This window comes from Flavobacterium sp. KACC 22761 (assembly GCF_034058155.1).
GTDB lineage: Bacteria > Bacteroidota > Bacteroidia > Flavobacteriales > Flavobacteriaceae > Flavobacterium.
Genome location: NZ_CP139148.1, coordinates 2,249,188 through 2,306,858 on the forward strand (window position 1 = coordinate 2,249,188; position 57,671 = coordinate 2,306,858).

Annotated in this window: 53 protein-coding genes, 2 tRNA genes and 1 riboswitch (2 of these 56 only partly in view); of the genes, 26 read left to right on the forward strand and 29 right to left on the reverse strand. The window is 34.6% G+C overall.

Annotated features, from left to right (window positions below; translation table 11 throughout):
* Nucleotides 1-1,410, forward strand: the 3' portion of a protein-coding gene (locus SCB73_RS09775) for a TonB-dependent receptor (RefSeq protein ID WP_320569845.1). It extends 741 nt beyond the left edge of the window; 1,410 of the gene's 2,151 nt are visible here — the last part of the coding sequence; its start codon lies beyond the left edge, outside the window; the stop codon is at nt 1,408-1,410.
* 44 nt (nt 1,411-1,454) lie between these two features.
* On the opposite strand, the gene SCB73_RS09780 is transcribed toward SCB73_RS09775, so the two are convergent.
* Complete coding sequence (locus tag SCB73_RS09780) at nt 1,455-1,868, reverse strand: Rieske (2Fe-2S) protein (protein ID WP_320569846.1); 414 nt, start codon at nt 1,866-1,868, stop codon at nt 1,455-1,457.
* A gap of 156 nt (nt 1,869-2,024) precedes the next feature.
* On the opposite strand from SCB73_RS09780, the gene greA reads away from it, so the two are divergent.
* The gene (gene greA / locus SCB73_RS09785; RefSeq protein WP_111288069.1) at nt 2,025-2,501 is read left to right on the forward strand and encodes a transcription elongation factor GreA; all 477 of its coding nucleotides are present in this window, start codon (nt 2,025-2,027) and stop codon (nt 2,499-2,501) included.
* Between the two features lie 61 nt (nt 2,502-2,562).
* On the forward strand, nt 2,563-2,952 hold the full coding sequence (locus SCB73_RS09790; protein WP_320569847.1) for an HIT family protein: 390 nt from the start codon (nt 2,563-2,565) through the stop codon (nt 2,950-2,952).
* Nucleotides 2,953-3,033: 81 nt separating this feature from the next.
* Here SCB73_RS09790 and SCB73_RS09795 read toward each other — a convergent pair whose 3' ends face one another.
* Complete coding sequence (locus tag SCB73_RS09795; protein ID WP_320569848.1) at nt 3,034-4,185, reverse strand: sensor histidine kinase; 1,152 nt, start codon at nt 4,183-4,185, stop codon at nt 3,034-3,036.
* 159 nt (nt 4,186-4,344) lie between these two features.
* On the opposite strand from SCB73_RS09795, the gene SCB73_RS09800 reads away from it, so the two are divergent.
* The 4 genes from SCB73_RS09800 (at nt 4,345) to SCB73_RS09815 (ending at nt 7,253) form a co-directional block, all read left to right on the forward strand.
* Nucleotides 4,345-5,220 carry a flavin reductase family protein gene (locus SCB73_RS09800; RefSeq protein WP_320569849.1) on the forward strand — a complete coding sequence of 292 codons (876 nt, stop codon included), beginning with the start codon at nt 4,345-4,347 and terminating at the stop codon, nt 5,218-5,220.
* Nucleotides 5,221-5,253: 33 nt separating this feature from the next.
* Entirely contained in the window at nt 5,254-5,625 is a 372-nt protein-coding gene (locus SCB73_RS09805) for a DUF3127 domain-containing protein (RefSeq protein WP_132990812.1), read from the forward strand.
* A gap of 183 nt (nt 5,626-5,808) precedes the next feature.
* On the forward strand, nt 5,809-6,453 hold the full coding sequence (gene aat, locus SCB73_RS09810; RefSeq protein ID WP_320569850.1) for a leucyl/phenylalanyl-tRNA--protein transferase: 645 nt from the start codon (nt 5,809-5,811) through the stop codon (nt 6,451-6,453).
* 2 nt (nt 6,454-6,455) lie between these two features.
* On the forward strand, nt 6,456-7,253 hold the full coding sequence (locus SCB73_RS09815; protein ID WP_320569851.1) for an MOSC domain-containing protein: 798 nt from the start codon (nt 6,456-6,458) through the stop codon (nt 7,251-7,253).
* Here SCB73_RS09815 and SCB73_RS09820 read toward each other — a convergent pair.
* From SCB73_RS09820 to SCB73_RS09885, 14 genes are all read right to left on the reverse strand, one after another.
* Nucleotides 7,250-9,142, reverse strand: coding sequence for a DUF3857 domain-containing protein (locus tag SCB73_RS09820; protein WP_320569852.1), 1,893 nt, complete (start codon nt 9,140-9,142; stop codon nt 7,250-7,252). The genes SCB73_RS09815 and SCB73_RS09820 overlap by 4 nt on opposite strands.
* Nucleotides 9,139-11,025, reverse strand: coding sequence for a transglutaminase domain-containing protein (locus SCB73_RS09825; RefSeq protein ID WP_320569853.1), 1,887 nt, complete (start codon nt 11,023-11,025; stop codon nt 9,139-9,141). Before SCB73_RS09825 ends, SCB73_RS09820 begins: the two co-directional genes overlap by 4 nt.
* A gap of 119 nt (nt 11,026-11,144) precedes the next feature.
* On the reverse strand, nt 11,145-11,855 hold the full coding sequence (locus SCB73_RS09830; protein WP_320569854.1) for a HesA/MoeB/ThiF family protein: 711 nt from the start codon (nt 11,853-11,855) through the stop codon (nt 11,145-11,147).
* A 138-nt stretch (nt 11,856-11,993) separates the two neighbouring features.
* Nucleotides 11,994-13,130 carry a 2-iminoacetate synthase ThiH gene (thiH, locus tag SCB73_RS09835; protein ID WP_320569855.1) on the reverse strand — a complete coding sequence of 379 codons (1,137 nt, stop codon included), beginning with the start codon at nt 13,128-13,130 and terminating at the stop codon, nt 11,994-11,996.
* A gap of 40 nt (nt 13,131-13,170) precedes the next feature.
* Nucleotides 13,171-13,548, reverse strand: coding sequence for a GxxExxY protein (locus SCB73_RS09840; protein ID WP_320569856.1), 378 nt, complete (start codon nt 13,546-13,548; stop codon nt 13,171-13,173).
* Nucleotides 13,549-13,679: 131 nt separating this feature from the next.
* On the reverse strand, nt 13,680-14,456 hold the full coding sequence (locus SCB73_RS09845; protein ID WP_320569857.1) for a thiazole synthase: 777 nt from the start codon (nt 14,454-14,456) through the stop codon (nt 13,680-13,682).
* Nucleotides 14,437-15,075, reverse strand: a complete 639-nt coding sequence (locus tag SCB73_RS09850; RefSeq protein ID WP_320569858.1) for a thiamine phosphate synthase — start codon at nt 15,073-15,075, stop codon at nt 14,437-14,439. The genes SCB73_RS09845 and SCB73_RS09850 overlap by 20 nt, the downstream gene beginning before the upstream one ends.
* The gene (locus SCB73_RS09855) at nt 15,068-15,808 is read right to left on the reverse strand and encodes a hydroxymethylpyrimidine/phosphomethylpyrimidine kinase (protein ID WP_320569859.1); all 741 of its coding nucleotides are present in this window, start codon (nt 15,806-15,808) and stop codon (nt 15,068-15,070) included. The genes SCB73_RS09850 and SCB73_RS09855 overlap by 8 nt, the downstream gene beginning before the upstream one ends.
* Nucleotides 15,775-16,374, reverse strand: coding sequence for a thiamine phosphate synthase (locus SCB73_RS09860; protein ID WP_320569860.1), 600 nt, complete (start codon nt 16,372-16,374; stop codon nt 15,775-15,777). Before SCB73_RS09860 ends, SCB73_RS09855 begins: the two co-directional genes overlap by 34 nt.
* 117 nt (nt 16,375-16,491) lie before the next feature.
* Entirely contained in the window at nt 16,492-18,315 is a 1,824-nt protein-coding gene (gene thiC / locus SCB73_RS09865; protein WP_320569861.1) for a phosphomethylpyrimidine synthase ThiC, read from the reverse strand.
* Between the two features lie 108 nt (nt 18,316-18,423).
* Nucleotides 18,424-18,630, reverse strand: a complete 207-nt coding sequence (gene thiS / locus SCB73_RS09870) for a sulfur carrier protein ThiS (protein ID WP_111426250.1) — start codon at nt 18,628-18,630, stop codon at nt 18,424-18,426.
* Between the two features lie 65 nt (nt 18,631-18,695).
* A riboswitch (TPP riboswitch) is annotated at nt 18,696-18,792 on the reverse strand.
* Between the two features lie 116 nt (nt 18,793-18,908).
* Nucleotides 18,909-19,478 (reverse strand): DNA-3-methyladenine glycosylase I, encoded by a 570-nt coding sequence (locus tag SCB73_RS09875; RefSeq protein WP_320569862.1) that lies wholly within the window; start codon nt 19,476-19,478, stop codon nt 18,909-18,911.
* A complete protein-coding gene (locus SCB73_RS09880; protein ID WP_320569863.1) occupies nt 19,478-20,155 on the reverse strand; it encodes a hypothetical protein in 678 nt (225 codons plus the stop codon). The genes SCB73_RS09875 and SCB73_RS09880 overlap by 1 nt, the downstream gene beginning before the upstream one ends.
* 13 nt (nt 20,156-20,168) lie before the next feature.
* The gene (locus tag SCB73_RS09885; RefSeq protein WP_320569864.1) at nt 20,169-20,831 is read right to left on the reverse strand and encodes a queuosine precursor transporter; all 663 of its coding nucleotides are present in this window, start codon (nt 20,829-20,831) and stop codon (nt 20,169-20,171) included.
* Nucleotides 20,832-21,120: 289 nt separating this feature from the next.
* Between SCB73_RS09885 and SCB73_RS09890 the strand changes: the two genes are divergently transcribed.
* A complete protein-coding gene (locus tag SCB73_RS09890; RefSeq protein ID WP_320569865.1) occupies nt 21,121-23,238 on the forward strand; it encodes a M3 family metallopeptidase in 2,118 nt (705 codons plus the stop codon).
* Nucleotides 23,239-23,438: 200 nt separating this feature from the next.
* Here the strand turns inward: SCB73_RS09890 and tsf are convergent, their stop codons facing one another.
* From tsf to SCB73_RS09920, 6 genes are all read right to left on the reverse strand, one after another.
* Complete coding sequence (gene tsf / locus SCB73_RS09895; protein WP_320569866.1) at nt 23,439-24,401, reverse strand: translation elongation factor Ts; 963 nt, start codon at nt 24,399-24,401, stop codon at nt 23,439-23,441.
* Nucleotides 24,402-24,541: 140 nt separating this feature from the next.
* Nucleotides 24,542-25,306, reverse strand: coding sequence for a 30S ribosomal protein S2 (gene rpsB / locus SCB73_RS09900; RefSeq protein WP_012023686.1), 765 nt, complete (start codon nt 25,304-25,306; stop codon nt 24,542-24,544).
* Between the two features lie 176 nt (nt 25,307-25,482).
* Nucleotides 25,483-25,869, reverse strand: coding sequence for a 30S ribosomal protein S9 (rpsI, locus tag SCB73_RS09905; RefSeq protein WP_111288027.1), 387 nt, complete (start codon nt 25,867-25,869; stop codon nt 25,483-25,485).
* The gene (gene rplM / locus SCB73_RS09910) at nt 25,869-26,324 is read right to left on the reverse strand and encodes a 50S ribosomal protein L13 (protein WP_320569867.1); all 456 of its coding nucleotides are present in this window, start codon (nt 26,322-26,324) and stop codon (nt 25,869-25,871) included. Before rplM ends, rpsI begins: the two co-directional genes overlap by 1 nt.
* Nucleotides 26,325-26,516: 192 nt before the next feature.
* The gene (locus tag SCB73_RS09915; RefSeq protein WP_320569868.1) at nt 26,517-27,329 is read right to left on the reverse strand and encodes a ferritin-like domain-containing protein; all 813 of its coding nucleotides are present in this window, start codon (nt 27,327-27,329) and stop codon (nt 26,517-26,519) included.
* A 26-nt stretch (nt 27,330-27,355) separates the two neighbouring features.
* Nucleotides 27,356-28,102, reverse strand: a complete 747-nt coding sequence (locus SCB73_RS09920; RefSeq protein WP_320569869.1) for a ferritin-like domain-containing protein — start codon at nt 28,100-28,102, stop codon at nt 27,356-27,358.
* 196 nt (nt 28,103-28,298) lie between these two features.
* Here SCB73_RS09920 and SCB73_RS09925 point away from each other — a divergent pair, with 196 nt between their 5' ends.
* A complete protein-coding gene (locus SCB73_RS09925) occupies nt 28,299-29,327 on the forward strand; it encodes a LacI family DNA-binding transcriptional regulator (protein WP_320569870.1) in 1,029 nt (342 codons plus the stop codon).
* Between the two features lie 207 nt (nt 29,328-29,534).
* On the opposite strand, the gene polA is transcribed toward SCB73_RS09925, so the two are convergent.
* On the reverse strand, nt 29,535-32,375 hold the full coding sequence (polA, locus tag SCB73_RS09930; RefSeq protein ID WP_320569871.1) for a DNA polymerase I: 2,841 nt from the start codon (nt 32,373-32,375) through the stop codon (nt 29,535-29,537).
* A 285-nt stretch (nt 32,376-32,660) separates the two neighbouring features.
* On the opposite strand from polA, the gene SCB73_RS09935 reads away from it, so the two are divergent.
* From SCB73_RS09935 to SCB73_RS09965, 7 genes are all read left to right on the forward strand, one after another.
* Nucleotides 32,661-32,858 carry a hypothetical protein gene (locus SCB73_RS09935; protein ID WP_320569872.1) on the forward strand — a complete coding sequence of 66 codons (198 nt, stop codon included), beginning with the start codon at nt 32,661-32,663 and terminating at the stop codon, nt 32,856-32,858.
* 50 nt (nt 32,859-32,908) lie between these two features.
* Complete coding sequence (locus tag SCB73_RS09940; protein ID WP_320569873.1) at nt 32,909-33,145, forward strand: hypothetical protein; 237 nt, start codon at nt 32,909-32,911, stop codon at nt 33,143-33,145.
* A 192-nt stretch (nt 33,146-33,337) separates the two neighbouring features.
* On the forward strand, nt 33,338-34,012 hold the full coding sequence (locus tag SCB73_RS09945; protein ID WP_320569874.1) for a response regulator transcription factor: 675 nt from the start codon (nt 33,338-33,340) through the stop codon (nt 34,010-34,012).
* Nucleotides 34,013-34,023: 11 nt separating this feature from the next.
* Complete coding sequence (locus SCB73_RS09950) at nt 34,024-35,361, forward strand: sensor histidine kinase (protein ID WP_320569875.1); 1,338 nt, start codon at nt 34,024-34,026, stop codon at nt 35,359-35,361.
* 108 nt (nt 35,362-35,469) lie between these two features.
* Nucleotides 35,470-35,661 carry a hypothetical protein gene (locus SCB73_RS09955; protein WP_320569876.1) on the forward strand — a complete coding sequence of 64 codons (192 nt, stop codon included), beginning with the start codon at nt 35,470-35,472 and terminating at the stop codon, nt 35,659-35,661.
* Nucleotides 35,662-35,844: 183 nt separating this feature from the next.
* Nucleotides 35,845-37,080, forward strand: a complete 1,236-nt coding sequence (locus SCB73_RS09960) for a metallophosphoesterase (protein WP_320569877.1) — start codon at nt 35,845-35,847, stop codon at nt 37,078-37,080.
* 73 nt (nt 37,081-37,153) lie between these two features.
* A complete protein-coding gene (locus tag SCB73_RS09965; RefSeq protein WP_026728605.1) occupies nt 37,154-37,456 on the forward strand; it encodes a thioredoxin family protein in 303 nt (100 codons plus the stop codon).
* 23 nt (nt 37,457-37,479) lie between these two features.
* Here SCB73_RS09965 and SCB73_RS09970 read toward each other — a convergent pair whose 3' ends face one another.
* Complete coding sequence (locus SCB73_RS09970; RefSeq protein ID WP_320569878.1) at nt 37,480-38,118, reverse strand: polysaccharide deacetylase family protein; 639 nt, start codon at nt 38,116-38,118, stop codon at nt 37,480-37,482.
* A 97-nt stretch (nt 38,119-38,215) separates the two neighbouring features.
* Nucleotides 38,216-41,497, reverse strand: a complete 3,282-nt coding sequence (locus SCB73_RS09975; RefSeq protein WP_320569879.1) for a glycosyltransferase family 117 protein — start codon at nt 41,495-41,497, stop codon at nt 38,216-38,218.
* Between the two features lie 245 nt (nt 41,498-41,742).
* Here SCB73_RS09975 and SCB73_RS09980 point away from each other — a divergent pair.
* Nucleotides 41,743-41,813 (forward strand) — tRNA-Gln (locus tag SCB73_RS09980).
* A gap of 109 nt (nt 41,814-41,922) precedes the next feature.
* Nucleotides 41,923-41,993: transfer RNA gene (locus tag SCB73_RS09985), tRNA-Gln, on the forward strand.
* Between the two features lie 235 nt (nt 41,994-42,228).
* Here the strand turns inward: SCB73_RS09985 and SCB73_RS09990 are convergent.
* The 3 genes from SCB73_RS09990 to SCB73_RS10000 all read right to left on the reverse strand — a co-directional run bounded on the left by SCB73_RS09990 (nt 42,229) and on the right by SCB73_RS10000 (nt 45,513).
* On the reverse strand, nt 42,229-43,035 hold the full coding sequence (locus SCB73_RS09990; protein WP_320569880.1) for a helix-turn-helix domain-containing protein: 807 nt from the start codon (nt 43,033-43,035) through the stop codon (nt 42,229-42,231).
* A gap of 62 nt (nt 43,036-43,097) precedes the next feature.
* On the reverse strand, nt 43,098-44,519 hold the full coding sequence (locus SCB73_RS09995) for an aldehyde dehydrogenase family protein (RefSeq protein WP_320569881.1): 1,422 nt from the start codon (nt 44,517-44,519) through the stop codon (nt 43,098-43,100).
* A gap of 169 nt (nt 44,520-44,688) precedes the next feature.
* Nucleotides 44,689-45,513 carry a universal stress protein gene (locus SCB73_RS10000; RefSeq protein WP_320569882.1) on the reverse strand — a complete coding sequence of 275 codons (825 nt, stop codon included), beginning with the start codon at nt 45,511-45,513 and terminating at the stop codon, nt 44,689-44,691.
* Nucleotides 45,514-45,688: 175 nt separating this feature from the next.
* Between SCB73_RS10000 and rimP the strand changes: the two genes are divergently transcribed.
* From rimP to SCB73_RS10020, 4 genes are all read left to right on the forward strand, one after another.
* A complete protein-coding gene (gene rimP / locus SCB73_RS10005; protein WP_162847905.1) occupies nt 45,689-46,153 on the forward strand; it encodes a ribosome assembly cofactor RimP in 465 nt (154 codons plus the stop codon).
* 13 nt (nt 46,154-46,166) lie between these two features.
* Complete coding sequence (nusA, locus tag SCB73_RS10010; protein WP_125722262.1) at nt 46,167-47,420, forward strand: transcription termination factor NusA; 1,254 nt, start codon at nt 46,167-46,169, stop codon at nt 47,418-47,420.
* A gap of 59 nt (nt 47,421-47,479) precedes the next feature.
* Nucleotides 47,480-50,365: a translation initiation factor IF-2 gene (gene infB, locus SCB73_RS10015; RefSeq protein ID WP_320569883.1), complete on the forward strand. Its 2,886-nt coding sequence runs from the start codon at nt 47,480-47,482 to the stop codon at nt 50,363-50,365.
* A 132-nt stretch (nt 50,366-50,497) separates the two neighbouring features.
* Nucleotides 50,498-51,007: a DUF4920 domain-containing protein gene (locus tag SCB73_RS10020; protein WP_320569884.1), complete on the forward strand. Its 510-nt coding sequence runs from the start codon at nt 50,498-50,500 to the stop codon at nt 51,005-51,007.
* Between the two features lie 67 nt (nt 51,008-51,074).
* Here the strand turns inward: SCB73_RS10020 and SCB73_RS10025 are convergent, their stop codons facing one another.
* Nucleotides 51,075-51,464, reverse strand: a complete 390-nt coding sequence (locus SCB73_RS10025) for an SPOR domain-containing protein (protein ID WP_320569885.1) — start codon at nt 51,462-51,464, stop codon at nt 51,075-51,077.
* 218 nt (nt 51,465-51,682) lie between these two features.
* Between SCB73_RS10025 and SCB73_RS10030 the strand changes: the two genes are divergently transcribed.
* The 4 genes in view from SCB73_RS10030 to SCB73_RS10045 are tightly spaced (at most 33 nt apart) and all read left to right on the forward strand, a layout consistent with a single transcriptional unit that may run on beyond the window.
* Nucleotides 51,683-53,020: a c-type cytochrome gene (locus tag SCB73_RS10030; protein WP_320569886.1), complete on the forward strand. Its 1,338-nt coding sequence runs from the start codon at nt 51,683-51,685 to the stop codon at nt 53,018-53,020.
* Nucleotides 53,021-53,052: 32 nt separating this feature from the next.
* Nucleotides 53,053-56,118, forward strand: a complete 3,066-nt coding sequence (locus SCB73_RS10035) for a TAT-variant-translocated molybdopterin oxidoreductase (protein WP_320569887.1) — start codon at nt 53,053-53,055, stop codon at nt 56,116-56,118.
* Between the two features lie 33 nt (nt 56,119-56,151).
* Entirely contained in the window at nt 56,152-57,555 is a 1,404-nt protein-coding gene (nrfD, locus tag SCB73_RS10040; RefSeq protein WP_026728592.1) for an NrfD/PsrC family molybdoenzyme membrane anchor subunit, read from the forward strand.
* Nucleotides 57,548-57,671, forward strand: partial view of a DUF3341 domain-containing protein gene (locus SCB73_RS10045; RefSeq protein ID WP_026728591.1) — the 5' end (the start) only. It continues 401 nt past the right edge of the window; 124 of the gene's 525 nt are visible here — the first part of the coding sequence; the start codon lies at nt 57,548-57,550; its stop codon lies beyond the right edge, outside the window. Before nrfD ends, SCB73_RS10045 begins: the two co-directional genes overlap by 8 nt.

Here is a 57,671-nt window from a genome sequence, read left to right on the forward strand (position 1 = left end):
TTAATTAAAGCTTTAGTTTTTGGCGGAACGGAGAAAACATATCAATCTTGGAACGGAATTGATGCCGAAACTATGAATGAAAACCGTACGTTCAATTCGGCTGGAATGTACACAGATGAATCTGGAAATGTTCGTTTTTATGACAATGAAACCGATAATTACCAACAAGATCATTATCAATTGCATTGGAGCGAAGCGGTTTCTGATAAATGGAGTACGAACCTGGCTTTTCATTATACAAAAGGAAAAGGCTACTACGAAAATTATAAAGAAGATGCAGATATGGCCGATTATGGCTTAGATCCTGTTGGAGCAATTACAACAACAGATTTAGTGCGCCAAAAATGGTTAGATAATGATTTCTATGGAACAACTTTTTCTGTAAAATATAAAGATGAAAAACTCGATGTTATTTTTGGCGGAGGCTGGAATAAATATGAAGGAGATCATTATGGAAAAGTGATTTGGGCGAGATATGCTTCTCAGTCAGAATTGGGAGATCATTATTACGATGATTTTTCGACAAAAACAGATGGAAATATTTTCGCAAAGGCAAATTATCAATTCACAGAAAAATTGAGCTTTTATGGCGATTTGCAATATAGAAGAGTGCGATATAAAGCCAATAGTTATGAAACGGGAGTTGTAGATGATACTTTCAATTTCTTTAATCCAAAAGCGGGATTGAATTATGAAATCAATCAAAAAAACACTTTATACTTTTCATACGCTCGAGCGAATCGTGAACCAAACAGAACCGATTATGAAGGTGGAAATGTAAAACCAGAAAAACTAAACGATTTTGAATTGGGATGGAGATTTAATTCGGATAATTTCCAATTAAATTCGAATGTTTATTACATGGCATACAAAGATCAGTTGATTTTAACAGGAACACTTGATGATGTTGGTGCACCGATTCGTTCTAATACAGACAAAAGTTATCGATTAGGTTTTGAATTTGACGCAACTATCAAACTTTCGGAACAATTTATAATTCGTCCAAATTTCACTTTAAGCAGCAATAAAAATGTTGATTTGGCTGTTGAAGGACAAAATTACGGAACGACTAAAATCGCGTATTCTCCAGAAGTTATCGCAGGAAATATAATTGTTTACAGCCCGATTCAGAGTTTGCATATTTCGTTATTGCAAAAATATGTTGGCGAACAATACATGAATAATATCGAATTGCCTTCAGCAAAACTGGCAGATTATTTTGTAAACGATTTGAATGTTTCTTATGAAATCAAGCCAAAATCGGTTTTCAAATCGATTATGATTACCGGTATGGTCAACAATATTTTGGATAAAAAATATGTTTCAAACGGATACATGTGGGATATTTATCCTTACTATTATCCGCAGGCAGGAATCAATTTCTTAGCCGGATTAACTTTAAAATTCTAAAAAACAAAAAAGCCTGAAAATCTAAACTTTCAGGCTTTTTTGTTTTAGTTATATACGTGAATTACGGTTCCAGAAACTTCGACGCGATATTGTTTTAATGGATATTCTTTTGAGCCAAGTCCAGTAAATAAGCTATATTGGACTTTATCGCAAGAGCAAACGGCATATATTCCGTCAATTGTCATGGCAGCGCACGAATTGATTTCTTGATTTGGGCACGCAGCATCAAAAGCATTATAACCGCTTCCAGCATTAAAAATGATAATTCCTTTTGCTCCATAATTCGGAATGATAACGCCATTACTTGGATACTTTAGATTAGAATACAAAGGTAAATTCATATCTACAGTCAAATTAACTGAGTAGTTTGGAATGTAAGGATTTTTATTGCTGCGTTCACCTTCGCTACAAGCAGAAAGTGCACAAACAAAGACGATTAAGAGCCAGATTTTTTTCATTATTTTAGTACGAATTAGTGAAACAAAAATAAATTATTTAGATTTGAAATCTATATGATTAACATATAATTATGTACTATTAAAAATTATAGTATATTTGTGGTAAGAAAATCCCGTCGCGATGGGATTTTTTGTATTTATATAAACGATGAAGTTATGAGTAAAGTATCTTATTATACAGCAGAAGGATTAAAAAAATTAAAAGATGAATTGGAGCATTTAAAGAGTGTAATGCGCCCAAAAGCATCTCAAGATATAGCAGATGCAAGAGACAAAGGCGATTTATCTGAAAATGCCGAGTATGATGCTGCAAAAGAAGCACAGGGTTTATTAGAAATGAGAATTTCGAAACTGGAAGAAGTTTATGCAAATGCTAGATTGATTGATGAATCTCAATTGGATGTTTCTAAAGTTTTGGTGCTTTCGAATGTGAAAATCAAAAACCAAAGCAACGGAATGGAAATGAAATATACACTTGTTGCTGAAAGTGAAGCCGATTTGAAAACTGGAAAAATCTCAGTGACTTCTCCTATTGGAAAAGGTTTGCTTGGAAAATCTGTTGGAGAAGTAGCCGAAATTACGGTTCCAAACGGAGTTTTGAAATTCGAAATTCTTGAAATTTCGAGAGACTAATTAAGTTTAACCGTTTAATCGTTAAATCGGTTAAACGAATCAACGATTAAACAAATAAACAATGGCATCGATATTCACAAAAATAGTAAACGGAGAAATTCCTGCCTATAAAATCGCTGAAGATGAAAATTATTTAGCTTTTTTAGACGTAAATCCAAATGCAAAAGGGCACACGCTTTGTATTCCAAAACAAGAAATCGATAAGATTTTTGATATGGATGACGAACTGTATTTAGGATTAATGAAATTTTCTAAAAAAATTGCAATTGCTTTAGAAAAAACAGTTCCATGTAAAAGAGTAGGAGTTGCTGTTGTAGGTTTAGAAGTGCCTCATACGCATGTGCATTTGATTCCGTTGAATCATATGGATGAAATGCGTTTTATTGATAAAGTTTCACTTTCAAAAGAGGAATTTGAAGATTTGGCAAAAAGCATAACGGCGAATTTATAGAATTTAGCTTGTCAGGCTGAGCGGAGTCGAAGCCCCGCAAAGTTTGGCTTTAATAAGAATAAAAAAATGCAGTAAAATTATTTACTGCATTTTTTTATTTAAAGAAATCTGAAATGTAGTTCCTTTTCCAATTTCAGAATGTAAAACTTTGATTTTTCCATTATGATATTCTTCTACAATTCTTTTGGTTAAGGAAAGTCCCAATCCCCAACCACGTTTTTTGGTGGTAAAACCCGTTTCAAAAATGGTTTTGAATTGTTTTTTAGGAATTCCGGTTCCGGAATCTTTTATATTTATTTTTACTTGATGTGCATCTTGTTCGATTTGCAGTTCTAAAATTCCTTTTCCTTTCATCGCGTCAATGGCATTTTTTACCAAATTTTCGATTACCCAACTATAAAGTGTCGTATTAATTTCAACCAAAATGGGTTCATTTGGCGTATTGTAAGAAAAAGCAACTTGTTTTGAAAAACGAGATTGCAAATATTTAAACGCATTTAAGGTTTCTGAAACAATATCGTGAATTTCTAAAACCGGAATAGAGCCAATTTTCGAAAAACGGTCGGTAATCGTCTGTAAACGATCAACATCCTTTTCAATTTCCGAGGTTATAGAGGGATCAATATCTTCTGTTTTTAAAATTTCAATCCAGCCAATTAAGGATGATAAAGGCGTACCAATTTGATGTGCTGTTTCTTTTGCCATTCCGGCCCACAATTTGTTTTGCGTAGCCATTTTGGTGCTTTTGTAAAAGTTGTAAATCAATGCAACACATAGAAATACAATTAAAAGCAGCGCAATTGGGTAATATTTCAGTTTATTGAGTAATGCGGAGTTGCCATAATACAGCTTTTGATATTTTCCCGGAGCGTATTCAAAAGTTATGGGTTCGTTTTCGTTGCTTAAATTCTTTAAAAAAGTTTTTAGTTTTTTCTTATCATTCAGGATTTCATCAGGAACATTTTTAGAACTAACCACGTTGTCATACAACATTAATATAACAGGAATAGAAGTATTGTTGCTGAAAATTTGAAGTGGTAATTCTACATCCGTATTTTCATCGGCATTGACAATTGTAATCTGCGCATTGGCAAAAAGCTTCATTTTCAGACGCTCTTCATTTTTGAAAATTTGGAAGAAAGTATACGTATTCCAAAGAATCAAAGTAATGATTAAAAAGGAAATAAGAATTATAACCCAGCGAGTTGTATTTCTGCGTTCAGAAAAGTGCATAAATTAATTTTTGAGGTATAAATATAACGAAATATAGTCATTTTATATTTTGCAGTTCCCGAAAGATTTTTGTTTTTATGTCCCAAACTATTTCTTCGAATTAAACCATTTCTATACTTTTGCAGTTACCAAAATGAGGTTTGGTTAAAACGAAAATATATGATTAGCATCGATCCAAAAGAGATACCAACGGTTAAGTTACAAGGTTATCTACAAAGTGCTGTAGGCCCGAGGCCAATTGCTTTCGCAAGCACAATAAGCGAGAAAGGAATCCCGAATTTATCGCCTTTCAGCTTCTTTAATGTGTTTAGTGCTAATCCGCCAATTTTGGTTTTTTCGCCAGCGAGACGCGTTCGTGACAATACCGTAAAACACACTTTGATTAATGCAGAAGCTACAGGCGAAGTTGTAATTAATGTTGTAAATTATGATATAGTACAGCAAACATCATTAGCAAGTACAGAATATGGAGAAGGAGTAAACGAATTCATAAAAGCAGGTTTGACTCAAATTCCGTCTGATCTTGTAAAACCATATCGAGTAAAAGAATCTCCGGTTCAGTTTGAATGCAAGATTACGCAAATTATTCCGTTAGGAACTGAAGGAGGAGCTGGGAATCTGATTTTGTGCGAAGTGTTGAAAATTCATATTAACGAATCAGTTTTGGATGAAAACGGAGCAATCGATCAGCATAAAATTGATTTGGTTTCAAGACTTGGGGCAAACTGGTATTCAAGATCGAATCAAGGACTTTTTGAAGTGCCAAAACCGCTTACAACTTTAGGAGTTGGAGTAGATGCAATTCCGAATTTTGTTAAGGAAAGTCCTGTATTTAATGGTAATGACCTCGGAAAATTAGGAAATATAGAAGCCTTGCCTACTACGGAAGAAGTTAGTATATTTGTGAAAGAAAATTTTTCTGTGAAAGGAGTTTTAAGCTCAGATGATCAAGAAAAAATTCATTTAGAAGCCAAAAAATATCTCAATATTGATGATGTTGCCTCAGCTTGGAAAGTGCTTTTAGCCAAAAAATAAAAGAATAGAAACAATAATTAATTATAGAAGAAGATGGAAGTTATAGGAAAAGTAAAAGTGGTAAATCCTGAGCAACAAGTTAGTGCTTCATTCAAAAAAAGAGAATTAGTAGTAACGACAGATGAGCAGTATCCACAACACATTTTAATCGAATTTACTCAAGATAAATGCGATTTATTAAGCAACTATAAACTAGGTGAAGCAGTAAAAGTTTCTATCAATTTAAGAGGAAGAGAATGGGTTAACCCACAAGGAGAAACTAGATATTTCAATAGTATTCAAGGTTGGAGAATCGAAAGATTAGCACCAGAAGGTCCTGCACAAGGCGCACCAATGCCAGCTGCAGAAACTTTTGCACCAGCAACAAGCATTAACGAAGATGAACCAGACGATTTGCCGTTCTAAAAAAGGGTAAATTCCAAATAATAAAATTCCAAATTCCAATTCACTAATGTGTATTTGGGATTTGGAATTTTAGTTTATTTTCGTTTGATGTCATTTCGACCAAGGGAAGAAATGACAAGATTGTAAAAGTTTGGAATTTGGAATTTAATTTTATTGGAATTTAATTTTATTGGAATTTAAAAAATGTATTATTTATTCAACGATTTATTTTTTCCGCCAGTTACAGAAGCTGATGAAGAAGGCGTTTTGGCAATTGGTGGCGATTTAAGTTCTGAACGTTTACAATTGGCATATAAAAGCGGTGTTTTCCCTTGGTTTAATGAAGGAGAACCGATTCTATGGTGGGCGCCAGATCCGAGAATGGTTTTGTTTTTTGATGAATTGGTGATATCCAAAAGCATGAAAAAGATTCTCAATAAGAAAATGTTTAAAGTTACTTACAACAAAAATTTCAGAGAAGTAATTTCGAATTGCCAGCAAATAAAACGCGACGGACAAAACGGAACTTGGATTTCGGATGAGATGATCGAAGCTTACTGCAAATTAAATGAGGAAGGATTTGCAAAATCCGTTGAGGTTTGGCAGGATGATGAATTGGTTGGCGGTTTGTACGGAATTGATTTAGGAAAAGAAAAAGTTTTTTGTGGAGAAAGTATGTTTTCTAAAGTTTCAAATGCTTCAAAAACAGCTTTCATTGCTTTAGCCTTATATTTGAAAAAAGAAAATTACAAGTTATTAGATTGTCAGGTTTATAATCCGCATTTAGAAAGTTTGGGTTGTCGAGAAATTGATCGAGAAGAGTTTATGTCCATTTTAAAAAGCAAGTAGAAATGAGTGCAGTTTACAGTGTAAAAGAAATTTATATTTATCCGATAAAAAGTTTGGCAGGAATCAGTCTTGAGTCTGCAAAAGCAGAAGAAATGGGATTTGAAAATGATCGCCGTTGGATGTTGATTGATGCAGAAAATCAAATGCTGACGCAGAGAGAGCATCGCATTATGAGTCAGTTTTATCCGCAGATTTCAAATGGAAAAATCACTATTACTTTTCAGGATCAAAAGCATGAATTTTCTATTAACGAACACTTAGAAAACGCAATTGAAGTAAATGTTTGGGATGACAAAAGCGAAGTGGTTGAGGTAAATCGTGAAACATCAAAATGGTTTAGCCAGCATTTGGGTTTTGAATGTAAATTAGTCAAAATACTTAGAAATGGAGCTCGCAAACACGAAAGCTCCAGATTAAAAGAAACATTCAATGTGAGTCTGGCAGACGGTTATCCGTATTTATTGATTGGAACAGAAAGTCTTGATTTTTTAAATGAGAAATTGGACGAAAAAATTACCATAAAAAGATTTCGACCAAACCTAGTAGTAAGCACTGAAAATCCTCATGAAGAAGATGATTTTACCACTTTTACAATTGGAGACGTTCAATTTAAAAACATAAAACCTTGCGGAAGATGTGTTATGGTGAACAATGATCCGGAAAATGGGAGTTTAAAAAAAGAACCTTTAAAAACTCTCAGCAAATATAGAAATGTCGATAATTCGGTTTTGTTCGGAACTAATATTGTGAGTTTGAATTCGGGAATTATCAACGTTGGCGATGAGGTTATTTTTTCTTAGTTGATTCTAGTTAAAAGTACCGAAGCATTATTGAAATCGTATAAAGCGTTGACTAAATCTCTGTATTCAGGATATTTTTCTTTTTCTAAATAGGTGAAATTATAAAATTCTTCGACAGCTATTTTTACAACATTTCCTTCAATTTTTGCGCTTGATTTAAATAGGCCAATAACTTCATTATTATTGTTTTTGATTTCTTTGTTGAAAGCAAGATTTTCAACATTTTTGATGCTGTAACCCGTCGGAATATTTAAGTTGATAAAATTTACATTCTTTTTTGGATAAGATAATACAATTGGATTTGTTCTGTTGATTTCCTGATGCAAGCTGATTTGTTTTCCTAATACTTTTCCAATGGTAATCAGATTGTTTTTTCCTGCATTTTCAATCCAAGACTCTTTTATTTTCATTTCACTAGTAATAGTAAAAGGTTTTTCAGTGTCATAATTGTTTTTGTATTCTTTGTTTTCAAAAGTGTATTTCTGCACTTCAACATCGATATCATTAAACGTATTGTTCTTTACAAAATCATTGATTTTTTCGGGCGAAATATACTTTATAACATATCTAAAATAAGCAGCAAGATAACCGGCATAAGTACTTTTTTTGTTTACCAAAACAGTTTCCATATCATCATCAATAGTAATATCGCTTGTTGCTTTTACAACATTGTCATTCATTAAGACATTCTCGATTTTTTTGAATTCATAAGTAACCTGCTGTTTCGGCTCCTGATCAAAATAAACGGCTTCATTGTTTACAGAAAGTGCGTTTGGCTGGCCATACGGCATCCAGAATTGAAAAGGAGAAAGGTATTTTTTTGTTTCGGGAATGTAAATTAAAATTTCCGACAATGCATCTGGGACTACATTTTCTTTATCAAATTTGTCGTCAAATTTATCTGTAGAAGCTGTAAATTGATATTTTATTTTAAGGAAATCTAAAACGTCTTTATAAAAATACAGAACCATATTTCGTGACATTTTTTTTGTTTCCAGCGCTTTTTTATAGACGTATTGTTTATCAAGTTCTATATTCTCTTTTAAAAATATATCCATGATTTTTATTTTTTCGTCTGTTGAAAGGGCAGGGTCATTCAATTTATAATCTTCAACAAAGCCTTTAATCATTGATTTGGCGCTTACGCCATCGGCAAAATTGTAAAGAGAGTTGTAGTAGTTTATGTAATTGTATGCTTTTGAAGTATTTAGGAAATAATAAACCTTTGCTAGATTTGCCACATTTGTAGCATTTTTTTCAAACTTATAAGCAGGCAAATTTGATGCAGTGTAAATAGTAATTGTGCCTATGCTTTCATTTTTCATTCCGTTATAAGCTGCTGTGTAAGTTTGTGCCTGCGAAATTTTATTGATTTGGAATTTAGCATCAATCACTGGAATGTCCCTTTGAAAATATTCTACGCCACTAAATTCTGGGAAATCCTTAATTACATAATAGTATTCAATAATATCACCTTTTTCTACACCTTCAAAAACAAATTGTTTTTCACTGGTTCCTTCTTTTTCGATAATTTTCTCTTTAGGAAGTTCCTCGATTTTTCCATCAGGTTTAATAACGCGAACTTTTAAATCTCGATAATCTCGTACATAACGATTGTTTATCGCGACTTTGTTGTATTCGTTTATTCCTGTTTCAGAAAGGATTTTTATGGCCTGATGTTTTACAATAAAAGCTTTATAAGCATAACCACCAACTTTATTTTCATAAAGTCTGTAATCTTTTAAAACAACAGCAGGATACGAAGCAAATTCAGCAGGAATCTCTTTAAACTTTGGGGATTCATCCCATTTATAATTTTTTACCTCTTCTTCCTGAGAGAATGAAATTTGCGACAATAAAATAGTGATGAAGAAAATTAGCTTTTTCATTTTTTTACGAGGATAATATTTTGATTGTATTGTTTTGTGATATTTTTAATGGCAGTATTCCAAGTTTCAAAATTAGCTTTTTCAACAAGCAGGGCATTCATTGCCATTTTTTGATTTATAATAATCGTATTATTTACTTTTTTGTAAGTAATGGTTGCGGTAAAAAAATCATTGCTGAAAGTAAAGTTTTCAGGCATATAATCTACAATATACCCATCTGGAATTGTGAAATCATATTCAAAATCATATGATTTTTTGAAATCATTTTCGAGGGGCGTTTTTCTTTTTTCGATATTGATTCTTGCATTAGAATACGGAAAAAACAAAATCGGCTTGAAAAGTAATTGATTGTCGCTCTTTTTTATCCATTTGTTTAGCTCAAATTGGTATTGAATTTCAAGCGGATTTTGAGATAAATCATCATTTTTAATCTCGACATTCGATGTTTTGATGTTCTGAATAAAATAAGAAAAATAATTTCTCAGCATTTCACTTTTATCGGTGGATGTCTTGTAAACACTGATAAATTGTGTTTTTAAATAACCACTTAAATCTAAATTTGTTTGTCCAATCAATACATCTGATTCTAATTTTATTTTGAATTTTCCGTTCGTTTTATTTTGATCTGAAGAAACAACTGGAACTTTGATGATTTTGTATTTTTCATCATCAATTTTTATTAACGCTTCTTTTCCTTGAATAAACGGTGTAGCATTTGGAAATAAGGAATAATGACCGGTTGCATCTAGAAACAGTTCTTTGTTGTCGATTTTAGCGACTGTAATCATATGATTATCCACAATTGGACTGGGCACATTTTCATAAGTATAATTGTTATGGCGCGTACCAATCCATGCAATACTGGATTCTATGCCAGCATAATGCAGCATTTCGTTCAGCAAATTTGCCATGTCTTTGCAATCGCCATATTTTTTTTGCAAAACAGCTGAGGCGTCTCTCGGAATAAAGCCACCCATTCCGTCTTCAAATGCAACATAATTTACTTTGGTTTGGACAAAATCAAAAATGGCTTTGGCTTTGTCAGCGTCTTTGGTTAATCCGGTGATTAATTCTGCCGTTTTTTCTTTTACAGTAGTTTGATCTTCTTTGTTTATCTCCTTGATGGTTTGCGCATAAAAGCGATAAAGATTTTCTATGTTTCCAACGACATTATGAGTGCCAGAAGCATTTTTATAATTTTTAATGTAAAAAATTAAATGCGGACTAAAATAAGAAAAGGTAGGAGAGTCACTTTCCTTTTCCTCTTTTTCAGTATTTAGCATCTGCCAAGAATAAACTGTAAAATCACCGTCAGTTTCTTCATGAAATTCAATATTTTCATTATTCGCATTACCCTGAATAGTGTATCCGATTTCTACATCTTTTGAAACTTTCAGCACTATTTTTGATGATTTGCATTCTAGATAATCTTTGAAATAGTAGCTTTCAAGATATTGCGGTTTTTTAAACTCTTTTTTGTAAAAAGAATACGTTTGAGAGCCTTCTTCAAGGTTTAAAAAATTGTAATATTTGAATTTCATGTCATGAACAAAAACTTCATCGATTTCACGGTCTCCGGTTCCAATAAATCCAATTTTTTGTTTTTTGTTGGCCGGTGAAATGCTGTAAGCTTCAATGTCAAAAACTCTTTCAAAAGAGTCTATATAGCTTATTCGATTTCCTAAAATCGATTTATCATCCTTGTCTCCAATCCACTTTTTTTCTGCCGAAGCAAGAATAATCGAAGGGAGATTATTTTTTACAGTAATTTCATAAGAATCTTTTTTTTCAGCGATATACGATTTTGGTTTTGTACTTTGAGCAGTACCTGAAAAATATACCAGAAACAAGAGAGGAAAAAGAAATTGTAAATTTTTAATCATTTAAGAAATATAATTTGAGGCTTTCTACGATAGTTTTAATGACAATATTAACAAATTAAATCAATTTAAAACAATCATTTTCCGTAAGTTTTCTCAAATTATATAAATAATTTTCTTACTTAGAAATTTAGCTTTATAAAGTTCCAGTTTAAAGTATTGAAAATTACCAATTCATTATTTAAAGTGGGTAATTCGAGAATCAATTTCAGCGTTTCATGTGCCATCATGTTCCCGATAATTCCAGGCAAAGTTCCTAAAACGCCATTTAAATTGCAATTCGGAACATCTTTCGGGTCTGGCATTTCCGGAAATAAATCGCGAAGGTTTTTACTTCCATTATGATTGAAAACTGCAATTTGTCCTTCAAACTTTAAAATACTTCCGTAAACCAAAGGTTTTTTTAAGACAACGCAGGTATCATTGACCAGATAACGAGTCGAAAAATTATCAGAACCATCCACAACAATATCATACTGTTCCATAATTTTTGAAGCATTTTCAGGAGTTAATTTCTCATTAATGGCAACAACTTCAATTAGCGGATTTAGCTTAGAAACGACTTCTTTAGCAACAATAGATTTATACTGACCAATTTCATTTTCAGTATATAAAATCTGTCTGTGCAGATTATGAATTTCAATAGTATCAAAATCCATGATTCCAATAAAACCAGCTCCTGCCGTGGCAATATATTGCAAAATCGGACAGCCCAAACCGCCGGCGCCAATTACCAAAACTCGTGCTTTTTTTAATTTTTCTTGCCCTTCATCGCCAATTTCGGGAAGTATAGTTTGCCTGTTGTAACGAAGGAATTCTTGTATAATGCTCATTTTAATTTAGTCTTAAAGTTTGAAAGTCAAAAGTCGAAAGTCAAAAGTCGAAAGTCAAAAGTCGAAAGTCGAAAGTCGAAAGTCGAAAGTCAAAAGTTGAAAGTCGAAAGTCAAAAGTTGAAAGTTAATTTGTAGACTTTATGACTTTAGGCTTTCCAACTTTCGACTATAGGCTTGGTGCCAATCTTTCCAAACAGGTTCATAACCTGCATTTTTTATGATTTTTGAAATTTCTTCTGCCGAACGCTCATCGCTGATTTCGAATTGTTCCAAAGATTGCGGATCAACTACATAACCGCCCGGATTTGTTTTTGAACCAGCGCTCATACTTGTAACGCCAATCGGGATAATATTGTTTCTGAATTTTTCGTTTTCACGCGTTGAAATTGAGATTTCTAAATCTTCATTCCATAGTCTGTAAGCGCATATTAATTGGGTTAGATCTTTATCATCCATAATAAAATTGGGTTCGATAATGCCTTCAGCAGGACGCAGACGCGGAAACGAAACAGAATACTTCGTCTGCCAATATTTTTTCTGAAGATAATCTAAATGTAAAGCATTAAAAAAACTGTCTGTTCGCCAATCTTCCAAACCTAATAAAACACCCAAACCAATCTTGTGAATTCCAGCCGTGCCTATTCGGTCCGGAGTTTCCAATCTATAATCGAAGTTTGATTTTTTACCTTTTGTGTGATATTTTTTGTAAACTTCTTGATGATACGTTTCTTGATAAACCAAAACTGAGTAAACTCCAGCATCATGTAATCGCTGATAATCTTCTGTGGAAAGCGGCTGCACTTCAACAGAAATAATCGAAAAATCCTTTCTAATTAAATCAATGGCATTCATAAAGTAATTGATATTTACAGTATAATTCGCTTCGCCTGTGACTAGTAAAACATGATCAAAACCAGTATTTTTTAATGCTTCGACTTCCAGTTTTATTTCGGCATCAGAAAGTGTTTTTCTTTTGATTTTATTGTCGAGACTGAATCCGCAATAGGTACAAATGTTTTGGCATTCGTTGCTCAAATATAATGGAGCGTACATTTGAATCGTTTTCCCAAAACGTTTTTTGGTGATTTGATGGCATTTTTGTGCCATCTGTTCCAGATAATTTTGTGCAATGGGAGAAATCAGAATCAAAAAATCATCTAGCTTGTATTTGGTTTTGGCCAAAGTTCGCTCAACATCTTTTGATGTGGTTTTGTATATTTTGGATTGGATTTCATCCCAATTATATTGCTCAAAAATAGATTTGAATGTTTTCATTTTTTATTTTGTTTCCCGCAGATTTTGCAGATCGTGCAGATTAAATTTTATTAGCAACACGATGAATATTTTCAAGAATATTAGAACAATTGAAATTGACTAATAATCCAAGTTTTTTATTCGTCAATTTTAAATAAGTATTTAGCTGTTTAAAATGAATAGGTTTTATTTCGTCCACTGATTTTAATTCTATAATTACTTTATCCTCAACTAAAATATCTAGTCTAAAAGTTATGTCTAAATAGATATCATCATATTTAACTGGTAAATCAATTTGTTTAACTACTTTTAATCCATCTTTTTCCAATTGATAGTATAGTGCACTCTCATATACTGATTCTAATAATCTTGGCCCAAGAGTGTTATATACTTTAAAAATTGCTCCTCTAACTTTATATGAAATCTCATTTTCAGACATGTTTTTTTAATTCAAAAAAAAGGAAAATTCTTTCTTTTTTTGTGTGGCTAAAAAATCATAATCAATAGATTTAGTACTTTCAACATAAAATTATCTGCCAAATTCGCGAGATCTGCGAGAGAAAATTAGATTTATTCATAAAGAAAAGAAGTCAAAGGGCTAGAAGCAGAGGCAAAGCTCTGTTGAGTAGCAATTCGCGCTTCAAAAGCTTTTCTTCCAGCAATTACGGCTTCTTTAAAAGCCTCAGCCATTAATTTTGGATTTCCGGCAACCGCAATTGCAGTATTTACCAAAACCGCATCGGCGCCAATTTCCATGGCTTTGGCAGCATCAGAAGGAGCGCCGATTCCAGCATCTACAATAACAGGAACAGTACTTTGTTCGATTATGATTTCCAAGAAATCAATTGTTTTTAGGCCTTTATTACTTCCAATTGGCGAACCCAAAGGCATGACTGCCGAAGTTCCAGCGCTTTCTAAATGTTTGCACAAAACAGGATCGGCATGAATGTATGGAAGGACGATGAAACCCATTTTTGCCAATTCTTCAGTTGCTTTTAAAGTCTCAATCGGATCCGGCATTAAATATTTTGGATCAGGATGAATTTCGAGTTTTACCCAATTGGTTTCTAATGCTTCACGAGCTAGTTGTGCAGCGAAAATGGCTTCTTTGGCGTTTCGTGCTCCAGATGTATTCGGCAGTAAATTGATATTTGGATGTTTTAAATGCGATAAAATGGCATCGGTATCGGTTTCTAAATCTATTCTTTTCAGAGCTACCGTAACCAATTCACTTTCTGAAGCTAAAATCGCGCTTTCCATTTCTTGGTTTGATCCAAATTTCCCCGTTCCTAAAAACAAACGAGATTTGAAGCTTTTATCTCCAATATTAAATAATGATGTTTGCATATAATTTTTCGTTTAATTGATGAATTAATATTTTCTTTTCCAAACTTTCTGTGATGATTCCAGAAACGGCAATTCCATGAATTCCTGTTTCCATTAACGGACTTACATCTCTCAATGTAATGCCTCCAATGGCATAAACAGGAATTTCAATTTTATTTTTTTTAATTTTCTGAAGAATATCAAAATAGCCTGACAATCCTAAAATCGGACTTAATTTTTCTTTTGTGGCAGTAAAACGAAAAGGCCCTAAACCAATATAATTACAGCCATTTTTGACATGATTTTCAATGTCTTCAAAAGTATTAGCAGTTCCTCCAATCACTTTCGAAGTTCCCAAAAGCATTCTCGCGTCCTTAATTTTGGCATCAGTTAAACCCAAATGAACGCCGTCAGCATCTATTTCTTTAGTAAGATGCAAATCGTCGTTTACAATAAAATTGGCTGTGTACTTTTCACATAAAGGTTTTACCGCTTCCGCTAAAGTGAAAGCATCTTTTTGTGTTTGGTTTTTAAAACGCATTTGAACCCAATTGCATCCTGCGTCAAGCGCTTGATGAATATTGTGCAATTGTTTTTCGATAGTTTCGCCCTGCGAGATATATTGAAGTTTGCTATACATAGTGATATCCGATTAAGGTTGATGTTGAACTCAGGTATTTTTCGATATAGGTTTTGGCGTTTTTACAAGCCATTTCTAAAGTCTGATTTAAAGCTAAATTTGAAGCAATTGAAGATGAAAGCACACAACCTGAGCCATGTTTTTCATAGTATTTTTTTTCTGAAGGAAGCAATTCTACGATTTCATCTTTTAGAAATAACCGATCTGTTCCTAAAGCCTTTTCGTTGTGCCCGCCTTTCAATAAAATGTTTGTTGAAAATTCATTTTCTTTAAAAGTAAAATCAGGAAACAGAATTTTGATTTCATGATAATTGGGAGTTATTAAATCAATTTTGGACAGAATTTTGTCTAAGGCCAAATGATCTTCAATTTTCATAAATTCAAATTCGGTAGTTGATTTTAAGACGGGATCCCAGACAATTTTTGTCGAAGGAGATAAAAGTTTTATAGTTGAAAGAATTCGGTTTAAATAATGAAGAGTTGGAACAATCCCAATTTTTACAACACTAATTTTATAACTTAAAAATAATGTTTCAATAGAGCGAATCACAAAACTTAAATTAGTCCATTGAATTTCATAAAATTTATTTTCAGTCTGAATAGTATTTGCTGTTGAAATGGCAAAACCCACGACTTTATGCTGTTCAAAGGTTTTGATATCAGCCAAAATTCCGGCGCCGCCCGACGGATCTAAACCTGCTATTGTAAGTACGAATGGACGATTTTCTGACATAATTTAAATTGTTTTAATGGATTTTTACTATTCCAAATAGTTCCTAAAAGAGCGACATCATCAAAGCTATTTTCAAGTGCTTTTTGAATATTTTCTGATTCAATTCCGCCTAAAGCAATCACTTTTGTGTTATAATTTGTTCTTGATTTTAATGATTCAAAAAGATCCATTTCTGGAAAATAATTCTCTTTAGAGATGCTTTTGAAAACTGGACTTAGAAAGGCATAATCAAAATTTTCGAGAGAATTAAAATCTTCAATTGAATGTGTTGATGTTGATTTATACAGACAAGGTCTTGAAAACTTTGAAGGAAAATCATTCAGACTTTTTCTTTCTTTTTCGGAAAAATGAAGTCGGTTAATTCCAAAATCATCTGCCAAATAATGATGATTATGCAAGACAATTCGGTCCCGAAATTCCAATTTTAGCTGATGAATAAATTGCGCCATTTCCAACTCCGAAAAATCAGGTTTCCGAATATGAAGCAAAGACAATCCTTCCTCCAGTAAAGAATGAAGAATTTGAATTTCATCTTCGATAAAAGAAGGATTTGTAATTACAATCATTTCAAAAAAGTATTAAGTATTAAGATGAAAGTATTAAGATGAAAGTATTAAGATGAAAGTATTAAGAGTTTAGTGGTGAAAATCTTAATACTTAATACTTTCATCTTAATACATTTCTTAAATATAAATCTCGTTCCCCTGTTCAATAAATTCCTCTGATTTCTCCTGCATTCCTTTTTCTGCGGCAGCGACGTCCCTAATTTCCTGTGATATTTTCATAGAGCAGAATTTCGGTCCGCACATCGAGCAGAAATGCGCCACTTTTGCACCATCCGCAGGAAGCGTTTCGTCATGAAATTCTCTTGCGGTATCTGGATCTAAAGCTAAATTGAATTGATCTTCCCAACGGAATTCGAAACGGGCTTTGCTTAAAGCATTGTCTCGATATTGTGCGCCTGGATGACCCTTAGCCAAATCGGCAGCATGAGCCGAAATTTTATAGGTGATTACACCATCTTTGACATCTTTTTTATTTGGTAAACCTAGATGTTCTTTTGGTGTTACATAACACAACATCGCACAGCCGTACCAGCCAATCATAGCCGCCCCAATTGCCGAAGTAATATGGTCGTAACCCGGTGCAATATCTGTCGTTAAAGGACCTAAAGTATAAAATGGCGCTTCATGGCAATGTTCCAATTGTTTGTCCATGTTTTCTTTAATCATGTGCATCGGGACGTGTCCCGGACCTTCAATAAAAACCTGAACATCATGTTTCCAGGCAATTTTTGTCAATTCTCCTAAAGTTTCTAATTCAGCAAATTGAGCAGCGTCGTTCGCGTCGGCAATTGAACCCGGACGCAAACCGTCTCCAAGAGAAAAAGCAACATCATATTGTTTCATGATTTCGCAGATTTCTTCAAAATGAGTGTATAAGAAGTTTTCTTTATGATGAAATAAGCACCATTTTGCCATAATTGATCCGCCTCTAGAAACGATTCCAGTAACGCGATTTGCGGTTAAATGAATATAGCGAAGTAAAACTCCTGCATGAATTGTGAAATAAGAAACACCTTGTTCAGCTTGTTCAATTAGAGTATCACGGAAAATTTCCCATGTTAAATCTTCTGCAATACCTTTTACTTTTTCTAAAGCCTGATAAATTGGAACGGTACCAATTGGAACAGGCGAATTTCTAATAATCCATTCTCTGGTTTCATGAATGTTTTTTCCAGTTGATAAATCCATAATGGTGTCAGCGCCCCAACGGCAAGCCCAAACGGCTTTTTCAACTTCTTCTTCAATACTTGAAGTTACAGCACTGTTCCCGATATTTGCATTGATTTTTACCAAGAAATTACGACCAACAATCATTGGTTCGCTTTCTGGATGGTTGATGTTGTTTGGAATAATGGCTCTGCCGCAAGCTACTTCAGAACGAACGAACTCTGGAGTGATTTTGCTTTTCGGAGTATTTGCACCAAAGCTATTTCCGCCGTGTTGGCATTGCATGGCTTTGGTTTGTTCGTTTAAAAGTTCGATACGCTGGTTTTCACGAATCGCGATATATTCCATTTCTGGCGTTATAATTCCTTGTTTGGCGTAATACAATTGTGTTACGTTAGCACCTTTTTTAGCACGTTTTGGCTGATGTAAATATTCGAAACGAAGATGATTCAGACTTTCATTTTTCAATCGGCTTTGTCCATAATTTGAAGTGATTTCATCTAAAATTTCGACATCATTTCGATCAAGAATCCAGCTTTCGCGTAAGCGTGGCAATCCTTTTCGAATATCAATTTCAATATTCGGATCTGTGTAAGGTCCAGAAGTATCGTAAACCGTTACGGGAGGATTTTTTTCGATTCCTCCGTTTGAAAGTTTGGTGTCGCTTAAAGCAATTTCACGCATAGCGACTTTTATGGGATGAATTTCTCCTTCGATATATACTTTTTTAGAATTCGGAAATGGGGTTCTGGATATTTGTTCTTCGTTTGTCATAGCTTTTATATTGTAAAATGTAAAATGTGAATTGTAGAGACGTATTGCAGTGCTTCTACGCCCAATATGTAATTGGAATTTGGATTTTATTTTTTTGGAATTTAAATTCTAACCTCCTTGTGTAGCAGAAATAATCAAGATTTCGTCGGTTTCTTGTACGAAGAATTCGTTCCATTTGAGTTTTGGAACAACAGTATTATTGACAGCAACGGCGATTCCGTTTTGTTTGTGCGGAATTTCGAGATCGAGCAATGATTGAACGCTTAGCGATTCAGCATTGAATTTTTTGGTTTGTTGATTGATTTTTAGTTCCATTCCTTAAAGTTTAGTGTATAGATACACGTTAGGAATGGCTACGATAACGCATAGAAATGCGTTTAAGAAGTCATCTTACTTTTCCCTACGCTAGTATGAACTAGATCAGGTTCAGAGGGTAAAATCTCAGCCTGCGCGATGCAGACACCCCTAAAGTGTGAAGCAAATATATGTAATTTTTGTTTAAAAGTTTCAAGTTTCAGTTTCAAGTTGTATGCAAGAAGTTTTTTTGGTTCTATTTCGATTGTAATTTAACCTGAAACCTGAAACAAAAGAAACTATCTAGTTCTCGTCCAGCAATCTTCCGTATGATCATTGACCATTCCAGTGGCTTGCATGTGTGCGTAAATAACGGTTGAACCGACAAATTTAAAACCGCGTTTTTTTAAATCTTTGCTGATTTCATCTGAAAGTGGAGTAGTAGCGGGAGCATCTTTTGAATTTTTCAGATTGTTTACAATTGGTTTTCCATCTGTATATTTCCAAATATAATCGGAGAAAGTTCCAAATTCTTCCTGAACTTTCATAAAAGCTTGAGCATTGGAAACAGCTGCTTTGATTTTTAATTTATTTCGGATAATTCCGGTATTCTGCATTAATTCTTCGATTTTGTCTTCAGAATAATGCGCTATTTTTTTATAATCGAAATAATCAAAAGCGGCTCTGAAATTTTCCCTTTTGTTCAAAATCGTAATCCAGCTTAATCCAGCCTGAAAAGTTTCCAAAATTAAAAATTCAAATAAAGTAGGATCGTCATAAACAGGAACACCCCATTCTTCATCATGATATTTTTTGTATAAATCGCTGGAAGTACACCAGCCACATCGAATTAAATCTTCCTTTTCCATTATCTTCCAATTTGCCAGCTATATCCTTTTACACTCGGAATATATGCTGAACGGCCCACTATTATTAAGTCGTTATAAATTTTTCTATTGTATTTAATTCCGATTGCATTGCCAGACATATACATTTTGTTGGCTTTGAATTTCACTTTCATTTTGCCGTCTTCAAGCTCTGCATCTGAAACTTTTTCGACAAGCCAGGTAGATTTCCATTTTACGGACAGCTCATTTTCGGCAGTTTTAGTGACACTTTTTACTAGTTTAACCGCTTCTTCAGGAATTTCAAAATTTTCTGTAAGCTGTTTTTGCGTCATTGTTTGGCCCATTTTACAGTTGTCCAGAATTTTTCTGATATTCACAAAATTCAGCAATTTGTCGTTTGCTTCTTTTTTGATGTCAATATTTGTGTTTTTTGGTTTGGTTTCAAGTTGCGGAACTGGAGTTATGGCAATGGCGTTTTTTACCACAAAGGCACTTTGATTCGCCGCTGTTTTTTTAGTTCCAATTTCTTTTGGAGCCTTGATATTTTTTGAAGAAATTTTCACACCAGTTTTTACCGGCGCTGGAGTTAACATATTTACAGGCATGATTGCTTTTTTAGACGGTTTTTTTTCATTATGTCCGCAACTAAAAAAGAAACAGGTAATGGAGAATAAAATAAACAAGCAACTATTTTTCATGACTATGGCGTTTTTATTCCTTGTGTGGAGAATCTTCTTCCAAATATTTTTTAATCAAATGATGTCCTGCATAAATTAAAGGAGTTAACAATATTGCAATCGACAATTTAAACGTATATCCAATCAAAGCCGACGATAAAAAGGTGTCAAAATCAATCTTTCCAGGCAACCAAAATGCAATTCCAAGAACAATAAAAGAATCAAATAATTGTGAAATTACAGTTGATCCTGTTGTTCTGAGCCAAATTTTTCTTTCGCCAGTTCGTCTTTTAAAGAACCAAAAAATCCATACATCAATTAGCTGTGATGCCATAAAAGCAATCAAACTACCAACAATAATCCACATACTCTGACCAAAAACAGCTTGAAATTGATCGTCATTTACAGGGCTTATTCCTTTTGCTGCCGGAATTATAATCGCCATAAATAAAATTAAAAAAGCATAAGCAATCAAGCAAGCCGTAATGAATGAGAGTTTTTTTACTCCTTTTTCTCCAAAATATTCATTAATCAAATCGGTTGTTAAAAAAACCACCGGCCAAGGCAAAATTCCAATACTCATTACAAACGGACCAATTTGGATCAGCTTGCCTCCAATTAATTCAGCTACAACAGCGTTGGTTATAAATATGCCTGCTAGAATAACAAAGACAACTTCTTTTTTGGTTTTAAACATGTGAGCTAATTAAAATCTGATTTATTCAAAGTTAATTATTTTAACTAAATTAACATTTAGCATTGATGATTATTTCTTATTCGGTTTTCCTTTTAGTTAATAATAGAACTCTTTATTTTGCTTTTCATTTAATAAATGTTTTCTGATTGCGAGCGATTGTTTGCCTGAAAAGCGAAATTCTTTTATTTGTCTCATTTTTTTAACATATTGTGATATGCTGTCGATTGGTAAATTTTAGGTATTTTTGGAGAAGAACAAGTTTCTATTATTTATAATCAAATTCACGAGAATGAAAAAATTAATGTCAATTTTTATCATGAGTACAACTTTTTTTGCGGCTTCCGCACAAAGCAATTCTGATAATCCGTTGCTAAAACCATGGCCAGGGCCATACGGAGGAGTTCCTGCCTTCAATGAGTACAAAGTTTCAGACTTTAAACCAGCAATTGAATTTGCAATTCAGGAAAAATTAAATGAAGTAGATGCTATTGCAAATAATCCAAAACCAGCTACTTTCGAAAATACAATTGTTGCTATGGAGCGCTCGGGGCAAACGATTGAAAGAATCATGACCGTTTACGGAATTTACAGATCAAATTTGAGCAGTCCTGAGTTTAGCGCTATTGACAGAGAAATGTCGCCTAAATTTTCTGAGTTTTCAGATAAAATCAATCAAAATAAAAAATTATTTACTAGAATTCAGACGGTTTATAATTCAAAAGAAAAAAGCAAGCTTACAGGTGAGCAACAACGTTTGATTTGGTTATACTATACCAATTTTGTGCGTCAAGGGGCACAGCTTAATGATGCAGACAAAGCAAAAGTTGCGGGAATAAACAAAGAACTAGCAACATTGTTTACACGTTTCAGCCAAAATTTATTAGCAGAAGAGCATAATCAATATGTTGCATTAAAAACAGAAAGTGATTTTGCTGGTTTGCCAACTGAAGTTAAAAATGCGGCTATTGCTGAAGCAAAAGAGAGAAAATTAGATGTTATGGGATGTGTTGCAAATACACGTTCTTCAATTGAGCCATTTTTGACCTTTTCAACTCGCAGAGATTTAAGAGAAAAAGCATTTGATATTTTTGTTAAACGTGGCGATAACGGAAACGAAAATGACAACAATGCAACATTGGTTTCTATTTTGCAATTACGTACACAAAAGGCAAAATTATTGGGTTACCCAACATTTGCTGACTGGAGTTTGTCTAACAAAATGGCAAAAGATCCTAAAAAGACTTTGGCTTTAATGGAATCAGTTTGGGAACCTGCGGTTGAGCAAGTTCATAAAGATGTTGCCGAAATGCAAAAAATAGTTGATGCTGAAGGAGGAAATTTCAAAATTCAGCCATGGGATTACCGTTTTTATGCTGAAAAAGTTAGAAAAGCAAAATACGATTTAGATCAAAATGAAGTTAAGCCTTATCTTCAATTAGAAAAACTGCGTGAAGGAATGTTTTGGGTTGCTGGCGAATTGTTCAATTTTAACTTCAAACAAATTACAAATGTTCCGGTTTATCATCCAGATGTACGTGTTTGGGAAGTAAGCAACAAAGTAACTGGAAAGGTGGTTGGTTTATGGTATTTTGATCCTTACGCACGTGCAGGAAAACGCTCTGGCGCTTGGATGAATGCTTACCGTAACCAAGAAAAATTAGACGGAAATGTGCTTACAATTGTGTCTAACAACTGTAATTTTGTGAAAGGTGCGCCAGGTGAGCCAATTTTGATTTCTTGGGAAGATGCTTCGACTTTATTCCATGAATTTGGACATGCGCTTCACGGATTATGTTCAAATGTAACATACCCAAGTTTAGCAGGAACTTCTGTGGCAAGAGATTATGTTGAATTCCCTTCTCAATTATTAGAGCACTGGTTAGCAACTCCAGAAGTATTGAACAAATTTGCTTTGCATTACAAAACAAATCAGCCAATGCCTCAGGCTTTAGTAGACAGAATTGAAAAAGCAGCAAACTTTGGAGAAGGTTTCTCTACTGTTGAAACAATTTCAAGCTCTTTAGTAGATATGAAACTGCATTTAGCTACTGAGCCGATTGATCCTCATAAATTTGAAAAAGAAACATTAGATGCGTTGCACATGCCGTCTGAAATTGTAATGCGTCACCGTATTCCACAATTTGGGCACATTTTTTCAAGCGATGGATATGCGGCAGGATATTACAGTTATTTATGGGCAGATGTTATCAATGCTGATGCATGGGAAGCTTTCCTAGAAGGAAAAGGTGCCTATGATAAAGCTGTTGCAAAAAGACTTTACGATACTGTATTTAGTGTAGGAAACACTATCGATCAGGAAAAAGCTTATGAGAATTTCAGAGGAAGAGCTCCAAAATCTGATGCGTTGATGCGCGCCAGAAACTTCCCAATTAAAGATAAAAAATAATAAGATGAAAATCTGATTAAAGTTCCCGAATAATTATTTATTCGGGGATTTTTATTGAATTGTATTTAAAGCCCAAGGCTTTTAGTAGTTCCGAAAGGAACAAATTATATTGTAGAGCTGGACTTTAGTCCAGTTTAAATGGGATAAAAAAAGCCCTGAATCGTAAGATTCAGGGCTTTTAATATTTGAAATAATAAATATTAACCTAAAGTAACTCTTTTGAAACCAGTGATTTCAACATTGAATCCTTTAACATAATCACCAACTTTTTTACTGTCATCTTTGATGAAGTTTTGATCTAAAAGAGCTTTCTCTTGATCTAAAGAAGTGTTGTCAGAAATGAAACGTTGAACTTTTCCTGGAAGGATTTTGTCCCAGATTTGCTCTGGTTTACCTTCAGCTTTTAATTCAGCTTTAGCATCTTCTTCAGCTTGTTTGATAACTTCAGGAGTTAATTGAGAGAAAGAGATGTATTTAGGAACATTTTTCAAAGTTTTTCCTAAACGTTTTGCTTCTTCATTGTCTTTTTCGATCACAGCAATACGAGCAGCAAGTTCAGATTCAACGAAAGCAGGATCAAAATCTTTGTAAGATAAAGTATCAGCTCCCATAGAAGCAACTTGCATAGAGATGTCTTTTGTTAAAGCTTCAGCGTTTGCAACTGGAGCAGAAATTGCAGTTAAAGCAGCAATTTTATTAACGTGAACATAAGATCCAACGTAAGCACCTTCTAAAATTTCGAAACCACCGATTTCGATTTTTTCACCGATAACACCAGTTTGCTCGATTAATTTCTCAGCAACAGTGATTCCGTTGAAATCAGAAGCTAATAATTCTTCTTTAGTAGAGAAGTTGATTGCTCTTTCTACTAAATCTTTAGCTAAAGCAACGAAAGCTTCATTTTTACCTACGAAGTCAGTTTCACAGTTTAAAGTGATGATAGCTCCTTTAGTGTTGTCAGCATTGATAAAAGAAACAGCAGCTCCTTCAGCAGACTCACGGTCAGAACGGTTAGCAGCAACTTTTTGTCCTTTTTCTCTAAGGATTTGGATTGCTTTATCGAAATCTCCTTCAGCTTCAACTAAAGCTTTTTTACAGTCCATCATTCCGGCACCTGTAGATTGTCTTAATTTATTTACGTCTGCAGCAGTAATTGTTGACATAATATTTTGAATTTTTAATGTTAAAAGTAAAAAATTCCATCTTTTAAATCCCAAACTCCAATTTTAATAAATTATCAACATAACGTTTTTAATTTTGTATTTGGAATTTGGAATTTAAAATTTGGAATTTAAAATTTGATTTATTCTTCAGTTGCAGGAGCAGCTTCAGCCTCAGCAGCAGGAGCTTCTTCAGCAGCTTCAACTTCTTTTTCTGCACCTCTGTCAGATAGACCTTCGATTACTGCAGTAGTTACTAAAGATAAAATTTTGTCAATTGATTTAGAAGCGTCATCATTTGCAGGAATCACGTAATCAACCTCTCTTGGGTCAGAATTCGTATCAACCATTGCGAAAACTGGAATGTTTAATTTTTGAGCTTCTTTTATTGCGATGTGTTCAGCTTTGATATCTACTACGAACAATGCTGCAGGTAGTCTAGACATATCAGCAATTGAACCTAAGTTTTTCTCTAATTTAGCACGTAGACGATCAACTTGTAAACGCTCTTTTTTAGATAAAGTGTTGAAAGTACCATCTTTCTTCATTTTATCGATAGAAGACATTTTTTTAACTGCCTTTCTGATAGTTACGAAGTTAGTCAACATTCCGCCTGGCCATCTTTCAGTGATGTAAGGCATGTTTGCTGCTTTTGCTTTATCAGCAACGATGTCTTTTGCTTGTTTTTTGGTAGCTACGAATAAGATTTTTCTACCTGATGCAGCGATTTTTTTCAAAGCTTCGTTAGCTTCTTCAATTTTAGCTGCAGTTTTATATAGATTGATAATGTGAATACCATTACGCTCCATATAAATGTAAGGAGCCATGTTTGGATCCCATTTTCTAGTCATGTGTCCGAAGTGAACACCTGCTTCTAGTAATTCTTTTACTTCTATTTTGTTTGCCATTTTTTTACTAGTTTACGTTCTGTTGATTAGCAATGTGTGAATGGCGATTTCTCTGGCTTCATACATTTAGATGCTAAACTATATCCTACCTCGATAGGAGAGCAACAATAACTGTGTTTTTTAATTTCAATAAATAATTGATAATGTCTTGTCCCATCTGAACAAGACAGGTAATATTAACGTTTAGAGAATTGGAATCTCTTACGAGCTTTCTTCTGACCGAATTTCTTACGTTCAACCATTCTTGGGTCTCTTGTTAATAAACCTTCTGGTTTAAGGATTCCTCTGTTTTCAGCGTTAACTTCACACATTACGCGAGCTAATGCCATTCTTACAGCTTCTGCTTGACCAGTTGTACCACCTCCGTAAACGTTTACTTTTACGTCAAAGTTGTTTTCATTTTCTGTCATAGATAATGGTTGTAACACTTTGTAACGTAAAGTTGCAGTTGGAAAGTAAGTTGCGAATTCTTTTTTGTTTACAGTGATGTTTCCAGTTCCTTCAGAAACGTATACACGTGCAACAGCGGTTTTTCTTCTACCGATTTTGTGAATAACTCCCATTACTTAAGATCATTTAGGTTAACAGTTCTAGGTTTTTGAGCTCCGTGTTTGTGCTCAGATCCTACAACAACATTTAGATTTCTAAAAAGTTCAGCACCTAATTTGTTTTTAGGCAACATACCTTTTACAGCTTTTTCTACTAATAATGCAGGGTTTTTAGCTTGCAATACTTTAGCAGTTAAAGTTCTTTGTCCTCCTGGGTAACCTGTATGACGCATGTAAATTTTGTCATTCATTTTTGTACCTGTAAGGTTAATTTTCTCTGAGTTGATAACAATTACGTTATCTCCACAGTCAACGTGCGGTGTGTAACTTGGCTTGTACTTACCTCTTAAGATCATAGCAACCTTTGAAGCAAGACGTCCTAAGTTATGACCTTCAGCGTCAACAACAATCCACTCTTTAGTTACTGTGGCTTTGCTTGCTGAAACTGTTTTGTAGCTTAATGCGTCCATAATATTATTTTAATTAAACATTCCATCCCCAATAAAGGGGATGCAAAAGTACAATTAATTATTTTAAAACCAAATACCTGAAAAGAATATTTTATATCCTGAAAATCAGGACATCAGTTTTGTATTTAAAACATTAAAAAAAAACCACCTTCACTATAACGCGAAGGTGGCTCAATATTTTGAATTATTTTGTTAAACAATGAACAAATTTGCAATGTCTACAACTTGTTGTGTCGTTAATGGTTCGTCATAAGCTTCTGATCCTGCGCTAGCTCCAAAAGCCATTGCGGTATTAAAGCCAGCCTGCATGGTAACTCCTTCGCCATCATAAACAGCTTGTGTTGCGGCGGGCATTCCTGCACCTCTTTCGCTATTTGATATCCATCCTTTTAAACTTCGTAGTCTTCTTACTTCAGATGCATGTCGCGCTTCAACCGAATGAATTTGCAATGCGGCGGTCAATAAATCAGGAGTAGAAATTAAATTAGCAGCTTGGCCTTTGTAGGCTCTTACGCCTGTATCTTCAAAAGCTTGTGCCAATGCCAAAAAGGTTGGATAATCATGAAAAGGATCAAATGCTCCTCCAACAGTAAAGTCAAAAGTAGGCTTTGCAACAAAATTGGCGCTCATTGTGCCTCCTAATCCCGCAATTAAAAATTTAACATGATTTGATTCATGTGCAGCAATCTGCTGAAAAACTTTTAGATCGCGTCCACCATTTTCCGAAGCTGGAATTACTCCAGAATCTAGTGCCATCGCATAAAATTCATTTTCAAGATATTCTAGAGTCAATGCAAATTGCAAAGCGCCAATTGGCGTGGCAGGTGTTGCCGTTATATCTTTTGCAAGCGCTTTGTTGGCCATTGCAGATAATCCGAAAGGGATTGATGCCAGCGCAAGATTTCTTCCAATATTTCCAAACTGAGTAAAACTGTCTCTTCGTGAGCCTGTTCTTGCCATTAAGCTGTCATCAGTGAAGGTTTCTATAAATTTTAAAATATTCATAATTTCTAAGTTTTAGCGAGTTACTATTAAGGTAAATAATTGGCAGTGAATTTTGTGGTAATAAATCCTCCGGCAATTGGTAGAATTTTGGAAGGATCTTTTGCAACATCTAATCCCGTTGATGTATTCACAATATCGTCACCCGCAAAATCTTTAGAATTCGGGTTGATCAAGCTTCTTATTGCTGAAGCATGTCTGGCTTCTACCGAAACAATTTTTCCGGCCAGTAACAAGTAGTCTGCACTCTTAATTAATCTTCCAGCGCCATTATAGGCGGCAACTCCTGTGTCTTCCAGCGCTTTTGCAGTTGCAAGAACTTCGTTGCGGCTGTTGAAGTTGAGAGAACCATAATTGAATGCTAAGGAGGGAAGCAACTGAGAACTAGGATCAGGAAGAGCTCCCGTTAAAGCGGCTTTGAAAAAATCTCTGTGAACTACTTCGTGATGATACAAGTCGGTTAAAACTTGTTTTTCGGTGTCATTAAAAACAGAATTGAAACTGGAAGAATTTACAACTTTTGTATAAAAATCAGCTTCTAACTGTTCTAAGGCGTATGCATAAGTCAATACACCAAAATCTCCGGAGCCTAAATCAAATACTCCATTTTTTATTCCGGGCAGGGAATTATCCTGCATATCATCTTCATTATCATTGTTGCTGCAGCCAGCCAAAACCAAACCTGCACTAACCAGCGTTAAGCCGCTGAGCTTTAGAAAGCTCCTTCTGCTATCCAGGGAAGGATTAACTTCCTGAATTTTAACTTCGTTTTTCATAATCAAAGGTTTTTATTAAGGTTAATAATGCGTATATTAGACTATTAACGAGATTTAAGGGGATGCGGTTTTGAAAAATCGATGTTTCTTGGTTTTATTTTCAAAAGACCTTATAATTTTAATAAGTGGTAGGGCTTTTTTGTTTTATTTTAGGTAATTCTACTATATTTGTATTAATTACATAAAATTTAATTAGATGAAAGCTAAAGCAACTCTTAAACAAATTGCGAAAGAACTAGGTGTTTCTGTGTCTACGGTGTCTAAAGCATTGAATGATAGTCCAGAAATTAGTGAGCAAACGAAGGTGAAGATTAAGGAGTATGCCAAACTCAAAAATTATAAACCGAATGTTATAGGTCTGAATTTGAAGAACAGAAAGACCAAAACGATTGGTGTAATTATACCTAATATATTAAATTCTTTTTTTGCTAAAGTTTTTAGCGGAATCGAAAAAGTAGCTGACAAAAAAGGATATAATGTGATTACTTGTATTTCTAACGAATCTTTGGAAAAAGAAATTCATACACTTGAAATGTTGAGTAACGGAACTATCGATGGTTTCATTCTTTCGGTTTCTGAGGAAGCACAAAAACTTCAAGATTACAATCACTTTTCGGAAATTATCAATGATGGAACTCCAATTGTAATGTTTGATCGTATTGCTGATGAAGTAGATTGTGATAAAGTAGTGGTAGACGATTTTGATTCGGCTTTGAACTCAACACAGCATTTGATTAATCTTGGATGTAAAAATATTGCACTGATTTCTTCGGTGGATAATTTAAGTGTTGGAAAATTAAGAGCCGATGGATATCTGAAAGCTTTAAAAGACAATAATATTCCGATAAACGAGAAAATTATTCTTCGTACCGATTCTGAAGATGATATGAAGGCTAAAATCGACGCTCTTTTTGATAATAAAATTGACGGAATTTTTGCTTTGGATGAAAATGATTCGGTTGCGGCTTTAAGAGTAAGTTTGAAAAAAGGATACAGAGTTCCTGAAGATATTTCAATTATTGGTTTTGCTGACGGAATTTTAGCATCAAGACGCTTATCACCAAGTTTGACAACAGTAAGCCAACACGGAATTGAAATTGGTGAAGTCGCAGCAAAACGCTTAATAAAAAGATTGGAAGAAAGCGAAGAAGAAACTTCAGATTATGAAACAATTGTAATCAAGACGGTTTTAAAAGAAAGAGAATCGACAAGAAAAGTTAAATAAGAAAAACAAAAAAAGACTGTTCGAAAGAACAGTCTTTTTTTGTGCATATTTTTTGTCATTTCGACGAAGGAGAAATCTCCGCGAGAAGCTCGACAAAGTTTGGATTCTCATTGCGGAGTTACTTGTGGAGATTTCTCCTTCGTCGAAATGACAAGATTGCATTGATTGTTGATTAAGAAATCTAAAATCCAACAATCTAAAATAGAATTAATGCGCTTCCAACCAATCTTTCCCTAAACCAAGTTCTACTTCCAAAGGAACTGCCATTTTAAAAGCATTTTCCATTTCGTGTTTAATCATTGGCTGGATTTTTTCGAGTTCGTCATTATGAACATCAAACACAAGCTCATCATGTACCTGAAGCAACATTTTTGATTTCCAGTTTTCGTCTTGTAATTTTTTATGAATGTTGATCATTGCAATTTTAATCACGTCAGCGGCGCTTCCTTGAATTGGTGCATTTACCGCATTTCGCTCTGCGGCGCTTCTAACAACAGCATTTGCCGAGTTGATGTCTTTTAAATAACGGCGTCGGCCTGAAATGGTTTGCACATATCCTTTTTCTCTCGCAAATTCAATTTGTTCCTGAATAAAAGATTTCAATCTCGGATAAGTTTTATAGTAAGCGTCAATTAAAGCAGCACTTTCGCTTCGAGATAACGAAGTCTGACTGCTTAATCCAAAAGCAGAAACACCATATATAATTCCGAAGTTTACTGTTTTGGCGTTGCTTCTTTGTTCGCGGGTTACCTCTTCTAAAGCAACATCAAAAACCTTTGCAGCTGTCGATCTGTGAATGTCTTCTCCGTTTTGGAATGCTTTTATCATGTTTTCTTCGCCACTTAAAGCAGCAATGATTCGCAATTCGATTTGAGAATAATCGGCAGAGATTAAAGTGTGGTTTTCATCGCGAGCGACAAAAGCTTTACGAATCTGACGTCCTCTTTCGGTACGAATCGGAATATTTTGCAAGTTCGGATTATTTGAACTTAAACGCCCTGTTGCAGCAACGGTTTGCATATAATCGGTATGAACGCGCAACGTTTTTTTGTCCACTTGTTCTGGCAAAGCCAAAATATAGGTGCTCTGTAATTTTACCATTTGGCGCCAATCCAGAATATCTTTTACAATCGGATTTTCGTTTGCCAAATATGTCAAGACTTCTTCTCCGGTTGCATATTGACCGGTTTTGGTTTTCTTTTGTTTTGCACCGCCAATCTTCATTTTTTCAAATAGAATATCTCCCAATTGTTTTGGTGAAGCCAAATTGAATTTTTCACCAGCAGTTTCGTATATTTTTTGTTCCAAAGATTTGATTTCGACATCCATTTCAGATGACATTCCTTTTAAGAAATCAACATCTAGACGAATTCCCTCAGTTTCCATAGCAGCTAAAACGCTTACTAATGGAATTTCGATTTCATCAAATAGCTTTTTGGTTTCGGTTTTGTCTAGTTCCGTCGTGAAGATTTCTTTTAATTGTAAAGTAATATCAGCATCTTCGGCAGCATATTCTTTAATATCTTCAAGAGGAACATCGCGCATCGAAAGCTGATTTTTTCCTTTTTTTCCAATTAAATCTTCAATTGGTTTAGGAGAATATTTCAAATAGGTTTCGGCCAAAACATCCATATTATGACGCATATCAGGGTTGATCAGATAATGCGCAATCATCGTATCAAAAAGTTTTCCTTTTACGGTAACGCCATAATTAGCAAGGATTTTTAGATCGTATTTTAAGTTTTGCCCAATTTTTTCGATGTTTTCATTTTCAAAAAATGGTCTAAATTTCTCGATCAAAGTTTGAGCTTCTTCTTGGCTTTCCGGAAACGGAACATAAAATGCTTTTCCTTTTTCATATGAAAAAGACATTCCAACCAATTCTGCGTGCAAAGCATCAATTCCAGTAGTTTCGGTATCAAAACAAACCGAAGTTTGATTCTGTAAATTCTGCAATAACAATTTCACGCCCAAATCTCCTTGAACAATCTGGTAGGAGTGAGGTGTGTCTGATAAAGTGCTATAGAATGAATTTTTTGGAGTTTCTGAATCTTCATCTGCGGAAGCGCTTCCAAACAAATCAAATTGATCTTCGTTTTTCGGCTGTGGTTTTTTGTACAATTTAGCATCAGAAACTTCTGGAGTGGTAGTTTGCGTTCCATCGGTTTTGAATAAATTGTCAAATTGCTCCGCCATTCTTCTGAACTCTAATTCTTGAAAAATAGCTTCCGTTTTTTCAATATCCGGACGCGATAATTCATAATCAGTTTCGTCAAAAACAACAGGGCAGTCTAATAAAATAGTTGCCAATGTTTTAGAAAGCAAACCTTTTTCCTTGTTTGCTTCAATGTTTTCCTTCATTTTACCTTTTAGCTTGTCTGTATTTGCCAAAAGGTTTTCCATTGTGCCAAATTCTTTTAAAAGCTTTTTGGCTGTAACTTCACCAACTCCAGGAAGCCCAGGAATATTATCGGCTGCGTCGCCCATCATTCCAAGAAAATCAATTACTTGCTCTGGTCGTTCAATTTCAAATTTTTCTAAAACCTCAGGAACACCCCAAATTTCGATTCCGTTACCCATTCGGGCAGGTTTATACATGAAGATGTTTTCAGAAACTAATTGTGCAAAATCTTTATCGGGCGTTACCATAAAAACTTTGTAATTCTGTTTTTCGGCTTGCTTGGCAATAGTTCCAATTAAGTCATCGGCTTCAAAACCTTCAACTTCAATAATAGGAATATGCATTGCTTTTAAAAGTTCACATATATAAGGAACCGCAATTTTGATTGCTTCGGGCGTTACGTCTCGGTTTGCTTTGTATTCTGGGAATATTTCGTTTCGCATCGCGCTTCCGCCTTTATCAAAGGCAACAGCTAAATGATCTGGTTTTTCTCGTTTAATCACATCCAAAAGCGAGTTCATGAAACCCATAATTGCAGATGTATCCATTCCTTTTGAGTTGATTCTCGGGTTTTTTATAAAGGCATAATAACCACGAAAAATTAATGCGTAAGCATCTAGAAGAAAAAGGCGTTTTTGAGTTGACATATTAAAAATATTAGTCTGTAAAAATAAACAATTGGGTTTTAAAAATGATTCGGTTGATGAAAATTAATTTGTTCCTCATCATTTGTAGAGACGCACTGCAGTGCGCCTGTTTGGATATTGTTAAATTAAATGAAACTTATATGACTTATATGGTTCAAAAAACGGCAAAGCGTTAATGTCTCGTTAAATAATTCAGTTTGTAAGAATTCTTCATTTTTTCTTCATTTTGCGAAGGTAATTTTGAAGTGTAAAATAAAAGGTATTAATTTTTAAATTTTAGAAATCATGAGAAATTTATTGATGGTATTAGTAGCAGTTTTAGGTGCAAGCGCAATGGTTCACGCATTTCCTGCCAAAGGTAAACAAACAGCACCTGTAAAAGAAGTTACAGCAACAAAACAGCCAAAAAACAAAGCTGATAAAAAAACAAAAGCAGTAAAAACTGAAGCTTCAAAAGAAGAGAAAGCAAAAGTAAAAAAGTAAAATAAACATTAAAATAAAATAAAATCAATTAATTAAAAAACTTAGAAATCATGAGAAATTTATTTATGGCGATCGCCGCAGTTTTAGGAACAAGTGTAATGGTAACAGCAGCTCCAGCTCCAGCTAAAAAAGCTCCTGCAAAAGAAGTTAAAGCAACTCCTCAACAAGACCCAAAAGCAACAACTCCAAAAGAGGAAAAAGCAGCTAAACATTCTAAACATCACAACAAAAAAGCAAAATCAACAAAAACTGAAGCTCCAAAAACAGAAGCTTCAACAATGAAATAACAGTTATTGTTTCTGATTTGTTTTCAGATTCATGGTTAGGAAGCAAAACAGGGATAATGGTTATGGAGAATGCGGTTGAAAAAGCTGACGAAGAAATTTGTCGGCTTTTTTTCAATCGTTAATTTTTTTAATAATAGGCGTCGGGATTTTTTAAAATTGCTTAAATTTAATTGCGCTTAATAGCTACAGATTATGAATATTTTAATTGTTGAAGACAATAAGGAACTTGCCGTCGAAGTTTATGATTTTTTGTGCAATGCAGGTTATATATGTAAAATAACGCATACTTGCGATGAAGCACTTGAAGAAGTGGCTGGCAATGATTTTGACGCGATGCTTCTTGATTTAGGATTGCCAGACGGAGACGGTTTTGAGGTTTTGAAAGCAGTACGAAAAACACAGTCAAAAATGGCGGTCATTGTTTTGACGGCTCGTGGTGAATTAGACGACAGAATAAACGGTCTGCATTTAGGTGCCGATGATTATTTGACAAAACCTTTTGCACTGACAGAACTCAGTGCGAGATTGTTTGCCGTGATTCGCAGAATTCATGGTTTCACCTTGAATAATTTAAGCATTCATGGATTTTTGTTGCAGCTTCAAGATTATAAAGTTAGCTATAATGAAGTGCCAATTAGTTTGACCAAAAAAGAGTTTGACATTTTTCAATATTTGGTTTTGAATAAAAATCGAGTGATTACAAGACTGCAATTGACAGAACATATTTGGGGAGATATTCTAGAGATCAATTCTGATTCTAATTTTATTGATGTTCACGTTCGAAATCTTCGAAAAAAATTAGATAAACATACCACAATAGATTGGTTTGAAACGGTTAGAAATGTCGGTTATCGAATCAACGAATAAAAGATTAATTTGTGAAGATAAAACACCAATTGGCTATTTTTAATGCACTGACACGTTTGTTGGTGATTTTGATTTTATGGTTGATGTTGCCCATATTGGTAGAAAATGTGGTTTATAGGCATATCAACAACGGCTTGGTTGAAAAAAAGAAAAAATTCATTGATCATTTGAATAAAAAAGAAATCGATGATTTTATTCAGAATGCCGATGATTCAACCGAAACCTATTCTCAATTTTCGACACTGCACAGCGAATTTTTGGTACTGTCTAAAATTCCAATAAAAGATAATGAGAAAAAGACTTTTTTCAATAATGAATACCGAATTATTGAAGGCGAAGAAAATGAATATCGAATTCTGCAATATCATTTTACTTATGAAAATCAAGGGTATCAACTCGAAATTGGTAGCAGTTTAAGCGAAGTAAACGATTTGACCTTTATTATCCGATTCTTTATTATTATTGTTTTGGTGGTTATTCTGCTCGTTACTTTTTTGGCAGATACCGTTTATATCGAATATCTTTTAAAACCGTTTTATAAAATTATCGATACAAAAATAAAACGTGTCAATGAGCCAGAAGGTTTTGATCATACTCCAATAAAAGCAAATTCTAGAGATTTTAGAGAACTAGATTTGGTGTTGAACCAAATGATGGACCGAATTACGGAACTTTTTAAGAAAGAAAAACAATTCATTTCAAATGTTTCACATGAATTGCTTACGCCAATTGCATTGCTGAAAAGTAAATTCGAAAATTTATTACAAAATGAATCTTTAGATGATAATGCCGTTGATAAAATAGTAGGCTCGCTGAAGACATTAGACATGCTGAAAAAAATAATTAATAATTTGTTGCTGATTTCCCGAATTGAAAACAATCAATATGAGGCAAACGAAGAGATTAATTTTTATGAAATTGTCAATGACTTGCAGGAAGATTTAGAAGATCGAATTGAAGATCGAGAAATTGAGTTTGTAAATAAAATGGAGCATGATTATGTTTTTAAAGGAAACAAAACGCTCATTCATATTTTGGTTTATAATTTGGTTACAAATGCTATAAAATACAATCGACCAAACGGAAAAATTATTGCCGAAGATGGTTTTGAAAAAGGACATTATTTTATTTCTATAAAAGATACAGGTCTTGGAATGAGTGAGGCACATATCGAAAAAATATTTAACCGATTTGCAAGAATCAGCTCTGATCAGGACGGGCAAGGTTTAGGCCTCGCAATTGCCGAAAGTATTGCTTCTTTTCATCATATTGAAATCAAAGTAGAGTCAAAAATTAACGTCGGAACAACATTCACCTTAATTGTTCCGGAGCCTCTAAAACATAATTAAAAGTTAATTTTTTCGGAATGGTTTAATCTTCATTTTGTCTTCATTTAGTGATTCTATCTTTGAGGTATAATAATAGAAGTAATAAACAAATCAGTAAAATTTTTAATTATGAAAAAAATAGTAATGCTTGCAGTAGCTGTTCTAGGAACAGTGGCAATGGTAAATGCTCAAACAACTCCAACTCAAGCTAAAACAGCTCCAGCAAAAGAAGCTAAAGCTCCAGCAAAAGAGAAAAAAGCAGACAAAAAAGCTAAAAAAGCAGAGGCAGCTAAGCCGGAGACAGCAAAAACTCAAAAATAAAAAAATATAAGTTTGCCTTGGCAGGCTTTGTGTGGATTATAAAAGGTTTTAAAAAATTTGGTAGAGAAAAAAGCTGGTGGAGAAATCTACCAGCTTTTTGTTCTTTGTTTTTGAGTTAAATTTTTGATAATTAAAAGCAATAAAATTTTCATTCTTTGTTACTTTTGCTTAAAACTATAACTAATGATCCTTCGTTTTGTAATTCTGTGTGCCCTTTTTCTGCTTATTGAATTTTATTCCTACCAAGCCTTTCGTACTTTAATAAAAACGAGATGGATTTTAATAAGCTACCAGATAATAAGTTTCTTGCTTTTAGCATTTATCATATATTCTTTTACTCAGTTTGACCGCTCAGTAGGGCAAACCAAGCAAACCATGTTTACAATGGGGCTAATGTTATTGGTTTATGTTCCAAAAATCGTTCTTACTTTAGTAATGTTTGGTGAAGACATTTTTAGAATTGGTGCAAGCCTTTTGAATTATTTCATGTATAATGCACCTAGAAAAGAAATAATGCCAGATCGAAGAAAATTCATTAGCCAAATTGCTTTAGGTTTGGCAGCTGTGCCTTTTTTGTCTTTGATTTACGGAATTTTTGAAGGAAAATATAATTTCAAAGTAATCAAACAGACTGTCTTTTTTCCAGATTTGCCAGATGCTTTTGATGGATTTAGAATTACACAAATTTCAGATGTTCATAGTGGCAGTTTTGATAATCCCGAAAAGATAAATTACGCCATCGATTTGATCAATGAACAAGAGGCTGATATGATTTTGTTTACGGGTGATATCGTAAATACACATGCAAAAGAAATGCATCCGTGGTTGGATACTTTTAGCCGAATCAAAGATTATAAGTATGGAAAATTTTCTGTTTTAGGAAATCACGATTATGGCGAATATGTGACTTGGCCATCTGAAAAAGACAAGGAAGAAAATTTTCAAGAAATCAAAAAACTTTACGGCCAAATTGGTTTTAAATTGATGCTGAACGAGCATACGTATATTCAGAAAGGCGATGATAAAATCGCTTTGATTGGAGTGGAGAACTGGGGAGTTAATTTTAAAAAGGCTGGAGATTTAAATAAAGCCTCTGAAAATGTTGCTAAAGAAGATTTTAAAGTTTTAATGAGCCACGATCCAAGTCATTGGGATGCCGAAATTAAAGATCATCCTAAGAACTTTCATTTGACATTGGCAGGACATACACACGGAATGCAGTTTGGAATTGAGATTCCGGGTTATTTTAAATGGAGTTTAGCACAATATATTTACAAACAATGGGCAGGTTTGTACGAAACTGCCGGAAGATACGTTTATGTTAACCGTGGATTTGGTTTTCATGCTTATCCAGGACGAGTTGGAATTATGCCTGAAATAACAGTGATTGAACTAAAAAAGGGCAAGAATGTGGCTTAATTCGTTAAAAATGCTACATTTGTAGAATATTTGCCTCTTTGTAGTAAATTAAAAAATTTAAATTTTTGGTTTTATGTCAAAATTTGGAGAACTAATAAATGCTCAAGTCCCTGTGTTGATTGACTTTTACACAGATTGGAATGAATCGTCAGTATCTATGCATCCTGTAATTAAGGACGTTGCGGCTGCACTTGGTGATAAGGCCAAAGTAATCAAAATTGATGTAGATAAGAATCAAGAACTAGCTGAGGCTCTTCGTATTAAAGGCCTTCCGACGCTAATGATTTATAAAGAGGGACAAATGATCTGGAGGCAGTCAGGCGAGCTTGATGCAAATACAATTATAGGAATTGTTCAAGAACAGTTCAACCAATAATACAAAACTTTTGTGATGTTGTTTTAGTGAATAACATCAAACGCATACCCATTTTCTTTTAAAAAATGTAATGTTTTTGGCAATGCAAATTTTAAATTTTGCGATGCTTTTATACTGTCATGAAAAACAATTACACTTCCTGAAGTTACGTTTTTAGTCACATTTTCAAGACATTTTTCTGGCGTAATCGATTGGTCAAAATCGGCGCTTAAAACATCCCACATTACTATTTTGTAGCCCAAGCCACGCAATATTTTAGATTGTGCTTTTTTGATTTTTCCATAAGGAGGACGAAACAGTAAACTGTTTAGTTTTTTTTCATTGGCTAAAATCGAAGCGCAGGTTTTAACGTTTTCGATATATTCGTTTGTTTGGCTTTTCCATCCATTTATATGGTTCATGGTATGGTTGCCAATGGCATGTCCCTCGGCAATTAATCTTTCGAACAAGTTGGCATTTGCATTTATATTTTTTCCAATACAGAAGAAAGTAGCTTTGGCATCAAATTTTTTCAATTCAGACAAAACCCAATCTGTAATTTCTGGAGTAGGGCCATCATCAAAAGTGAGGTATATTTTCTTTTCCTTGTTTGGAATATCCCAACAATACTTAGAAAACACCGTTTTTATAAATGAATTAGTTTTGACCCAATAAAAGCTCATTTTTGAATGGATTTACAGATACTGTAAAATTAAAAAATGCAGTGCTATTTATCTAACAGCACTGCATTTTTTTAATCAGTATATTTTTCGTATATTATTATTCTTTTTCGCGTCCGAAACGTTCGAATACATTTACGTATGTGTTAAAAGTCTTTTTGTGTTTTTCGTAGAATGCTTTGTCGTTATTGCGATCCATTACTTGTAAAAGACTTCTGTAACGCTCAATATCAGTAATAATATCTATAGCAAGGTCAGTTTGGTCTCCAGGAGGCAATGTTGCGTAATAGTTTAGGTTTTCATTGTATTTTTTAACCAATCTGTTAAGCAATTCTCGCGCTTTTGCAGTTTCTCCAACTTTGTAATATCCGTTTGTAAAAGGCTCAACTAATGAATAATATCCAAATTTGTCCAAAGGCATTTTTGTCATTGCTAAATTGATTACGTTTTTAGCTTTGTCAATTTTGCCTTCTGCAATAAGCTGATCCATTAAACGAGATAAATTGGTGCGGTAGGTAATACTGTTTCTTCTGGTTTCAGGATCGTGATAAATTTTATCACTTTCGCTGTTGCCCCAATCCCATTTCATTACGATATCATACATTTTATCGGCGTCAATTTGCCCCATATCCATTGGTCCGCCATCTTTTGATGGAACATTTCTGATAGGAACTAATTTGTAAACCATTCCGTCTAACTGCAAATAGTTTTTCAGCCATAAGTAATCTTCATCATCAAAAGCGCCACCACTAAAGTAAATTGGACGTTTCCAGTTGTTGTTAGCCAAGATGTCAAGCATCATTAAGCGGTTTTTGTATATCGCGCTTCCTTTGATGTCAATATCCAAATAAGGAACAATTGAGTCATTGTATTTAGGATTGATAACCTTGTTTTTGATGATAGCATCTTTGTCAACAGGAACTCTGATTTTGTTTGTTGGGTAAAAGTGGATTGTTTGTCCATTTTGAAGACCAACAGTTGATTTAGGATTTTTGATAAAATCGATAAAATCATTGATGTTCCAACGTGTGTCAATTTTTTGGATAAAAGCTACATAATCCAGCTTATCTCCCACATAATCATCATGAGTAAATGATATCGGCAGTGGGTTTGATTCATAAGCTTTGGCTTTCATTTGATCAATGTACCAATCGGTCATGAACAAGCTTGTATTTACGATTTTGACATCGGTTCTAAAATGCTCAATTTCCTGAGCGTACCATAGTGGGAATGTATCGTTGTCACCAATGGTGAATAAGATTGCATCCTTGTCACATGAGCTCAAATAAGCTTTTGCCATTGCAACAGCTGTGTATCTTCCAGATCTGTCGTGGTCATCCCAGTTTTGAGAAGCCATTAAAATTGGAGCAGCTAATAAACTTCCTGCTATAATTACTGGTCCTGCAATTTTTGGAGCAATATATTTCTGGATGCTTTCATATAAGGAATAAACTCCAAAGCCAATCCAGATAGCAAAGACATAAAATGATCCTACAAGTGCATAATCTCTCTCACGAGGCTCAAAAGGTCTTTCGTTCAAATAAATTTTTAATGCAATTCCGGTGAATAAGAATAATGCCAGAAGCACATAAAAACTCTTAAGATCTTTGTTTGCATGATACATTATTCCGATAAGTCCTAAGATGAAAGGAAGGAAATAATAAACATTACGTCCTTTGTTGTTTAAAACATCTGAAGGTAGATTTTCCTGTGAACCCAAATGCAATGAGTCAAGAGGCCTGATGCCGCTGATCCAGTTTCCGTCAAGATTGTCGTATTTTCCTTGAACATCGCTTTGGCGTCCAACAAAATTCCACATTAAATATCTCCAGTACATGTATCCGAATTGGTATTCGAACATGAAAGCGAAGTTGTCAGTCGCAGATGGTTTTTCGATAATTAAATAATCTTTATAGCTATTTAGGAATTTTACATAACCTTCATTGTCAATTTGTTTTTGGGCATAAGCTTTTCTGAATTCAGAAACTGTTTTTTCAACTTCGTTTCTTAATTGAGCAGTCGCTTTGTTGTATTCATCTTCACTTAACTGGCTTGCATCAATTCCGTATTTTGCTAAATCTTCCTCATAATTGTAATTCGGATTGATTTTGAATTTAGGCGGATTTGTGAAGTTGATATAGTTTTGAATATGAGCAGTTTCAGTGCTCCACATTCTTGGCAGAATCGTTTTTTGATTGTCGTCAGAATTTTGATCTGCGTTTTTGTAATTGTTGGTAATAATGTATTTACCAGTTTTATAATCTCTTTCGTAGTTTGGTTTTTTGTCTAAATAAGGCGTTTTTTCATCAAGACCAGCAAAAACTTCGGTATATTGAGGACCATAGAATAAAGGATTTACACCATATTGTTCACGATTGTAATAAGCTAAAACCTCAATAGCGTCTGATGGTTTGTTTTCGTTGATTACCGTATTTGCATTCGCACGAACCGGAAGCATCATCCAAGTTGAAAAACCAATTAGGATAAATAAAATACAAAGGATAATTGTGTTATAAAAAATAAGTCCTTTTCGTTTGGTGAATTTTAATCCGAAATAAAAGAAAGCTACAAATAAAAGTGCAACAAAAATGGTTCCTGAATTAAAAGGTAATCCCACGCTGTTTACCATGAAGATTTCAGTTTTTCCGAAGAAAGCCATCGTTAAAGGCAAAAGCAATTTGAAAATGAACAACAAAATTCCAATTACAACTACATTAGCAATTAGGAAATTTTTAATAGTAACTTTTTCGTAGTGTTTGAAATAGTAAAGAAAACCTATCGACGGGATTGTCAATAATGCCATGAAGTGAACACCAAATGAAAGTCCGACAACTAATGAAATAATCAAAAGCCATTTGTTTCCTTTTGGTTTGTCCATGTCTTGTTCCCAACGAAGACCAAGCCAGAAAAGCAACGCAATTAATAAAGATGCCATTGCATAAACTTCTGCTTCAACTGCATTGAACCAAAAACTGTCTGAAAAAGTGTAAGCAAGAGCGCCTACAAAAGAGCTTCCTAAAATAACTACAGAATTGTTTTGGTCAATTTCTGCAAAACGTGCTACGATCTTTTTTAAGATCATTGAAGAAGACCAGAACATAAATAAAATTGTAAATGCACTAGAAAAAACAGACATCATATTAACCATTACGGCTACATGTTGCGCATCGATAGCAAACATGGCAAAAAAAGCTCCCATCATCTGGAATAAAGGTGCTCCTGGTGGGTGACCCACTTCAAGTTTGGCTGCTGTGGCTATATATTCTCCACAATCCCAAAAACTCATTGTAGGTTCGACGGTTAAAGTATAAGTAATTAAAGCGATTGCAAATGCAAACCAACCAATAATAGTATTCCATTTATTGAAATTGAATTGTGCCATATTTAGGTGTTAAAATTTTGTATGTTTTCTATCCTACAAAGAAAATGTTTTTTTATGTAAAGAAACGAGCATTAACAAAAAATTCTGTAAAACTCTAAGTTAAAAGTAATGTATTGTCAATGAGATGATTCCGTTAATGGACGAGATTTAAATGTGAAAAAAAACAAAAAAAATGATTTTTTTTCTTCAAAAAGTTTGCAAAAACTAAATAAAGCCTTAAATTTGCACTCGCTTAACCGCACTGCTGGTCTATGGTGTAATGGTAACACTACGGTTTTTGGTGCCGTCTTTCTAGGTTCGAGTCCTAGTAGACCAACAGAAAAGCCTCTCGGAAATGAGAGGCTTTTTTTTATGCAAAAAAGTTTTAAATAAAATTTGCATAAAATAAATAAAGTTCTAATTTTGCACCCGCTTAACCGCACTGCTGGTCTATGGTGTAATGGTAACACTACGGTTTTTGGTGCCGTCTTTCTAGGTTCGAGTCCTAGTAGACCAACAGAAAGCCTCTCAGAAATGAGAGGCTTTTTTTTATGCTTTAAAATTAGGGTATTTTCTAGATGTTTTTTTATCGCAAAGCGCGCTAAGGTATGCGCAAAGTGCGCTAAGTATCTTTTTAAAGAATGTTGAGTTCGCAAAGTTTTATGTGTCTTATTTTGAATATAGCCCGTGGTTTCAACCACGGGAAACTTATAGGGAAAGACTTAATTTTTGGAAGGCTTATTGGAGAAGGCCTATTTATGATTTAAAGAAGAAGGAACAATTCCGAATTTCTTTTTGAATGAAAATGAAAAATGAGATAAATCTTCAAAACCGACGCCAATATAAACTTCTGATGGTGGATTTCCTTGGCTGATTAAATAGTAGGCTTCTTGAAGTCTTTTGTTTAATAGCCATTTTCCAGGCGCTTGCTGGAATATCTTTTGAAAATCTCTTTTAAAAGTCGCTAAGCTTCTTCCGGTGAGATAGGCAAATCGATGCATTTGCACATTAAAGTGGAAATTTTTGTTCATAAATGCTTCCAAATCGATTTTTCCGGGTTCGGTGAAATCAAATAAAATATCTTTTAATTCGGGATTTACTTTTAATAAAAGATGAATGGCTTCTTTGATTTTTAAATTAAACAAGGCTTCGTTGCTTTCTTGCTCAACTTCAAGATAAGTGATCAGCGATTCCATAAAAGATTTATAAAGCGGATTTGGAGCTAATGTGATCATGGCTTCAGAATCGGCTTTTTTGCTGACTTTATAATTGTATTCTTTGTTTACTTCACGCAGAATTTCCTGATCTAGAAAAAGTGATATGGTTTTGAATTCACCATTTTCTGGAGGAATTTTGGTGAATTTGGCCAAATGATTTCTCTTGCTGAAGCGAAAATCTCCCGGTTTTGAGTTAAAAGTGCTTTTGCTGTCTGAAGCTATCATTTCTCCAGAAATTTGGTAGCTGAAAACATGTTCTGGAATAAAATGTTCTCCTTCTCGGCTGCGCGCATAATAGCAGGAGTAAAGTATTTTTGGTTTCGGATTTGATTTTGTCGTCATAATGGTAAAATTACAAAAGATCCGGAAAATCTTTTCATCAAAACTTTCCGGATTGTAAATGATTATAAAGGTTGGATAAGTGCTCTTGGTTCTAAATACGCCTCAAGTCCGATGTTTCCAAATTCACGACCAATTCCGGATTGCTTAAATCCGCCAAAAGGCGCCATAGGATCGTGTCCAATTCCGTTTATTTGAACGCGTCCAGCGTTGATTTGCGAAGCAACTCGATGTGCTCTTTTTTCGTCTGATGAGCTTACATAAGCTTGAAGTCCGTAAGTGGTGTCGTTTGCAATTTCAATTGCTTCTTCCTCGGTTTTGTATGTAATGACGGTTAAAACAGGCCCGAAGATTTCTTCTCTGGCAATACGCATTTGATTTTTTGCATTTACAAAAACAGTCGGTTTTACAAAATTTCCTTTCTCAAGCCCTTCAGGTTTTCCTAATCCTCCAGCAAGAATTTCGGCGCCTTCAGTAATCCCGATTTGAATGTAATCTTGAACGCGTTGATATTGTTTTGTGCTTACCATCGGCCCAACTGCGGTATTGGTGTTTTTTGGGTCGCCAACAATTACGTTTGCTAAAACTTCTTTGAGGATTGATTTAGTTTCTTCTAATTTGTTTTCTGGAATTAAAAGTCGGGTTCCGGCAATACATGCTTGTCCGCTGTTCATAAACGCGGCGCTTAAGGCAAGCGGAATTGCTTTTGAGAAATCGGCATCGTCTAAAATGATGTTTGGTGATTTTCCTCCTAGTTCTAGTGTAACGCGTTTCATGGTGTTAACGGCTTCTTTGGCAATAATTTTCCCAACGTTTGTTGAGCCAGTAAAAGAAATTTTTGAAATATCGGGATTTCGGCTTATTTCTGCGCCAACAACTTCTCCTAGTCCGTTTACGATATTTACTATTCCTTTTGGAAGTTGAGCGTCGTGTAAGCATTCCATCATCAGTTGGGTTTGTTGCGCGCTCATTTCGCTAGGTTTTATGACAGTTGTGCATCCTGCAACGATTGCTGTTGCTAATTTGCTAGAGATAAAACCATTGCTTGAGTTCCATGGGATTATGATTCCAACAACGCCAATTGGGGTCATTTGAACCTCAGATTGTCCCATTGTTTTAATGAAATCGTAACTGTTTAATAGGCTAATTGCTGAATCGAAACCTTTTAGCATGTATTCGTGGCTTACAGATGCAAATTGAAATGTTCCTCCATATTCTTCGACCATTATGTTTACAAAGTCGGTTTTTCTTTTTTCAACAGCAGTTTTTATGTTTTTCAAATATTGAATTCTTTCTGTAGTTGAAGTTTTAGAGAAAGTTTTAAAAGCATTTTTAGCGGCTTCTATCGCGTTTTGAGTGTCTTCGGTATTTCCTAGTCTAACTTTTCCGAGCTTTTCATTTGTGGTTGGGCTTATAAGGTCGAAATATTCAGTTCCTTGAGGCGTTACAAATTCTCCGTTAATGTAAATTTTGTCTATTGTTTTCATGTTGTATGATTTAATGAATTTTTATTTGACAAATTTCCGGATAAATGCCCTGCGTGACTTTGTTGTAAAGCTCAATTGAACTTTGTTGAAAAGCTCATAATTTATTTGTTTTTGCGAAAAAAAAATAGCTTCTCGATTGAGAAGCTATTGCTATGAAGTGTTTTGATTTTTAAATCTTTAACGTAATAACAGGTCTGACGGTGTGGTTTACTAGCCCTTCGCTTATGCTACCGTTAAAGAAATGTGCAAAACCTGTTCTGCCATGTGTGCACATTCCTATGATGTCTGCGTTTATGCTGTTCGAAAAATTGAGGATTCCTTTTTCAATATTAGTGTCGTTGTAAATTTGAGTTGTATAATTGGTTATGCCAAATTCTGTTACAAAATTCTTCATTGCTTTTTCCATGACATGTGTCGGCTTAAAGCTGTTTGGTGTGCAGATGGTTACAAGGTGGATTTTTGCTTCAAAGAATTTGGTGAAATTCAATAGTTTATTGAACGGTTTTTTGGTTTCTTCAGAAAAATCAGAAGCAAAGACAATATCGGTAACTTTGAAGTCCGAAATGTCTTTTTTGATAACCAAAACCGGAATTTCAGAATTTCGAACAACTTTTTCAGTATTTGAGCCTATTAAGAGTTCTTCAATGCCAGATGAACCGTGAGATCCCATTATAATTAAATCAATTTCGTAGTCCTTGCTTACTTGGAGGATTCCGTGAATTGGTTTGTCCATTTTTACAATTTCAGTTACCGAGATTCCGTCCAGATATGGTCTTGAAGATGCTTCGTCTAGCATTTCGTTTGCTTTTTTCATGAAAAGCATAGTTTCAGGGATGCTTGTGCCTCCCAGTATGGCGTCATTCATTTGGTGCGGCAATTCAAGCATGTGCAAAATGACAATTTCTGAATTGTTTCTTTTGGCAATTTGCGAGGCCACTTTTAACGCATCTTCAGCATGTTCTGAAAAGTCAGTAGGAACTAAAATTCGTTTCATAATTCTTTGGGTTAAATTATTTGAATAATCTCTTTTTGAATGCTCCTATAAAGATAAGAAATATTTTTAGAGCAATCAATTTATTTTGATTTATAAAAAAATCACTATATTTGCATCGTTATTTATTAAAATCTAAATAATGAGGGGACTAAGTGTCCCCTCTTTTTATAAAATTATGACATTTAAGGAAAAAGTTAACGAATTAATTACAGAAGCACTTCTGGAAAAGCCATCGATCTTTTTGATTGATCTTGCTGTTTCGGATTCTTTTAAAATTAGTGTTGGTTTAGACGGAGATAATGGAGTTGCGTTGCAGGATTGTATTGATATCAGTCGTGCCATCGAAAACAATCTGGATCGTGAAGAACAGGATTTTTCGCTTGAAGTAGCTTCGGTTGGAGTAGGATCTCCTTTGAAATTGATTAGACAATACAAGAAAAATATTGGTAGAACGTTGATTGTTACTACAAATAATGAAAAAATTGAAGCAGAATTGGTTGAAGCTAACGATGTTTTCATAATTTTGTCTTGGAAGGCAAGAGAACCGAAAAAAGTAGGAAAAGGAAAAGAAACAGTTCAAAAAGAGCAACAAATACCTTATACAGAGATAAAAGAGGCAATTGTTACAGTAACATTTTAATTAAAGAATTCGCATGGAAAATTTAGCATTAATCGATTCATTCTCAGAGTTTAAAGATAATAAACTTATTGATCGTGTAACGCTTATGGCAATTTTAGAGGACGTGTTTAGAAATGCATTGAAGAAAAAATACGGTTCAGATGAAAATTTCGATATTATTATAAATCCTGACAAAGGAGATATGGAAATATGGAGAAGAAGAGTAATTGTTGCCGATGAGGATCTTGATTTTGAAAATGAGGAAATTACATTGACTGAAGCAAGAAAAATTGAGGCGGATTTTGAAATTGGTGAAGAGGTTTCTGAAGAGGTAAAATTGATTGATCTAGGAAGAAGAGCTATCTTAGCGCTTCGTCAAAACTTAATATCTAAAATTCACGAACACGATAATACAAATCTTTACAAACAATTTAAAGATATTATCGGTGATATATATACAGCTGAAGTGCACCACGTGCGTCCAAGAGTAGTAATCTTGGTTGATGATGAAGGAAATGAAATTGTGCTTCCAAAGGAAAAACAAATTCCATCAGATTTCTTCCGTAAAGGAGATAACGTTCGTGGAATTATTGAAAGCGTTGAATTAAAAGGAAACAAGCCTCAAATTATTATGTCTAGAACTTCTGAAAAGTTCTTGGAAAAATTATTCGAGCAAGAAATCCCAGAAGTTTTCGACGGATTGATTACAGTGAAAAATGTAGTGCGTATTCCTGGTGAAAAAGCAAAAGTAGCTGTAGATTCTTATGATGATAGAATTGATCCGGTTGGAGCTTGTGTGGGAATGAAAGGTTCTCGTATTCACGGAATTGTTCGTGAACTTGGAAATGAAAATATTGACGTTATTAATTATACAAACAATATTCAATTGTTTATTACAAGAGCATTAAGCCCTGCAAAAGTTTCTTCAATCAAAATTGATGAAGAAAGCAAAAGAGCTGAAGTATTCTTGAAATTAGAAGAGGTTTCTAAAGCAATTGGTAGAGGTGGTCACAATATCAAATTAGCTGGTCAATTGACAGGTTATGAATTAGATGTTATTCGCGAAGGCGATGTGGCTGGAACTGTTGCAGATGAAGATGATGTTGAATTAACAGAGTTCTCAGATGAAATCGAAGAGTGGGTAATTGAAGAGTTTGCAAAAATAGGTTTAGATACTGCAAAAAGTATCTTGAAACACGACGTAGAAGATTTAGTAAGAAGAACAGATTTAGAAGAGGAAACTATTCTAGACGTTATGAAAATACTAAAAGAGGAGTTTGATAGCTAGAAAATAGCTGAATATCTGCTCTAACAACACAACTAAAAAGGTAATAATAAAAAGGTTATATGTCTGAAGAGAGAGTAATAAGAATAAACAAGGTTTTAAGGGAATTAAATATTTCGTTAGAAAGAGCTGTTGATTATCTAAAAGATAAGGGAATTGCTATTGATGCAAATCCAAATGCTAAAATTTCTGACAGTGAATTTAATATCCTGCAAAGCCAATTTGCGGGCGATAAGGGGAATAAGGAAGCTTCTAAAGAGGTAGGAGAAGAGAAAAGAAAAGAAAAAGAAGCATTGCGTGTTGAGCGTGAGAAAGAAATTGAAGACAAACGCAGACAAGAAGAGGAGCGTCAAAAACAGCAAGAAATAATTAAAGCGAGAGCTGTTGTTTCGGGACCTGTACAAGTTGGTAAAATTGACTTGAATCCAAAAAAACCTGCAATTGCTCCTTCTGAGGAAACAGCAAAAGTTGAAGAGCCAAAAGCTGTTGTTGCACCTGCGCAACCAGAAAAACCAGTTCAGACTGAAACTGTAAAACCTGAACCAGTTGCTGCGACTCCGGTTGTGGAAACGAAAAAGGAAGAACCTATTATTACGGAGAAAAAAGAAGTTAAAGCAGAATCTTCAAAAGTTGCTCAGGAGCCAATTGTGTCAACTGATCCAACAACTTCAGAAGAAACTATTACTACTCAATATCAAAAGCTTTCAGGAACTACTCTTACAGGTCAAACAATTGATTTGTCTCAATTTAATAAACCAAAAAAGAAGAAAGAAGATCCAAAAGTGGCTCAAAATAAACCTGGAGCTCCAGGAGTAGGAGGAAACAACGCAAATAAAAATAAGCGTAAAAGAATTGCTCCTAAACCAGGAACACCTGGTGCGCCAAAACCTTCTACAGGTAATAACAATGCACCGGGAACACCAAATCCTAATAAGATAACTCCAAATAATAACAATGGTGGAGGTGGTTTCAATGCAAACAGAAGCCAAAGACCTGGTTTTGTAAAAGGAAATCGTCCTGCAATTGTGGCTAAAGTTGAGCCAACTGAAGAAGAAGTAAAAAACCAAATTAGAGAAACTCTTGAAAAACTTCAAGGTAAAGGAGGAAAATCTAAAGCGGCAAAATATAGAAGAGATAAAAGAGAGACACACCGTCAAAAATCGGATGACGAGCAAAGAGCTCTTGACGAAGGAAGTAAAACTATTAAGGTTACAGAGTTCGTTACAGTAGGTGAAATTGCCATCATGATGGATGTGCCAATTACTAAAGTGATTGGAACTTGTATGTCTCTTGGGATCATGGTAACCATGAATCAGCGTTTAGATGCTGAAACATTAACAATCGTTGCAGACGAATTTGGTTACGATGTTGAATTTATTACAGTGGATATCGAAGAAGCGATTGAAGTTGTAGAAGATAGAGAAGAAGATTTAGTAACAAGAGCGCCAATTGTGACAGTAATGGGTCACGTTGACCACGGTAAAACATCTTTACTGGATTATATCCGTAAAGAAAATGTTATCGCTGGTGAGTCTGGAGGTATTACACAGCACATTGGAGCGTATGGGGTTACTTTAGATAACGGACAAAAAATCGCGTTCTTAGATACGCCAGGTCACGAGGCGTTTACCGCGATGCGTGCACGTGGAGCTCAAGTTACCGATATTGCTATTATCGTAGTAGCGGCAGATGATGATATCATGCCACAAACAAAAGAGGCTATTTCTCACGCACAGGCTGCGGGAGTGCCAATTATATTTGCAATCAATAAAATTGATAAACCAAATGCTAATGTTGATAAAATTAAAGAGCGTTTGGCTGGTATGAATTTGCTTGTTGAAGATTGGGGTGGAAAAATTCAGTCACATGATATTTCTGCAAAAGTTGGAACAGGTGTAAAAGAATTATTAGAGAAAGTTTTATTGGAAGCTGAGATTTTAGATCTAAAAGCAAATCCAAATAAAGCGGCTCAAGGAACTGTTGTTGAGGCTTATTTAGATAAAGGAAAAGGATATGTGTCTACGATTTTGGTGCAACAAGGTACTTTGAAAATTGGAGATTATATGCTTGCTGGTAAGCATCATGGTAAAGTGAAAGCGATGCATGATGAAAGAGGGCATGCTGTTTTGCAGGCGGGACCTTCAACGCCGGTATCTGTTTTGGGTTTAGATGGAGCGGCAACAGCTGGTGATAAGTTTAATGTATTTGAAGATGAGAAAGAAGCAAAACAAATTGCATCAAAACGTTCTCAATTAATGCGTGAGCAATCAGTTCGTACACAAAGACATATTACGCTTGATGAAATTGGACGTCGTATTGCTCTTGGTCAGTTTAAAGAATTGAACGTAATCCTTAAAGGAGACGTGGATGGATCTGTTGAGGCATTGTCTGATTCGTTCTCTAAACTTTCTACAGAAGAAGTTCAAATCAACATTATTCACAAAGGAGTTGGTGCGATTACTGAAACCGATGTTAACTTGGCTTCTGCGTCAGATGCGATTATTATTGGATTTAACGTTCGTCCTGCTGGAAATGCTAGACAACTTGCAGATAAAGAAGAAATTGATATCCGTTACTATTCTATTATTTACGCAGCTATCGATGACTTGAAAGATGCAATGGAAGGAATGTTAGCGCCAGAGATGAAAGAAGAAGTTTTAGGAACGGCTGAGATCCGTGAGATTTTCAAAATTTCTAAAGTAGGTTCAATCGCTGGATGTATGGTAACCGATGGCAAGATTTTAAGAACTTCTAAAATTAGAGTTATTAGAGACGGAGTTGTAGTTCATACTGGTGAGCTAGTGGCGTTAAAACGTTTCAAAGACGATGTTAAAGAGGTTACGAAAGGTTACGATTGTGGTATTCAAATTAAAGGATTCAATGATATCGAAATTAATGATGTTATTGAGGCTTACCACGAAGTAGCGATCAAAAAGAAATTGAAATAAGATTTAGTTAATATTGAAAGCCCCAATGAAAATTGGGGCTTTTTTTATGCGGTATTTTGATTGAAAAATGCTTTTTGTACAAACCATTCGTTGTTCTAAAAATTTGTTATTTTTGATTAAAATTATTAGATCATGAAACAGTTATTATATTCGGCTTTGTTTTTTATTGGTATTTCTACTTTGTCTTTTTCTCAAGAAGCTGTAGAGAAAAGTGCTCCGCCGGCAGGAAATGCTGCAGTTGGCGATTATTATGGAGATAATGTTTCTGGTGTTTCTGTAGATAAAGCAATTTCTGTTGAGAAATTAGAATCGAAGTTTAAAGATCAGAATAAAGTAGAAAATGTCGCTGTTAAAGGAATGGTGACTGATGTTTGTGAAAAAAGAGGATGCTGGGTGACCATTAAAACTGAAAATGGATCTTCGTTTTTTGTAAAAATGAAAGACTATGCTTTTTTTGTACCGCCTGCTCTAAAAGGTAAAAATGTGGTTTTGGAAGGAAATGCGGAGAAAAAAATAACTTTTGTTGATGAGTTGAAGCATTATGCTAAAGATGCTAAGAAATCGCCTGCTGAAATAAATGCGATTACAATGCCTAAAGAAGAAATTCGTTTCATGGCAAGTGGCATCAAAGTGGTGAATTAAGATGATTTTCATTGCGTATAAAAAAAGAGCGAGATTCAATCTCGCTCTTTTTTGTTGTTAACAGTTATTATTTTCCTGGCTTAAGCAAAAAGACATTTTTATATCTATTTTTTATATCTGCCAAATTTCGTTCGGCTTCTATTCGGGTCTTAAAATTTCCAACTATTACTTTGTAATTTGGAGTGTTGAAAATTATTGTTCCATCAATGTTATTGTATTCTCTTTTGAAATCAGATAACGTTTTCTTTGCTTCGTCACTTTTGCCACTGAAAATTTGAATTCGGTAGGTATCGTTTGTACTTATTGATGTGTTAATTTTGCGCTTCTCGTTCAGTAGTTGCTCGAATTTTGGGTCTTGATTTACTGTTAAATTTTGATCCTGAGCATGAATATTATATGCTAATGTGAATAGAGTCAGTGTGAAGAAAACTCTTTTTGAAGGGGTTAAAATTCTCATAATGTGATGGTTTTTATGCAAAAATACTATTTAAAGTTTGTGTGGAAAATTTTAATATTATTTAGAATTGATATAAATTGATATTTAAGACTATTTTAAGGTTTTGAGAATAGTTCATAAGTCGTATTTTTGTGCAAGTTTTAAAAGAGGGTATTAGTTTTTACGAATTTATCACAGTAAAAATCATACCAAAAATTAGTAGATAATTATTATACTATATGAAAAAGGTGGGTAACCATAATTCGATCTCAAGAAAATTGCTCCTTAGCTTATCGCTAACGCTTATTTTCTCCCTAACTTCATTTGCTCAAGATCCTGCTGCAGCTCCTGCGGCACCTGAAGCTGCTGCTCCGGCTGCGACATCTGGTGGAGATCCGGTAAAAGGGAAAGAACTTTTTAATGCAAATTGTGCTGCATGTCACAAATTAGATGCTAAATCAACAGGTCCTGCCTTAAGAGGAGTTGCTGACAGGCATGAAATGGCTTGGATTTACAAGTGGGTGCACAATAGTTCTGATATGATTAAATCAGGCGACGCTGCTGCTGTTAAGCTTTTTGAAGAAAACAACAAAGCAGTAATGACTTCATTTCCTCAATTATCTGAAGGAGATATTGATAATATTATAGCTTATACTTCTGAGAAGAAACCTGAGGCGCCAACTGCTATAGCTGGTGGATCTGCAACTCCTCCTGGTACTAACGTAGAAAGTGGTTCTATTTCAAATAATGTTATTTTAGGAGCTCTTGCTCTTGTAATGGCTATTTTGGTTGTTATGTTGTTCATGGTGAACAAAGTGTTGACTAAAGTGGCAAATAAAAACGGTATCGAAGTTGGTCCTAAAGAAGAAAGATTGCCAATCTGGAAAGCTTTTGCTAAAAACCAATTCTTGGTATTAGTTACTTCGATTTTCTTGCTTTTAGCTAGTGGTTATTTTGTTTATGGATACTTGATGCAAGTTGGTGTAGATCAAAACTACGAACCAATTCAGCCAATTCACTATTCTCACAAAATTCACGCTGGAGATAACGAGATTAATTGTAAATATTGTCACTCAGCTGCTCGTGTTAGTAAAACTGCAGGTATTCCTTCTTTGAATGTTTGTATGAACTGCCACAAGAATATTTCTGAAGTTGCTGAAACAACTGCTACTGCTGAGTACAGCAAAGCTTTTTACGATGCTCAAATTCAAAAATTATACGATGCTGTTGGTTGGGATAAAACTAAACAAGCATATACAGGAAAAACACAACCTGTAAAATGGGTTCGTATTCATAATCTTCCTGATTTTGTATATTTCAACCACTCACAACACGTTTCTGTTGCGGGAATTGAGTGTCAAACTTGTCATGGTCCGGTACAAGAATTTGAAATCATGAAGCAATATTCTAAATTAACAATGGGATGGTGTGTGGATTGCCACAGAAAAACTGATGTTAAGATGGAAGGTAATGCTTACTATGATAAAATTCACGCTGAACTTTCTAAAAAATACGGTGTAGAGAAATTAACTGCAGCGCAAATGGGAGGTTTAGAATGCGGTAAATGCCACTATTAATCGAATTATTAAGATTTTAATATTTATATACAATGTCATCAAACAAAAAATACTGGAAAAGTGTTGAAGAACTAGAGAATGGTTCTATTGTTGAGGCGCTTAGAAATAACGAATTTGTTGAAGAGATTCCTACAGATGAATTCTTAGGAAATGCTGAAGCTTTGGCTTCATCAGGAACTTCACGTCGTGACTTTTTAAAGTACGTAGGATTTAGTACTGCAGCTGTTACACTTGCTGCTTGTGAGGGTCCTGTGCACAAGTCTATCCCTTATGTTTTACAACCAGAACAAATCATTCCTGGTGTTGCTGATTACTATGCAACTACAGTTTTTGATGGTTTTGATTTTGCAAATCTTTTGATTAAGACTCGCGAGGGTCGTCCAATCAAAGTTGAAAACAACACTATTGAAGGTGCTAAATTTGCAGCTAATGCTAGAATTCATGCATCTATCTTAGGATTATACGATAGTGCTCGTTTGAGTGAGCCAAAATTAAAAGGGCAAAAAAGCAGCTGGTCTGCTGTTGATTTGCAAATCAAATCAAGCCTTGCTCAAGCAAAAGCAAAAGGAGGACAGGTGGTATTGTTGACAAATACATTAGCAAGTCCATCTACTGAGAAATTGATAGGTGAGTTTATTGCTAAAAATCCTAATGCAAAACATGTTGTTTACGATGCAGTTTCTTCTTCTGAAGCTTTAGATGCATTTGAAGCAGTATATGGAGAAAGAGCTTTAGTTGATTATGATTTTTCAAAAGCTTCTTTAATTGTATCTGTTGGTGCTGACTTCTTAGGAGATTGGCAAGGTGGAGGATATGATTCTGGATATGCAAAAGGTAGAATTCCTTCTGGAACTGAAGGAAAAAAAACAATGTCTCGTCATATTCAGTTTGAATCAAACATGACATTATCTGGAGCTGCTGCTGATAAGCGTGTTCCAATGACTACTGCTGATCAAAAACAAGCTTTAGTTCAAATTTATAATATTATTGTAGGTGCTTCTATTCCTGTATCTTTAGATGCTAATTTTAAAGCTGAAGCTGTAAAAGCGGCGCAGCAATTAAAAATGGCTGGTACAAGAGGGGTTTTAGTGTCTGGAATTGAAGATAAAAATGCTCAATTGTTAGTGTTGGCTATCAATCAACGATTGGCTAGTGAGTCTTTCAGTACTGCTGGAACAAGACAAATTAGAAAAGGTTCTAATGCGGCTGTAGCTCAATTATTAAAAGACATGAATGCAGGAAGTGTTCATACTTTAATTATGAGCGGAATCAATCCTGCATATACATTAGCTGATTCAGCTTCTTTTGTATCTGGATTGAAAAAAGTAGATACATCAGTTGCTTTTTCTTTGAAAGAAGATGAAACGGCTTCGATTACAACTATTGCTGCTCCAGCGCCTCATTATTTAGAGTCTTGGGGTGATGTTGTGATTACTAAAGGAACTTATGCTTTAACGCAGCCAACGATTCGTCCAATCTTTAATACAAAACAATTTCAGGATGTTTTATTGTCTTTAAATGGTGTTGGTGGAACTTTCTACGATTACCTTAAAGCTAATTCAGCTAGTTTAATTGCTGGTTCTTCTTGGAATAAAGTATTGCATGATGGTGTTTTAGTAACTGGTTCTACGGCTTTAGCTGGTGGATCTTATGATTTCGCTGGTGCAGCAAGTGCTCTTTCTAGCGCTAAATCTGCTGGTGGATTAGAATTAGTATTGTACACTAAAACAGGTATGGGTGATGGACAACATGCAAATAACCCTTGGTTGCAAGAATTTCCAGATCCAATCACAAGAGTTTCTTGGGATAACTACGTTACTGTTTCTAATGCAGATGCTAAGAAATACGATTTATCAAACGAAATTGTTGCAAATGGTGGTTTAAACGGAAGTTACGCTACTATTACAACTGCTGATGGTGTTAAGATTGAAAATGTTCCGGTTATTGTTCAGCCAGGACAAGCTGTTGGAACTATCGGTCTTTCGGTTGGATATGGTCGTAAAGCATCTTTAAAAGAAGAAATGCAAGTAGGTGTTAATGCTTACGCTTTATATAAAAATTTCAATAATGTTCAGTCTGTTACTTTAGCTAAGGCTAATGGTGTTCATGAGTTTGCTTGTGTTCAAGGACAAAAAACATTAATGGGTAGAGGAGATATTATTAAAGAAACTACTCTAACAGTATTCAATTCTGAAGATGCAGAACATTGGAATGAAAAACCAATGGTATCTTTAGATCACCAAGAGGTTGAAGCTACAACTGTGGATCTTTGGGAATCATTTGATCGTACAACTGGTCACCACTTCAATCTTTCAATTGACTTAAATGCTTGTACTGGATGTGGGGCTTGCGTTATTGCTTGTCATGCTGAAAACAACGTTCCAGTTGTAGGTAAAGCAGAGGTAAGAAGAAGCCGTGATATGCATTGGTTGCGTATTGATAGATATTATTCTTCTGAAAGCACATTTGAAGGTGATAACAAGAGAAAAGAAGGAATTGCTGGTTTATCTAGTTCATTGTCTACATTCAATGAAATGGAGAAAGCAGGAGAGAATCCTCAAGTTGCATTCCAACCTGTAATGTGTCAGCACTGTAACCACGCTCCATGTGAAACAGTTTGTCCTGTTGCTGCAACTTCTCACGGTCGTGAAGGCCAAAACCATATGGCTTACAACAGATGTGTTGGTACTCGTTACTGTGCTAACAACTGTCCATATAAAGTACGTCGTTTTAACTGGTTCTTATACAACAAAAACAGCGAGTTCGATTATCACATGAACAATGATTTAGGCCGTATGGTATTAAATCCTGATGTTAACGTGCGTTCTCGTGGTGTTATGGAGAAATGTTCTATGTGTATCCAAATGACACAAGCTACTAAATTGAAAGCTAAAAACGAAGGCCGTCCAGTTAGAGATGGAGAATTCCAAACGGCTTGTTCAAGTGCTTGTTCTTCTGGAGCGATGATATTTGGTGATGTAAATGATAAAGAAAGTAAAGTTGCAGCATTAGCAGCTGATGCAAGATCTTACCACTTATTGGAGCATGTAGGAACAAAACCTAATGTGGTTTATCACGTTAAAGTTAGAAATACTTAGTAAAATTATTAATAAGAAACAATATAAAGGATTATGTCGTCTCACTACGAAGCACCCATTAGAAAACCTTTAGTTATAGGTGATAAATCTTATCACGATGTAACTGTAGATGTGGCAGCGCCTGTTGAAGGACCTGCAAATAAACAATGGTGGATTGTATTTTCAATCGCATTAACAGCCTTCCTTTGGGGATTAGGTTGTATAATTTACACCGTATCTACCGGTATTGGAACATGGGGATTAAATAAAACAGTTGGTTGGGCTTGGGATATTACTAACTTCGTTTGGTGGGTTGGTATTGGTCACGCCGGAACATTAATTTCTGCAGTACTATTACTTTTCCGTCAACGTTGGAGAATGGCTATTAACCGTTCTGCGGAAGCAATGACTATCTTCTCAGTAGTTCAAGCAGGTTTATTCCCAATTATTCACATGGGTCGTCCATGGTTAGCATACTGGGTATTACCTATTCCAAACCAATTTGGATCTTTATGGGTAAACTTTAACTCACCTTTACTTTGGGACGTATTCGCGATTTCAACGTATTTATCAGTATCATTAGTTTTCTGGTGGACTGGTTTATTGCCAGACTTTGCAATGCTTCGTGATAGAGCTATTACTCCTTTCAATAAAAGAGTTTATTCTATCCTAAGTTTCGGATGGAGCGGACGCGCAAAAGACTGGCAACGTTTTGAAGAGGTATCTTTAGTATTAGCTGGTTTAGCAACTCCTCTTGTACTTTCTGTACACACAATCGTATCGATGGACTTTGCTACTTCTGTAATTCCTGGATGGCATACAACAATTTTCCCTCCATACTTCGTTGCTGGAGCAGTTTTCTCTGGATTCGCGATGGTAAATACATTGTTGATCGTTATGAGAAAAGTTTCTAATCTTGAAGCTTATATCACATTACAACACATCGAGTTAATGAATATCATTATCATGATTACTGGATCTATTGTTGGTGTGGCTTACATCACTGAGTTATTCGTAGCTTGGTATTCAGGAGTGGAGTATGAGCAATATGCATTCTTAAACAGAGCTACTGGACCTTACTGGTGGGCATATTGGTCAATGATGACTTGTAACGTTTTCTCTCCACAATTCATGTGGTTCAAGAAACTTAGAACAAGTATCATGTTCTCATTTATTATTTCGATTGTAGTAAACATCGGAATGTGGTTTGAAAGATTTGTAATCATTGTTACTTCTTTGCATAGAGATTATCTTCCATCTTCTTGGACAATGTTTTCACCAACATTTGTTGATATTGGAATTTTCATTGGAACAATTGGTTTCTTCTTCGTATTGTTTTTATTATACTCTAGAACATTCCCTGTAATTGCTCAGGCAGAGGTTAAAACAATTTTGAAAGGAACAGGAGATAATTACGTAAGAGAAAGAGCAAATAGTAAAGATTCACATCATGAGTAATAAAGTAATATACGCCATTTATAATGACGACGATATTTTGATGGATGCAGTTAAGAAAACTAGAGCTGCTCACCATCATATTGAAGAGGTTTTTACTCCATTTCCTGTTCACGGAT

Bases quoted from the DNA above. Each gene is read 5' to 3' on its own strand.
- SCB73_RS09780 (WP_320569846.1), bottom strand. From the start codon at position 1,868: ATGAAAAAAATCTGGCTCTTAATCGTCTTTGTTTGTGCACTTTCTGCT.
- greA (WP_111288069.1), top strand. From the start codon at position 2,025: ATGAGTAAAGTATCTTATTATACAGCAGAAGGATTAAAAAAATTAAAA.
- SCB73_RS09790 (WP_320569847.1), top strand. From the start codon at position 2,563: ATGGCATCGATATTCACAAAAATAGTAAACGGAGAAATTCCTGCCTAT.
- SCB73_RS09795 (WP_320569848.1), bottom strand. From the start codon at position 4,185: ATGCACTTTTCTGAACGCAGAAATACAACTCGCTGGGTTATAATTCTT.
- SCB73_RS09800 (WP_320569849.1), top strand. From the start codon at position 4,345: ATGATTAGCATCGATCCAAAAGAGATACCAACGGTTAAGTTACAAGGT.
- SCB73_RS09805 (WP_132990812.1), top strand. From the start codon at position 5,254: ATGGAAGTTATAGGAAAAGTAAAAGTGGTAAATCCTGAGCAACAAGTT.
- aat (WP_320569850.1), top strand. From the start codon at position 5,809: ATGTATTATTTATTCAACGATTTATTTTTTCCGCCAGTTACAGAAGCT.
- SCB73_RS09815 (WP_320569851.1), top strand. From the start codon at position 6,456: ATGAGTGCAGTTTACAGTGTAAAAGAAATTTATATTTATCCGATAAAA.
- SCB73_RS09820 (WP_320569852.1), bottom strand. From the start codon at position 9,142: ATGAAAAAGCTAATTTTCTTCATCACTATTTTATTGTCGCAAATTTCA.
- SCB73_RS09825 (WP_320569853.1), bottom strand. From the start codon at position 11,025: ATGATTAAAAATTTACAATTTCTTTTTCCTCTCTTGTTTCTGGTATAT.
- SCB73_RS09830 (WP_320569854.1), bottom strand. From the start codon at position 11,855: ATGAGCATTATACAAGAATTCCTTCGTTACAACAGGCAAACTATACTT.
- thiH (WP_320569855.1), bottom strand. From the start codon at position 13,130: ATGAAAACATTCAAATCTATTTTTGAGCAATATAATTGGGATGAAATC.
- SCB73_RS09840 (WP_320569856.1), bottom strand. From the start codon at position 13,548: ATGTCTGAAAATGAGATTTCATATAAAGTTAGAGGAGCAATTTTTAAA.
- SCB73_RS09845 (WP_320569857.1), bottom strand. From the start codon at position 14,456: ATGCAAACATCATTATTTAATATTGGAGATAAAAGCTTCAAATCTCGT.
- SCB73_RS09850 (WP_320569858.1), bottom strand. From the start codon at position 15,075: ATGTATAGCAAACTTCAATATATCTCGCAGGGCGAAACTATCGAAAAA.
- SCB73_RS09855 (WP_320569859.1), bottom strand. From the start codon at position 15,808: ATGTCAGAAAATCGTCCATTCGTACTTACAATAGCAGGTTTAGATCCG.
- SCB73_RS09860 (WP_320569860.1), bottom strand. From the start codon at position 16,374: ATGATTGTAATTACAAATCCTTCTTTTATCGAAGATGAAATTCAAATT.
- thiC (WP_320569861.1), bottom strand. From the start codon at position 18,315: ATGACAAACGAAGAACAAATATCCAGAACCCCATTTCCGAATTCTAAA.
- thiS (WP_111426250.1), bottom strand. From the start codon at position 18,630: ATGGAACTAAAAATCAATCAACAAACCAAAAAATTCAATGCTGAATCG.
- SCB73_RS09875 (WP_320569862.1), bottom strand. From the start codon at position 19,478: ATGGAAAAGGAAGATTTAATTCGATGTGGCTGGTGTACTTCCAGCGAT.
- SCB73_RS09880 (WP_320569863.1), bottom strand. From the start codon at position 20,155: ATGAAAAATAGTTGCTTGTTTATTTTATTCTCCATTACCTGTTTCTTT.
- SCB73_RS09885 (WP_320569864.1), bottom strand. From the start codon at position 20,831: ATGTTTAAAACCAAAAAAGAAGTTGTCTTTGTTATTCTAGCAGGCATA.
- SCB73_RS09890 (WP_320569865.1), top strand. From the start codon at position 21,121: ATGAAAAAATTAATGTCAATTTTTATCATGAGTACAACTTTTTTTGCG.
- tsf (WP_320569866.1), bottom strand. From the start codon at position 24,401: ATGTCAACAATTACTGCTGCAGACGTAAATAAATTAAGACAATCTACA.
- rpsB (WP_012023686.1), bottom strand. From the start codon at position 25,306: ATGGCAAACAAAATAGAAGTAAAAGAATTACTAGAAGCAGGTGTTCAC.
- rpsI (WP_111288027.1), bottom strand. From the start codon at position 25,869: ATGGGAGTTATTCACAAAATCGGTAGAAGAAAAACCGCTGTTGCACGT.
- rplM (WP_320569867.1), bottom strand. From the start codon at position 26,324: ATGGACGCATTAAGCTACAAAACAGTTTCAGCAAGCAAAGCCACAGTA.
- SCB73_RS09915 (WP_320569868.1), bottom strand. From the start codon at position 27,329: ATGAATATTTTAAAATTTATAGAAACCTTCACTGATGACAGCTTAATG.
- SCB73_RS09920 (WP_320569869.1), bottom strand. From the start codon at position 28,102: ATGAAAAACGAAGTTAAAATTCAGGAAGTTAATCCTTCCCTGGATAGC.
- SCB73_RS09925 (WP_320569870.1), top strand. From the start codon at position 28,299: ATGAAAGCTAAAGCAACTCTTAAACAAATTGCGAAAGAACTAGGTGTT.
- polA (WP_320569871.1), bottom strand. From the start codon at position 32,375: ATGTCAACTCAAAAACGCCTTTTTCTTCTAGATGCTTACGCATTAATT.
- SCB73_RS09935 (WP_320569872.1), top strand. From the start codon at position 32,661: ATGAGAAATTTATTGATGGTATTAGTAGCAGTTTTAGGTGCAAGCGCA.
- SCB73_RS09940 (WP_320569873.1), top strand. From the start codon at position 32,909: ATGAGAAATTTATTTATGGCGATCGCCGCAGTTTTAGGAACAAGTGTA.
- SCB73_RS09945 (WP_320569874.1), top strand. From the start codon at position 33,338: ATGAATATTTTAATTGTTGAAGACAATAAGGAACTTGCCGTCGAAGTT.
- SCB73_RS09955 (WP_320569876.1), top strand. From the start codon at position 35,470: ATGAAAAAAATAGTAATGCTTGCAGTAGCTGTTCTAGGAACAGTGGCA.
- SCB73_RS09960 (WP_320569877.1), top strand. From the start codon at position 35,845: ATGATCCTTCGTTTTGTAATTCTGTGTGCCCTTTTTCTGCTTATTGAA.
- SCB73_RS09965 (WP_026728605.1), top strand. From the start codon at position 37,154: ATGTCAAAATTTGGAGAACTAATAAATGCTCAAGTCCCTGTGTTGATT.
- SCB73_RS09970 (WP_320569878.1), bottom strand. From the start codon at position 38,118: ATGAGCTTTTATTGGGTCAAAACTAATTCATTTATAAAAACGGTGTTT.
- SCB73_RS09975 (WP_320569879.1), bottom strand. From the start codon at position 41,497: ATGGCACAATTCAATTTCAATAAATGGAATACTATTATTGGTTGGTTT.
- SCB73_RS09990 (WP_320569880.1), bottom strand. From the start codon at position 43,035: ATGACGACAAAATCAAATCCGAAACCAAAAATACTTTACTCCTGCTAT.
- SCB73_RS09995 (WP_320569881.1), bottom strand. From the start codon at position 44,519: ATGAAAACAATAGACAAAATTTACATTAACGGAGAATTTGTAACGCCT.
- SCB73_RS10000 (WP_320569882.1), bottom strand. From the start codon at position 45,513: ATGAAACGAATTTTAGTTCCTACTGACTTTTCAGAACATGCTGAAGAT.
- rimP (WP_162847905.1), top strand. From the start codon at position 45,689: ATGACATTTAAGGAAAAAGTTAACGAATTAATTACAGAAGCACTTCTG.
- nusA (WP_125722262.1), top strand. From the start codon at position 46,167: ATGGAAAATTTAGCATTAATCGATTCATTCTCAGAGTTTAAAGATAAT.
- infB (WP_320569883.1), top strand. From the start codon at position 47,480: ATGTCTGAAGAGAGAGTAATAAGAATAAACAAGGTTTTAAGGGAATTA.
- SCB73_RS10020 (WP_320569884.1), top strand. From the start codon at position 50,498: ATGAAACAGTTATTATATTCGGCTTTGTTTTTTATTGGTATTTCTACT.
- SCB73_RS10025 (WP_320569885.1), bottom strand. From the start codon at position 51,464: ATGAGAATTTTAACCCCTTCAAAAAGAGTTTTCTTCACACTGACTCTA.
- SCB73_RS10030 (WP_320569886.1), top strand. From the start codon at position 51,683: ATGAAAAAGGTGGGTAACCATAATTCGATCTCAAGAAAATTGCTCCTT.
- SCB73_RS10035 (WP_320569887.1), top strand. From the start codon at position 53,053: ATGTCATCAAACAAAAAATACTGGAAAAGTGTTGAAGAACTAGAGAAT.
- nrfD (WP_026728592.1), top strand. From the start codon at position 56,152: ATGTCGTCTCACTACGAAGCACCCATTAGAAAACCTTTAGTTATAGGT.